Origin of the sequence: Candidatus Poriferisodalis sp., assembly GCF_965204125.1 — a bacterium.
Lineage (GTDB): Bacteria > Actinomycetota > Acidimicrobiia > Acidimicrobiales > Poriferisodalaceae > Poriferisodalis.
In genome coordinates this window covers 3,185,545-3,243,215 of the sequence record NZ_OZ241968.1, presented here as the reverse complement: position 1 = coordinate 3,243,215, position 57,671 = coordinate 3,185,545, and the positions used below count along the sequence as shown (strand labels likewise).

44 protein-coding genes (2 of these 44 only partly in view) are annotated in these 57,671 nt (G+C 67.2%); 19 read left to right on the top strand and 25 right to left on the bottom strand.

Features of this window, described 5'->3' with window-relative positions:
- The 4 genes from ACOGXD_RS14895 to ACOGXD_RS14880 all read right to left on the bottom strand — a co-directional run.
- Nucleotides 1–1,523: the 5' portion of a copper resistance CopC/CopD family protein gene (locus tag ACOGXD_RS14895; RefSeq protein WP_419915803.1), read on the bottom strand. It extends 58 nt beyond the left edge of the window; only the first 1,523 of its 1,581 coding nucleotides appear in the window; it begins with the start codon at nt 1,521–1,523; its stop codon lies off the left edge, out of view.
- Nucleotides 1,524–1,594: 71 nt separating this feature from the next.
- Nucleotides 1,595–2,110 carry an O-acetyl-ADP-ribose deacetylase gene (locus tag ACOGXD_RS14890; RefSeq protein ID WP_419915802.1) on the bottom strand — a complete coding sequence of 172 codons (516 nt, stop codon included), beginning with the start codon at nt 2,108–2,110 and terminating at the stop codon, nt 1,595–1,597.
- Nucleotides 2,107–4,458 (bottom strand): CoA transferase, encoded by a 2,352-nt coding sequence (locus ACOGXD_RS14885; RefSeq protein ID WP_419915801.1) that lies wholly within the window; start codon nt 4,456–4,458, stop codon nt 2,107–2,109. Before ACOGXD_RS14885 ends, ACOGXD_RS14890 begins: the two co-directional genes overlap by 4 nt.
- A 157-nt stretch (nt 4,459–4,615) precedes the next feature.
- Nucleotides 4,616–5,386: a glucose 1-dehydrogenase gene (locus ACOGXD_RS14880; RefSeq protein WP_419915800.1), complete on the bottom strand. Its 771-nt coding sequence runs from the start codon at nt 5,384–5,386 to the stop codon at nt 4,616–4,618.
- Nucleotides 5,387–5,569: 183 nt separating this feature from the next.
- Between ACOGXD_RS14880 and ACOGXD_RS14875 the strand changes: the two genes are divergently transcribed.
- The 10 genes from ACOGXD_RS14875 to ACOGXD_RS14830 all read left to right on the top strand — a co-directional run bounded on the left by ACOGXD_RS14875 (nt 5,570) and on the right by ACOGXD_RS14830 (nt 17,586).
- A complete protein-coding gene (locus ACOGXD_RS14875; protein WP_419915799.1) occupies nt 5,570–6,754 on the top strand; it encodes an NAD(P)/FAD-dependent oxidoreductase in 1,185 nt (394 codons plus the stop codon).
- Nucleotides 6,755–6,808: 54 nt separating this feature from the next.
- Nucleotides 6,809–7,819 (top strand): LLM class flavin-dependent oxidoreductase, encoded by a 1,011-nt coding sequence (locus ACOGXD_RS14870; RefSeq protein WP_419915798.1) that lies wholly within the window; start codon nt 6,809–6,811, stop codon nt 7,817–7,819.
- Nucleotides 7,820–7,875: 56 nt separating this feature from the next.
- Nucleotides 7,876–8,358 (top strand): nuclear transport factor 2 family protein, encoded by a 483-nt coding sequence (locus ACOGXD_RS14865; RefSeq protein WP_419915797.1) that lies wholly within the window; start codon nt 7,876–7,878, stop codon nt 8,356–8,358.
- A 90-nt stretch (nt 8,359–8,448) separates the two neighbouring features.
- On the top strand, nt 8,449–9,132 hold the full coding sequence (locus ACOGXD_RS14860) for a VOC family protein (RefSeq protein WP_419915796.1): 684 nt from the start codon (nt 8,449–8,451) through the stop codon (nt 9,130–9,132).
- A gap of 116 nt (nt 9,133–9,248) precedes the next feature.
- Nucleotides 9,249–11,330, top strand: a complete 2,082-nt coding sequence (locus ACOGXD_RS14855) for a 4Fe-4S dicluster domain-containing protein (RefSeq protein ID WP_419915795.1) — start codon at nt 9,249–9,251, stop codon at nt 11,328–11,330.
- The gene (locus tag ACOGXD_RS14850) at nt 11,327–12,193 is read left to right on the top strand and encodes an FAD binding domain-containing protein (protein WP_419915794.1); all 867 of its coding nucleotides are present in this window, start codon (nt 11,327–11,329) and stop codon (nt 12,191–12,193) included. The genes ACOGXD_RS14855 and ACOGXD_RS14850 overlap by 4 nt, the downstream gene beginning before the upstream one ends.
- Nucleotides 12,193–12,696, top strand: coding sequence for a (2Fe-2S)-binding protein (locus tag ACOGXD_RS14845; protein ID WP_419915793.1), 504 nt, complete (start codon nt 12,193–12,195; stop codon nt 12,694–12,696). The genes ACOGXD_RS14850 and ACOGXD_RS14845 overlap by 1 nt, the downstream gene beginning before the upstream one ends.
- Entirely contained in the window at nt 12,693–14,969 is a 2,277-nt protein-coding gene (locus ACOGXD_RS14840) for a xanthine dehydrogenase family protein molybdopterin-binding subunit (RefSeq protein WP_419915792.1), read from the top strand. Before ACOGXD_RS14845 ends, ACOGXD_RS14840 begins: the two co-directional genes overlap by 4 nt.
- Nucleotides 14,970–14,998: 29 nt before the next feature.
- Nucleotides 14,999–16,594, top strand: a complete 1,596-nt coding sequence (locus tag ACOGXD_RS14835; protein ID WP_419917416.1) for a hydantoinase/oxoprolinase N-terminal domain-containing protein — start codon at nt 14,999–15,001, stop codon at nt 16,592–16,594.
- Nucleotides 16,591–17,586: an LLM class flavin-dependent oxidoreductase gene (locus ACOGXD_RS14830; protein WP_419915791.1), complete on the top strand. Its 996-nt coding sequence runs from the start codon at nt 16,591–16,593 to the stop codon at nt 17,584–17,586. Before ACOGXD_RS14835 ends, ACOGXD_RS14830 begins: the two co-directional genes overlap by 4 nt.
- 8 nt (nt 17,587–17,594) lie before the next feature.
- Here the strand turns inward: ACOGXD_RS14830 and ACOGXD_RS14825 are convergent, their stop codons facing one another.
- Genes ACOGXD_RS14825 through ACOGXD_RS14805 form a run of 5 tightly spaced genes read right to left on the bottom strand, consistent with a single transcriptional unit; the run spans nt 17,595 to nt 22,413 of the window.
- Nucleotides 17,595–18,665 (bottom strand): DUF917 domain-containing protein, encoded by a 1,071-nt coding sequence (locus ACOGXD_RS14825; protein ID WP_419915790.1) that lies wholly within the window; start codon nt 18,663–18,665, stop codon nt 17,595–17,597.
- 45 nt (nt 18,666–18,710) lie between these two features.
- Nucleotides 18,711–19,709 carry a phosphotransferase enzyme family protein gene (locus tag ACOGXD_RS14820; protein ID WP_419915789.1) on the bottom strand — a complete coding sequence of 333 codons (999 nt, stop codon included), beginning with the start codon at nt 19,707–19,709 and terminating at the stop codon, nt 18,711–18,713.
- The gene (locus tag ACOGXD_RS14815) at nt 19,702–20,994 is read right to left on the bottom strand and encodes an aspartate aminotransferase family protein (protein WP_419915788.1); all 1,293 of its coding nucleotides are present in this window, start codon (nt 20,992–20,994) and stop codon (nt 19,702–19,704) included. The genes ACOGXD_RS14820 and ACOGXD_RS14815 overlap by 8 nt, the downstream gene beginning before the upstream one ends.
- A gap of 53 nt (nt 20,995–21,047) precedes the next feature.
- Nucleotides 21,048–21,920, bottom strand: a complete 873-nt coding sequence (locus ACOGXD_RS14810; RefSeq protein ID WP_419915787.1) for a phytanoyl-CoA dioxygenase family protein — start codon at nt 21,918–21,920, stop codon at nt 21,048–21,050.
- A 25-nt stretch (nt 21,921–21,945) separates the two neighbouring features.
- On the bottom strand, nt 21,946–22,413 hold the full coding sequence (locus ACOGXD_RS14805) for a hypothetical protein (protein ID WP_419915786.1): 468 nt from the start codon (nt 22,411–22,413) through the stop codon (nt 21,946–21,948).
- Between the two features lie 238 nt (nt 22,414–22,651).
- On the opposite strand from ACOGXD_RS14805, the gene ACOGXD_RS14800 reads away from it, so the two are divergent.
- The 3 genes from ACOGXD_RS14800 (at nt 22,652) to ACOGXD_RS14790 (ending at nt 25,081) form a co-directional block, all read left to right on the top strand.
- Nucleotides 22,652–23,623 (top strand): DUF7065 domain-containing protein, encoded by a 972-nt coding sequence (locus tag ACOGXD_RS14800; RefSeq protein WP_419915785.1) that lies wholly within the window; start codon nt 22,652–22,654, stop codon nt 23,621–23,623.
- Nucleotides 23,620–24,051 (top strand): hypothetical protein, encoded by a 432-nt coding sequence (locus ACOGXD_RS14795; RefSeq protein ID WP_419915784.1) that lies wholly within the window; start codon nt 23,620–23,622, stop codon nt 24,049–24,051. The genes ACOGXD_RS14800 and ACOGXD_RS14795 overlap by 4 nt, the downstream gene beginning before the upstream one ends.
- Nucleotides 24,052–24,133: 82 nt before the next feature.
- Nucleotides 24,134–25,081, top strand: coding sequence for a phosphotransferase family protein (locus ACOGXD_RS14790; RefSeq protein ID WP_419915783.1), 948 nt, complete (start codon nt 24,134–24,136; stop codon nt 25,079–25,081).
- 13 nt (nt 25,082–25,094) lie between these two features.
- Here the strand turns inward: ACOGXD_RS14790 and ACOGXD_RS14785 are convergent, their stop codons facing one another.
- Complete coding sequence (locus ACOGXD_RS14785) at nt 25,095–26,090, bottom strand: LLM class flavin-dependent oxidoreductase (protein ID WP_419915782.1); 996 nt, start codon at nt 26,088–26,090, stop codon at nt 25,095–25,097.
- 84 nt (nt 26,091–26,174) lie between these two features.
- On the opposite strand from ACOGXD_RS14785, the gene ACOGXD_RS14780 reads away from it, so the two are divergent.
- From ACOGXD_RS14780 to ACOGXD_RS14765, 4 genes are all read left to right on the top strand, one after another.
- Nucleotides 26,175–27,758 (top strand): pyridoxal-phosphate dependent enzyme, encoded by a 1,584-nt coding sequence (locus ACOGXD_RS14780; RefSeq protein WP_419915781.1) that lies wholly within the window; start codon nt 26,175–26,177, stop codon nt 27,756–27,758.
- 218 nt (nt 27,759–27,976) lie between these two features.
- Complete coding sequence (locus ACOGXD_RS14775) at nt 27,977–29,263, top strand: ATP-binding protein (RefSeq protein ID WP_419915780.1); 1,287 nt, start codon at nt 27,977–27,979, stop codon at nt 29,261–29,263.
- Nucleotides 29,264–29,397: 134 nt separating this feature from the next.
- Entirely contained in the window at nt 29,398–30,684 is a 1,287-nt protein-coding gene (locus ACOGXD_RS14770; protein ID WP_419915779.1) for a Zn-dependent hydrolase, read from the top strand.
- Complete coding sequence (locus ACOGXD_RS14765; RefSeq protein ID WP_419915778.1) at nt 30,681–31,607, top strand: N-carbamoyl-D-amino-acid hydrolase; 927 nt, start codon at nt 30,681–30,683, stop codon at nt 31,605–31,607. Before ACOGXD_RS14770 ends, ACOGXD_RS14765 begins: the two co-directional genes overlap by 4 nt.
- Nucleotides 31,608–31,741: 134 nt before the next feature.
- Here the strand turns inward: ACOGXD_RS14765 and ACOGXD_RS14760 are convergent, their stop codons facing one another.
- The 11 genes from ACOGXD_RS14760 to ACOGXD_RS14710 form a co-directional block, all read right to left on the bottom strand.
- On the bottom strand, nt 31,742–37,885 hold the full coding sequence (locus tag ACOGXD_RS14760) for a cadherin-like beta sandwich domain-containing protein (protein WP_419915777.1): 6,144 nt from the start codon (nt 37,883–37,885) through the stop codon (nt 31,742–31,744).
- Nucleotides 37,886–38,109: 224 nt separating this feature from the next.
- On the bottom strand, nt 38,110–38,781 hold the full coding sequence (locus ACOGXD_RS14755) for an RES family NAD+ phosphorylase (RefSeq protein WP_419915776.1): 672 nt from the start codon (nt 38,779–38,781) through the stop codon (nt 38,110–38,112).
- Nucleotides 38,782–38,787: 6 nt separating this feature from the next.
- Nucleotides 38,788–39,429 carry a hypothetical protein gene (locus tag ACOGXD_RS14750; RefSeq protein ID WP_419915775.1) on the bottom strand — a complete coding sequence of 214 codons (642 nt, stop codon included), beginning with the start codon at nt 39,427–39,429 and terminating at the stop codon, nt 38,788–38,790.
- 142 nt (nt 39,430–39,571) lie between these two features.
- Nucleotides 39,572–39,709, bottom strand: a complete 138-nt coding sequence (locus ACOGXD_RS14745; protein ID WP_419915774.1) for a hypothetical protein — start codon at nt 39,707–39,709, stop codon at nt 39,572–39,574.
- Nucleotides 39,710–39,979: 270 nt separating this feature from the next.
- The gene (locus ACOGXD_RS14740; RefSeq protein WP_419915773.1) at nt 39,980–40,501 is read right to left on the bottom strand and encodes a hypothetical protein; all 522 of its coding nucleotides are present in this window, start codon (nt 40,499–40,501) and stop codon (nt 39,980–39,982) included.
- Between the two features lie 89 nt (nt 40,502–40,590).
- Complete coding sequence (locus ACOGXD_RS14735) at nt 40,591–41,442, bottom strand: nucleotidyl transferase AbiEii/AbiGii toxin family protein (RefSeq protein ID WP_419915772.1); 852 nt, start codon at nt 41,440–41,442, stop codon at nt 40,591–40,593.
- Nucleotides 41,439–42,011, bottom strand: coding sequence for a type IV toxin-antitoxin system AbiEi family antitoxin domain-containing protein (locus ACOGXD_RS14730; RefSeq protein WP_419915771.1), 573 nt, complete (start codon nt 42,009–42,011; stop codon nt 41,439–41,441). The genes ACOGXD_RS14735 and ACOGXD_RS14730 overlap by 4 nt, the downstream gene beginning before the upstream one ends.
- Nucleotides 42,012–42,696: 685 nt before the next feature.
- Nucleotides 42,697–43,293 (bottom strand): nucleotidyl transferase AbiEii/AbiGii toxin family protein, encoded by a 597-nt coding sequence (locus ACOGXD_RS14725; RefSeq protein WP_419915770.1) that lies wholly within the window; start codon nt 43,291–43,293, stop codon nt 42,697–42,699.
- 61 nt (nt 43,294–43,354) lie between these two features.
- Nucleotides 43,355–43,666: a hypothetical protein gene (locus ACOGXD_RS14720; protein WP_419915769.1), complete on the bottom strand. Its 312-nt coding sequence runs from the start codon at nt 43,664–43,666 to the stop codon at nt 43,355–43,357.
- 138 nt (nt 43,667–43,804) lie between these two features.
- On the bottom strand, nt 43,805–45,217 hold the full coding sequence (locus tag ACOGXD_RS14715; RefSeq protein ID WP_419915768.1) for a fibronectin type III domain-containing protein: 1,413 nt from the start codon (nt 45,215–45,217) through the stop codon (nt 43,805–43,807).
- Nucleotides 45,218–45,563: 346 nt separating this feature from the next.
- Nucleotides 45,564–48,062 carry a fibronectin type III domain-containing protein gene (locus ACOGXD_RS14710; protein ID WP_419915767.1) on the bottom strand — a complete coding sequence of 833 codons (2,499 nt, stop codon included), beginning with the start codon at nt 48,060–48,062 and terminating at the stop codon, nt 45,564–45,566.
- A gap of 599 nt (nt 48,063–48,661) precedes the next feature.
- Between ACOGXD_RS14710 and ACOGXD_RS14705 the strand changes: the two genes are divergently transcribed.
- The gene (locus tag ACOGXD_RS14705) at nt 48,662–49,381 is read left to right on the top strand and encodes a fibronectin type III domain-containing protein (RefSeq protein ID WP_419915766.1); all 720 of its coding nucleotides are present in this window, start codon (nt 48,662–48,664) and stop codon (nt 49,379–49,381) included.
- Nucleotides 49,382–49,579: 198 nt separating this feature from the next.
- Here the strand turns inward: ACOGXD_RS14705 and ACOGXD_RS14700 are convergent, their stop codons facing one another.
- Together ACOGXD_RS14700 and ACOGXD_RS14695 are read right to left on the bottom strand one after the other, a co-directional pair.
- Nucleotides 49,580–51,388, bottom strand: coding sequence for a fibronectin type III domain-containing protein (locus tag ACOGXD_RS14700; RefSeq protein ID WP_419915765.1), 1,809 nt, complete (start codon nt 51,386–51,388; stop codon nt 49,580–49,582).
- 121 nt (nt 51,389–51,509) lie between these two features.
- A complete protein-coding gene (locus tag ACOGXD_RS14695; RefSeq protein ID WP_419915764.1) occupies nt 51,510–53,885 on the bottom strand; it encodes an ATP-binding protein in 2,376 nt (791 codons plus the stop codon).
- A gap of 250 nt (nt 53,886–54,135) precedes the next feature.
- Between ACOGXD_RS14695 and ACOGXD_RS14690 the strand changes: the two genes are divergently transcribed.
- The gene (locus tag ACOGXD_RS14690; RefSeq protein WP_419915763.1) at nt 54,136–56,742 is read left to right on the top strand and encodes a molybdopterin cofactor-binding domain-containing protein; all 2,607 of its coding nucleotides are present in this window, start codon (nt 54,136–54,138) and stop codon (nt 56,740–56,742) included.
- 30 nt (nt 56,743–56,772) lie between these two features.
- Here ACOGXD_RS14690 and ACOGXD_RS14685 read toward each other — a convergent pair whose 3' ends face one another.
- A complete protein-coding gene (locus tag ACOGXD_RS14685; RefSeq protein ID WP_419915762.1) occupies nt 56,773–57,585 on the bottom strand; it encodes an enoyl-CoA hydratase-related protein in 813 nt (270 codons plus the stop codon).
- Nucleotides 57,578–57,671, bottom strand: partial view of an acetate--CoA ligase family protein gene (locus ACOGXD_RS14680; protein WP_419915761.1) — the end only. It continues 1,964 nt past the right edge of the window; only the last 94 of its 2,058 coding nucleotides appear in the window; its start codon lies off the right edge, out of view; it ends in the stop codon at nt 57,578–57,580. Before ACOGXD_RS14680 ends, ACOGXD_RS14685 begins: the two co-directional genes overlap by 8 nt.

Here is a 57,671-nt window from a genome sequence, read left to right as displayed (position 1 = left end):
GCGGCTTCGGTGCTCACGGCCCTGAACAGGCGCTGCTGAACCAAGGGCTGCGCTTGCAAGCTGACGTGCTGCGCCGCTGCTGGCATGTGCACCCAGCGGTTGCGCGCACCGATCACGGCGGCCAGGGCCACAAGGGCGATCTTTGCAATCAGCAGACGACCCCACCCTGTTGACCATAGGTCGGCGAATCGATCCATTACGAGCAGCGCCATGACGGTGCCGGCGACACCGGCAAGCACGAGCGACACGGACGCCAACTGCGAGAAACGCATCAACGGCCCGACCAACCCGGCGTCACGGCGGCGGCGTCGGAGCAAGTCGGCGAGCAACACCAGGCCTCCGCTCCACACAGCGGCAGCAGTCACATGGGTCGCGTTGGCCGCGGCGTGCAGCAGTCTCGGCCCCTCAGTGACCGTGTGACCGTCGAAGGAATACGAGACGATCACCAGCGCCGCGCCAATGAGGCCGAAGGCGCGGCGCCGGATCCGGCTGCTATCTGCAGCATCCAGGCAAGCTAGGGCAAGCACCATGAGGCCGCCGATCACGCGCAAGCCCACGGCGATGCCGAAGGGCGCAGCGAGTACGTCGGTGATCGCATCCACCGACACGACCGCACTCCAGTCGTCTTCGATCACCACCGCTTGGGTCAGCGCAGCGGCCACCGCCGCGGCGACGAGCGCGATGCCGCTGTCGAACAGCACGCGCTGCACTCGGGCTCGCTCCGATGGCTCATCGCGCACGATGAACGACGCGAACGCGAGCCCGCCGACGATGGCCAGCGTCGCAAGCAGTCCCACGATTCGCAGAGCCTCAGCGAACCGTTCAGCGCCCGCGGCTCCCGAGTTGCTCGGCGCCAGGCGTGGCGGGTTGCCCTCAGATGCAGCACTCGATTCCGCAGGCGCTGTGGCGCCCGATGTCGCCGAGGATGAGGGCGTCGTTGTGGCCGCCGACCGTGTCCCGTCGCCTGCTCGAAGTGTGGTGACGGACGCCGGCGGACCCGATTGGATGGTGTCCGACTCGGGAGTCTCCGCCGCCAGCTCCTCGGCGGCATCTGCTCGTGCGGCAGTGCCATCAGGAGAACCCGCTGTTGAGTCTGCGGTCGAGTCCGACGGTGCCGTGGTCAGGGACTCGGCCTGAGGAACATCGACGGTGAATCCGAACATGCCCTCGACGACGTGGCCATCCTCCGCCGTCACCCGCCACGAAACCTCATAGACGCCGTTGCCCAGCGGCGTATCGAAGTGCAACCGCCACACCCGATTGTCGGTTGAGCTCAGCGAGTCAGGCAGGAATTGGGGGCCTAGTCCTTGGGACACAGTGAACCCGTCGCCCGCTGGCTCGACCGGGCGATTGAAGGTCAGCGAGATGCTTGCGATTGGCTCAACGACGACCTGCCCGTCAGATGGTTGCGAAGACTCCAAGCCGGTATGGGCGGCAACTGGCGCCGCCGTCGTCACGATGAGCACAGCGCTGACGGCCAAGGCCAGCATGAGCGCTGTCGAGCAGCGCGATCTCAGGCTCACAACGACCGAGTCTTGTCCGGGAATCTGGCAACCGTCTGTGAATGCTCGCAGAATGCGATGTCACTCCGCGGTCAATCTGCCAGCGCCGCCTCGTAGGCGCTCAGTGCCTCGTCGTTGAAACAGACGAATCGGACCAAATCGACTGCTGTCGGCGTGCTACGGACGGTGTTGACGGCGATCTGTGTGGCAGGTGCCATCGGGTAGCCGTACACGCCGGTCGAGATTGCCGGAAAAGCGACGGAACGGGCACCCACCTCGTCGGCCCGGGCCAACGATTCCCGGTAGCACGAGGCCAGCAGCTCGGATTCACCCACGCCGCCGCCGTGCCAGATCGGCCCGACTGTGTGTATGACCCAGCGGGCCGGCAGCCGGAAACCGGGCGTGGCCTTGGCTTGACCAGTCGCGCAGCCGCCGAGCGTCCGGCAGTGCTCGAGCAGCTTGGGTCCGGCGGCGCGGTGGATGGCGCCGTCGACGCCGCCCCCTCCCAGCAGGGTTTCATTGGCCGCGTTCACGATCGCATCGACCGGTTCCGCCGTGATGTCGCCGACGGCCAGCTCCAGTCGTGGCGACGGCTGATCGCGGTTCATTCGAGCGCCTCGGCCACGGCCAGTTCTGCGATGCGGTCGGTGTCGTAGCCGAGCAGGTCTTCCAAGATCTCCATCGCATGCTCGCCGTAAGTGGGGCCCGCCCAACTGAAGCCATTGTGCGCAGCAGACAGCGTGTAAGGGATCGCGTCGACGACGGTTCGGCGTGCGTAGCCGTGCGGCGCCCACTGGAAGTGGCCGCGATGGGCGAGCTGCGGGTCGTTGAGGCAGGCGCCGGAGTTCTGCACGTGGTGCGCGGCGATGCCATGGGCCTGCAGGCGATGCGTGAGGCCAGGGCCGTTCTGGCGAGAGGTGAACTCCGTCACGATCTCATCCAGCTCAGCCTGGCGCTCTCGCCGGACAGCGCTGTCGAGATCGGCGAGATCTTCCCGCCGCATCTCGATGGCCAGCGAACGCCATGATTCGTCGCCATCGGCGGCAATGGCGATCCACTCGTCGTCGCCCATCGTCGGGTACACGCCGTGCGGAACCATCTCGTCGTCGGCGTTGCCGCGGCGACTGCGCATTTCCCCGGTGGCCTGCATCTCGGCGATCGCAGGCGCCAGCAGGTGTACGGCTGCTTCCATCTGGGAGAAGTCCAAGTGCTGGCCCTCACCGGTTCTGCGGCGGTGGTCGAGCGCAGCGAGCAGCGCGCACACGGTGAAGCGCGGTGAGCAGTAGTCGGTGTAGGCCAGATACGGGCCGGCCGGCCCACGGTCCCCCCAGCCGGTGATGTCGAAGAACCCGGCAATCGATGCCGCCATGTTGCCGAAGCCCGCGAACTCCCGGAAGGGTCCTGTCTGACCCATCACGCAGCTCGAGACCATCACGAGATCCGGATTGAGCTCCCGGAGGTCGTCGTAGCCCAAGCCCCAGGCCGCCATCGTGCCCGGGGTGAACGACTCGACGACAACGTCTGCCCAGGCGGCCAGATCACGCACGACCTCACGAGCCTCGGGCTTGGACAAGTCGAGCGAGATCGTCTTCTTGTTGGCATTGGTGGAATGCCAGGCGATGGCATTCTCCTGATCGGGCACGTCATCGCGATGGCCCAATGCGCCCCGCAGCAAACAGGGCCGGTTCTGCGTCTCGACGCGCACGACCGTGGCGCCCCAGTGGGCGAGGATCTTCGTGGCGAGCGGGGCTGCCGCCACCCAGGCGAGGTCTGCGACCTTGAGCCCGGCCAGCGGCCGGTCCGACGGTGCATCGGCTGGCAGCGTCTCGGTCGGCGACGGGTCCGCAGCGGCGTTGTTCCATGCCGCAGTGACGTCAGCAGTGTGAGCACCCATCTCGGGAGCCGAACTGAGCGGCACAAGCGGGGTGCCTTTGGCGAGCACGAAGCGCCCCGGAAGCCGGAGGCCGTCGACCTGGTCCCAGAAGTCACGAGCCGCGAGCTGCGGGCTGTCGAGCACGTCACTCAAGGTGTTGACCGGGCACACCAGCAGCGAGTCCTGCAGGCCGCGTTCGATCATCTCGGCCTTGGTTTTGGTCAAGCAGAAGGCGGCGATGTTCTCCATCAGTTGCTCGATGACGCCGATGCTCTCCTCGCCGCTCTGCAAGAGCAGGGCGAAGTTCACCCAATCCTTGTTCAGCATGTCGTCGTCGCAGAAGCCCTCGGAGTGCATCCACGACAGGAACCGCTGCACCATCGGCCCGATCATCGGCCCGAAGGCAACGGTGACGATCATGTAACCGTCCTTGCACGGGTAGATCGTGCGCAGCATCAGGTTGCCGAAGCGCACCCCGCCCGCTTCCCGCTGCACCTCTTCGAGGCCCGCCGGGGCGTAGAGGATGGCCGACAGGGCGGTCTCGCAGACGGCCTGCTGCGCCGACAGATCGACGTGCTGGCCGCGGCCGCTGCGGGCACGATGCTCCAACGCCACGGTCGCCGCGACGGCGGCCTGCGCGCTGGCATGCAGCCAGGCTTGGGGAATGCTGATGCGCACCGGCGGGCGGTCGCTGTCGCCGGTCACCGCCAGCTGGCCGCTGGAGGCGAACAGCGTCAGATCCGTGGCGCTCCAGCCGACTTTCGGGCCGGTCTCGCCCCACGGTGTGATGTGCACCGTGATGAGCTGCGCATTGGCCTCTCGCAGCGCATCCAGATCGACGTCGAATGGCATCGCGTCGTTGTGGAGCACTACGTCCGCGGCGGCTGCCAGAGCGGCCACCTCATCGGCGTCGGCCGCTGCCACGGAGCGCTTGCCGCGGTTGTAGGCGTCATGCGCGTATCCCCGTGGCCAACCGCCCGGAGGTTCCACCATCACCACATCGGCGCCGAGCTGGGCCAGCAGGTTGCCCGCGAACCAGCAGCGCTCGTCTGTCAGATCCAGCACCCGATACGGACCAAGCATCCCGCCCCCGATCTGTTGACCGTGCGGCGGCCACTGTTCCGCCGCTCTGTGGCCCGGACACTACTTTCGCCACGTTGGTTGTCTCGTTGCCTCGGTGGCCGCCGGCGTGCCTGGATGCGAGAAGCCGCTTGCCCTCCTGACGCTGCCCGACCCCGCGCTACTCAGGCGTGACGTAGGCGGCGGTGAGGCCGCCGTCGACCTGCAGGTTTGCACCTGTCATATATGACGCATCGTCCGACGCCAGGAACAGGGCGGCCGATGCCATCTCCTCCGCTTCGCCGAAGCGGCCCATCGGCATATGCACCAGGCGTCGCTGACGCTTCTCGGGCGTGTCCAGGAATGACATCAGCAGCTCGGTGCGCAACGGGCCGGGAGAGAGCGCGTTGACGCGGATGCTCTCGCGGGCGTGCACCACCGCCAGTTCCCGGGTCAGCGAGAGCACCGCGCCCTTGGATGCGGTGTAGGCGATCTGCGGCGTGGCCGCTCCCACCGACGCCACGAACGACGCAGTGTTGATGATCGAGCCGCCTCCTCGTCGCCGCATGGCCTCCACGGCATACCTGCACCCGTACAGGACGCCCTTGACGTTGACATCGAAGGTGCGGTCGATGGTGTCGTCGGCGGTGGCCACAGCGTCGGTGTCGCCGTCGAGCATGATGCCCGCATTGTTGAATGCCACGTCCAGCCCGCCGTAGTGCGCTTCGGCACGGCTGAATGCGGCAGCGACATCGGATTCGGCTGAGACATCGGCGTGCACGGCGATGGCGTCACCGCTTGCCGCCTGTACCTCGGCCACCGTGTCGGCGACGGAGTCGGCAATGTCGACTGCCACGATCTGCGCTCCCTCTGCGGCGAAGCGCAGAGCGGTGGCACGCCCGATGCCGCTGCCGGCTCCGGTGATCAAGGCCACCTTGCCTTGCAGTCTCATGACAGTCCTCCCCGTGAGACGGCGTCGTTGTCGCGAGCCATTGTCCCCGACAGCAAATGGCCGCTCGTGCGCATGCCTTCACAGCGCCGGGCAGCCGGAGCGGAGCCTGCCATCATCTTGGGCGTTCCACTGAGGCAAGAGCCGCCCGACTTCTTGCGGGGTACGCCGGCAGGACGGTGATCGATGCGCGATGCATACGACGTGGTGATCGTGGGCGGGGCGGTGATGGGGTCGTCGATCGCCTGGGCGCTGTCAGCCAGCAACGGCTTCGACGGATCGGTGCTGGTGGTGGAGCGGGATCCGACCTATGCGACCGCATCCACCACGCACACGAACAGCTGCATGCGACAGCAGTTCTCCAACCCGTTGAACGTGCAGATCTCGCGCTTCAGCGCCGACTTCGTGCGCAACTTCCGGGAACACCTCGGTGGCGACCCCGAGATCCCCGACATCTTCACCCACCACTTCGGCTACATGTACCTCGCCGCCGATGAGAGCTTCGCAGACACGCTGCGCCGAAACCAGGCGATCCAGGCCGAGCTGGGCTCGGGCACTCGCATCATGAGCCCGGCCCAGATCACGGCCGACTATCCCTTCTACAACGTCGACGACATCATCTGCGGCAGCCACAGCCTGACCGACGAGGGCTACTTCGACTCGGGCACCATGTTCGACTGGTGGCGTCGCAAGGCGCGCCAGAACGGCGTCACCTACATCACCGACGAGGTCGTGAGTCTCACGACAGCCGCGGGACGCGTGACCACAGCAGTCCTGGCGTCGGGGCGCGAAGTCGGCTGCGGAACCCTGGTGAACGCCGCTGGGCCGCGCGCAGTCGAAGTGGCCCGTATGGCAGGCGCGACCTTGCCGGTGGAGCCGCGCAAGCGCTACACGTTCATCTTCGACGCAGCAGAGCCGCTCGATCGCGCCCTGCCGCTGACCATCGATCCGACCGGTGTCCACATGCGCAGCGACGGCGATGCCTACATGTGCGGCTGCACGCCCGACGCGGACCCCGCCGTCGACTACGACGACTTCGCCATGGACCACGACATCTTCGAGGACAAGGTGTGGCCGGTGCTGGCCCATCGCGTGCCAGCCTTCGAGCGCCTCAAGGTCACCAGCCAGTGGGCCGGTCACTACGCCTACAACACGCTCGACCACAACGTGGTGGTGGGGCCGCACCACGAGACTGAGAACTTCATCTTTGCCAACGGGTTCTCGGGTCACGGCATGCAGCAGTCACCAGCCATCGGTCGGGCCGTGTCGGAGTGGATTGCCTACGGCGAGTACCGCACGCTGGATCTCACGCCGCTGGGCTACCGGCGCATCGTCGAGAACCGGCCCTTCGTGGAGAGCGCCATCATCTGAGTCGGCATCGCGCCGTCCCCGATGGCGCTGGCGGCACAGCACTACTCTCGCCCCGTGCGGTTCGGCATCTTCGATCAGCTGGAGCAGCCGGGCGATGTGCCCTGGCACGAGCTCTACCGGCACCGGCTGGACCTGCTCGCTAGGGCCGAGGAGGCCGGCGTGTGGGGGTGGCACAAATCTGAGCACCACCTGATCCCGCTGGATGCTGCGCCCAGCATCAACGTGTTCCTGGCCGCCGCCATCGAGCGCACCCGCAGCATCCGCATCTGCTCGCTGGTGCACCTGCTGCCCTTCTACCACCCGATCCGGCTGGCCGAGGAGCTGTGCATGCTCGACCAGCTCTCCGAAGGACGGCTGGAGTTCGGATTCGGCAAGGGCATCAGCGTGCCCGAGCACCTGCTGTGGGGTCTGGACCCTGACGATGCCGTCGCGCAGACAGACGAGTCGCTGGAGCTGATCCTGGCCGCCATGCAGACCACGGGGAACTTCAGCTTCGAGGGCCAGTTCTACGAGTTCCGTGATGTGCCGATCGAATTCGAGCCCTGCCAGCGGCCCTACCCGCCGCTGTGGCGACCCGGCCAGCTCGAGACTGCCGCCGAGATGGGCGTGCGCACCATGGCCGCCGGACCGCTCGCTGCCGTGGCAGCCAGCACGGCCCGCTACCACGAACTCCTCGGCGCGGACGGCATCGGCCGGTACCACGCGCCGATGATCGGCGGTCTGCGCCGGCTGATCGTGGCACCCACCGATGCTGAGGCCGACGAGATCGGGCGCCGTACCTGGGCTGCGTTCACCGAGCACTTGACACGTCTGTTCAGGCGCTACGAGATGACCCCGCCGAACGACCCGACCCTCGGCGGCGACTACGACAAGGCCAAGCAATTCCAAGCCGTAGTCGTGGGTTCGCCCGAGACCGTGCGTGAACACTGCGAGCAATTCGCCGAAGAAGCCGGCACGGACTATTTCGTGGGCGTGTTCGCGTGGGGCGACCTCTCGGCATACGAGGTGGACCGCTCATTCGACCTCTTCGCTGAGCAGGTGATTGCCCCGCTGGCGACGTCATGACTGCGCCCTCACTTACATTTCGCTCTGCGCCGACCAGCAACCGAGGATGACGAACGATGAGCCAATGGAGCCGTGCCGAGATCACCGAAGCGCTTGCCACCTATCAAGCGGCAAGCAAGAAGGCGGGCCAGACCGGTGACTGGCGCGACTGGGCCGACTGCTTCACCGAGGATGCCACCTACGTCGAGCACTTCTTCGGCACGATGACCGGACGGGAGGCCATCTACGAGTGGATCCAGTCGCAGATGAGCGAGTGGCCGGGCTCCGAGATGGTCGAGTTCCCGATCGAGTGGTACATCATCGATGAGGAGCGGGGCTGGGTGGTGTGCCAGATCTGGAATCGCATGGCCGATCCCGGCGACGGTTCGGACCATCGCGAGTACAACTTCTCGCTCCTCAAGTACGCAGGCGACGGCCTGTGGAGCTACGAAGAGGACATCTACAACCCAGAGCGGTTCTTGGAGATGGTGGGGAACTACGAACAGCACAAAGAAGCGCTCGCTGCGGGCGCGGAGCAGCCTTCCTCACCCGGGTCGTGACGGCTGCACCACCAGATTTCTGAACCCACTCAGGTTCGAAGTGAGGGCTGGGCGAGGCATATAGTCGCAAGCGAAGAGGGAGCCATTCGAATGACCGCATTGCATCCCAATGGTGTGAACCATCTCGCCCTGTCCACCCGCGACATGAAGGGCCAATTGGAGTTCTGGTGCGATGTGCTGGGGCTTCCGCTCAAGGCGCTCTACTGGATGCACGGTGTAGACGGCACCTACCACGGCTTCGTGGAGCTGGCGCCCGACAGCTACGTGGCCTTCGTCCAGCACCCGGACAACGCCAAGAACATCGAGCTCGGTGTCACCCACGCCGGCGGCCCGGGCGAGCCGGTGACTGCCGGCACGATGCAGCACGTGGCGTTCAACGTGGACACCTTCGAGGATCTGATGGCGCTGCGAGACCGCATCCGCGACCGGGGTGTGCAGGTGTTCGGCCCGATCGACCACGGCTTCATCCAGTCGATCTATTTCGCGGGTCCAGAGGGACTGGCGCTCGAGGTGGCCTGCGGGTCGGCCATCCCCGTCGAGCAGTGGGTGGACCCTGAAGTCCAGGACCTGTGCGGGATCTCTGCGGCTGAACTGGAGCAGTTGAAGTACCCGGTGGAATACAGCCGCCCGGTCGAGCCCGTGCCTCAGCCGTCGGGGGATACCGGCATGCCGCGGCTGATGCCCGAAGACCACTACGACATGGTGATGAGCCTGTCCGATCAGGTGGTGTGGGACCGGATGAGCGAGACCACGCCGCCGGTCGCCGCCGACTGAGCACTGCGCGACGCGGAGCGAGTGTCGGCGGCATGACTGACACGCAGCCGAGCCGCAAGCGCCGGAGCCTTTGAGTGCTCCAGTGCGGGCGCGCCTGACTGAGGGATGGCTGCCGCATGCGCCTGTTCTCACACCGCAAGCGAGCCGCAGCGGCGGGTCCGCTGCCTACCGAGCTGCTGCCCCGGCTCTCGCCCGGGGCGTTCGACGTGAGGAAGGAAATGCCCGACCCGCCGCCCGCACCAGCCTCACCGGGAGAGTGGGGCGTGGCTGGCGTTCTCGGCGACATCGTTGACGTCTTCACAGCATGCCGGACAGCAGATGTGCTGGCGGCGCCGGCACCGATGCCGAGTGCACAAGCTGCGGTGGACAACATGCGCGGGTATTGCTTCTTCCTCGATGCCGACCTTGCGGGCATCTGCGTGCCGTCGCGGCAGTGCTGGACCACCGAGCCGATCGAGGGGCACCGCAGTGCCATTGCCATCGTGGTGAGGCTGGGGCGGTCCATCCGGCCCGGAGAGCCGGGATACGAGTGGATCAGCGGCTCTGAACAGGACAACGCCGACCTGCGTGCCACCGAGATCGCCACCGTGCTCACCCGGTATCTCGGCACGCTCGGCTATGCGGCCACCGCACACACCGCGACGGCTTCCGATGTGGACCGCTTCCGGGTCGGCGTCGAAGCCGGGGTGCTCGAGGCCGGGCGTCGCGGGCTGGGACATCCCTTCCTGAAGCGGGGGTTTGCCCTTGCGGTGGTCACGACGAATCTGGAACTCACTCCCGACGGCCCGCTCGCGCCGCGCAATGTGGTGCAGAACCTGCGCATCTCCCTCCGGCACTGGCTGGGCTGGGGTGGCACCCGGCCGGGGTGGAGCCGTCTGGACGGGCGGCACCGGCCGTGGCACCTCGGCCGCTACCCGATGGAGAAGGTGAAGCGGGTCGACGAGCCGACGACGCTGGTCATACCCGAAGAGGTCACGCGACCTGCGGCGCGGCACAACTTCTTCGTGCGGGCCGGCGCCGGCGACCTGGGCCCTCGCCCGCGCAAGGAGGTGGCTCGCTTCATCCGCAAGGCGCCGCATGGCATCGCCTCGCAAGAGATGTTGCGGCGGTTGGTTCCGCTGCAGCGGGGCGAGGCTGCCCCCGAGGTCGGCCCGGGTGCGGACGACCCGGCAGTGAACGCCGACGCGGTCAAAGCGCTGGGTCATTTCATCGGCGCGGACATGACCGGCGTGTGCGAGGCGCCCGAATATGCCTGGTACTCCCACCGTCCCGACGGCTCGCCCATCGAGAAGCTGCACCGCAACGCCATCGTGTTCGTGCTCGATCAGGGCTTCGAAACCATGGAAGGCGCCTCGGGCGACGACTGGATCAGCGGCGCGCAGTCGATGCGGGCCTACCTGCGGGCGTCGATCATCGCCAATGCGATCGCCGCGCAGATCCGCCGGCTCGGCTACGACGCGCAGGCGCATACCGCCGCCGACGACGAGATCAACCACATACCGCTGCTGCTGTCGGCCGGCATCGGGGAGCTGTCACGCATCGGCGAGCTGGTGCTGAACCCATTCGTGGGGCCGCGGTTCAAGTCGGGCGCCATCACCACCGACATGCCACTCACGCCGGATCGGCCGATCGACTTCGGGCTGCAGGACTTCTGCACCAAGTGCACCAAGTGCGCCCGCGAGTGCCCGGTGGGGGCCATCCGCTTCGGCGACAAGGTGATGTTCAACGGGTACGAGATGTGGAAGCCCGACGTCGACCGTTGCGCCCGTTACCGGATCACCAACATGCGTGGCTCGGCCTGCGGGCGCTGCATGAAGACGTGCCCGTACAACGTCGAAGGAGTGCTGGCCGAGCGCCCGTTCCAGTGGGCGGCGATGAAGTTGCCGTTCGCCCGCTCGTGGATCGCCCGGCTCGACGACAAGCTGGGCCGCGGCGAGATCAACCCGGCGAAGAAGTGGTGGGTGGACATCGAGGTGCTCGAGGACACGCCCGTGGAGCCGCCGAAGGGCGCGAACACAAGAGGCTTGAATCTTGAGCGCAAGCCGCGAGACGAATCGGGCTTCGCGATGTTCCTGCCCGAGATGGCCCCACCCGGCCCGGACGGGATGGCACCGTTCCCGCTGGATCGTGAAGCCGGCATTGCAGCGTCGCAGGAGGCCGAGTCACCCGGGGCAGCACGGGAGCGCGTCGGCCAGTGAGGTTCTGCAGGGTCCGCAGTGTCGCCGAGGCGGTCGACGAGCTGAGCCGCTGGGGCACCGAAGGCCGGATTCTGGCGGGTGGAACCGACGTGATGCCGCAGCACCTGCGAGGCGAGCTGTCACCGGCTGCGCTGATCGACATCAGCGGAATCGACAGCCTGCAGGGCATCTCCGAGGTCGGCGGGGCGACCAGCGTGGGTGCGTTGGTCACGTTGCGCAGGCTCGCCACGGCGTCGCACGTTCAGATGCAGCACCCTGCACTGGCGCAAGCGGCGGCGGCCGTCGGGGCGTGGCAGACCCAGACGGTCGCCACGGTGGGCGGCAACGTGTGCACCGCGGCACCGTGGGCCGACACGCTGCCAGCGTTGCTGGTTGCCGACGCTCAGCTGACGCTGGTGTCGAAATCGGGCCGGCGACGCATGAGCCTCGGCGAGTTCCTGGAGGCACCAGGTGCTACGGCACTGCGGCCGACGGAACTGCTGCGCGCCATCGAGTTGGAGCCGCTCGGAGAGCGCAGCGCCGAGGGATACGTGAAGGTGGGCCGCCGCAGTGCCATGGACCTTGCGGTGGTGGGCTTGGCGCTCCGGCTGTCGGTGACGCCGACCGGCGTCGTCAACGATGCTCGAATCGCTGTGTGCGGCGGAACCCGGCCGCCGCACAGAGTGCCGAGCGCAGAAGCTGCAGTCGTGGGCACCCAGCTTGTCGACGGTCGTCTCGATTGCACCGACGCCGGCACAGAGCTCGCGAGTGCCGCAGCGCCCGAACGGGCAGGAGCGGCTGAGTACAGGCGGCGGGTGCTCCCCAGACAGCTGAGCCGGTTGGCGGAGCGATGTGTCGCAGGGATCTCCGGGGTGGGAAGCTGATGCCTGGCGCCGCGGGCGAGCAATCCGTCTCGATCCGGCTCATCGTGAATGAGCGGCGCCACCAACTCGACGTAGGTGCGGGGGAGACTCTGCTCAGCATGCTGCGGGAGCGCCTCTCGCTCCTCGGACCGAAGGAAGCATGCTGTGAGGGCGAATGCGGTGCCTGCACCGTGCTGATGGACGGCGCTCCGGTGGCTTCGTGCATATTGGCCGCCGGTTCGACGAACGGCCGGACGGTTCTCACGGTCGAAGGGCTCGCCGGGACAGGGGAGCTCACTGCATTGCAGCAAGCCTTCGTCAACCATGCCGCCGTCCAGTGCGGCTATTGCACGCCTGGCGTGCTGATGGTGCTGACAGCCTTGCTGGAGGACACTCCGGACCCTTCCGAGGCCGATGTCCGCCGAGCACTCGCAGGCACCATCTGCCGCTGCACCGGGTACCAGCAGATAGTGGAAGCGGCGCTCGACGCCGCCCAGTTGATGATCCGGGCGGCAACATCGTGAGTCTGCTCGGGTCCAATCCCGCCCGGAGCGATGCCGACGCGAAGCTTCGTGGCGAGGCGGTCTTCGGTGCCGACGTTGCAAGGCCGGGGATGCTGTGGGCGTCGATCTCGAGGTCTCCGGTTGCGGCGGGCCGCATCCGCTCGATCGACTCGGGACCGGCACTCAAGGTCGACGGCGTGCTGGATGTGCTGACAGCTGCCGATGTTCCCGATGGGCGCACCGGTGTCATCGTGAACGACATTCCCTTCCTGGCGGCCGACTATGTGGCTTACGAAGGCGAACCGGTGGCGATCGTGGTGGCGGACAACCGCGCCGCGGCCGACGCGGGCGCTCAGGCGGTTGACATCGACATCGAACCGACCGAGCCCGTATCGACGCCCGAACAGGCACTGGCGCCGGGTGTGCGGCTGGTCCACCCCGATTGGAACCGCTTTGCCGTGACTGGCGGCGCTGACATTGGGCGTGACGGCAACGTGGTAGCCGAAGTGGTCCACGACCCGGGAGACCTGGACGAGGCGTTCGCGGCCGCCGACCTCGTCGTGGAGGGCACGTACCGCACGCCCCGGCAGTACCAGGCGCATCTGGAGCCCAAGATGGCGCTCGCGACCTACGAGTCGGGCCGCTACGTCATCGAGGTGTCCCACCAGTACCCGTTCCGGCTGAGAGACCGTGTCGCCCAGATGCTGGGCGTGGCGCCTTCGGCAGTGCGCGTGGTCGGCCATCACATCGGCGGAGGCTTCGGCGCCAAGCTTGATGTCAGCCTTGAGGCCTTTGCCGCGCTGCTGGCTCGCCGCTACCGGCGTCCGGTGCGCATGCAGCACGCCGCACTCGAAGAGCGCCTCGTGGCACCTTGCCGGGCCAATGCGCTGGTCTCAATCCGCTCTGCGGTGAGCGGCGACGGCACGATCCTGGCCACCGACGTCGAGATCGTCTCTGACAGCGGTGCCTACGCCAACAACGGCCCGGCGCTATCGGCCATCCCGATGTTCGTCTTCGGCTCGATCTACAGGGTGGGCACTGCGCGCATCCGCACCCGCAACGTCTACACGAACACCGCTCCGACCGGTGCCTACCGGGGGGTGAATGGGCCGTGGCTGGTGTTCGCCAACGAGCGGCACATAGACGCCGTTGCCGACGCCTTGGATCGGGATCGCCGGGAGTTCCGGTTGGCATCGCTAGCCCGTGACGGCGATCTGATGCGCAACGGCCAGCCGCTCGAAGAGATCTCGATCCTGCGAGAAGCCTTCGACCGAGTCGATGAGCTAGCGCCCTGGCAGGGCGCGGGCACAGGCGCGCTGCGAGGCGTCGGGCAGGCGGCGGCGGTGTGGCTGACCAATCCGATGCCCGGCCACGCCACGGTGAAGCTCAACGAGGACGGCACCGCCACGGTGATCACTTCGGCGACCGAGAACGGCTCGGGCGCCGTGGCCACTGGTTTGCGGCAGATCGCGGCCGAGACGCTCGGTCTTGCTGCTGACGCTGTGACGATCACCATGCCCGACACGGACGCCACCGGCTACGACGCCGGTTCGCAGGGCAGCCGCACCACCCACGTCGTCGGCCGGGCCATCGCTGATGCTTCAGCCGAGGTTCGTCGCCAAGTGCTGGACCGGGCGAGCCAGATGCTGGAAGCGGCCCCCGAAGACTTGACGATCGACGACGGTGTCGTGGCGGTTGCGGGCGTGCCTGCGGCGAACCTGACGCTAGGTGCGGTCGCACAAGCGGCCACCTGGTCTGACGGGCCAATCACTGCGGGCGCTTCGTATGTCACGCCGACGCCTCCGCACGACCCGGCGTGCGCCACCGGCATGCTGATCAAGGGATGGCCGACGCCCACCTACCACCTGCACCAGGCCGAGGTGAGCGTCGACGTGGTCACCGGCCGGGTCACCGTCGACCGCTACGTCGTGTGCCAGGAAGTCGGCCGGGCCATTCACCCCGACGCCATCGCAGGGCAGATCCAGGGCGGCGTCGCTCAGGGCTTGGGCTTCGCGTTGAGCGAGCGTGTTGATCTCGATCACGGTCGCTATGTCCAGCGCACGTTCAAGGAGCACGGCCTGCCGCTCGCCGAAGATGTCCCGAAGGTGGAGATGATCGTGATGGAGCATGCCGACCCAGCGGGACCGTACGGCGCGAAAGGCGCTGCCGAGCCCCCGATCGTCCCGGTGGCGGCGGCTGTCGCGAATGCAGTTTCCGATGCCATCGGCGTGCCGTTTGACACGCTGCCGATCACGCCCGAAGCCGTGCTGGAAGCTTTGGAACGGGCGTCGTGAGCTCACCGGAACCGGCAGCGCCAGCGATGTTGCGCATCGGCGTGGACGTGGGTGGCACCAACACCGACGCGGTCGCCATGTCCGGCAGCGAGGTCGTGGGGTGGTCCAAGGCGGTCACGACGCCGGACGTGACCGACGGCATCGTGACCGCTGTCCGGGCTGTGCTCGACGACTGCGGCGCGTCGCCCGACGCGATCGGTGCGGTCATGATCGGCACGACGCACTTCACCAACGCCCTGGTGGAGGGTCGTCGCCTGGTGCCCACCGCCGTCGTGCGACTCGGGCTCCCTGCCACGCGGGGACTGCCGCCGTTCATCGATTGGCCCGAGCGGCTGCGGGCCGTGCTCGGCGACCACGTCTATCTCTGCCACGGCGGCCATGAGTTCGACGGGCGGCTGATCAGCCCTATCGATCACGACGAGCTGCGAGCAGCGGCGCAGGACATCGTCTCGAAGGGCGTGAGCTCGGTGGCGGTGGCCTCGGTCTTCTCGCCCGTCGACGACAGCTTCGAAGCCGAGGCCCGTGATGTCCTGGCCGGCGAGGCACCGGAACTCGACATCAGCCTGTCCAGTGAGATCGGCCGGCTGGGGCTCCTCGAGCGTGAGAACGCTGCGGTCGTGAATGCGTGCCTGCGACCGCTCGCCGAGCGCACCGTGTCCGGGCTGATCGGGGCGCTGGTCGAGCTTGGCCTCGACTGCCCGCTGCACGTCAGCCAGAACGACGGCACCCTGATGAGCGCCGACTTTGCTCGCCGCTACCCGGTGGCCACATTCGCCTCGGGCCCCACCAACTCGATGCGGGGAGCGGCATTCCTGAGCGGCATCCGGGACGGGGTGGTCATCGACGTGGGGGGCACGACGTCTGATGTGGGCGTGCTGGTGCACGGCTTCCCCCGAGAGGCCTCGACGGCGGTCTCGGTCGCGGGAGTGCGCACGAACTTCCGGATGCCCGACGTGCTCTCGCTGGGACTCGGCGGCGGGAGTCTGGTGCGCTCCGGCAATGGCGCCGACGGAGATGGCGGCGACGTGACAGTGGGACCCGACAGCGTCGGCTACGAGCTCACCGACCGGGCGCTGGTGTTCGGCGGCGGCGAGCTGACCGCAACGGACATCGCCGCTGCTGCCGGTATGGCCGACATCGGCGACCGATCGACGGTCAGCGACGTGGACGCTGGGCTGGTGGGCAATGCGGTCGAATGCATGCAGGACATGCTGGCCACCGCAGTCGAGCAGATGAAGACGTCTGCCGACCCGGTACCGGTCGTGGTGGTCGGGGGCGGGGGAGTGCTGGTGCGTGACGGCTTGGCGGGAGCGTCGGAGACGATACGACCCGACTATTTCTCGGTTGCCAGCGCGATCGGCGCAGCCATCGCCCAGGTTGGCGCCGAGACCGACCGGGTGTACTCGATGGCGTCGATGACCCGCGACGAGGCAATGGCCGAGGCCCGTTCGGTCACGTCCCAGCGCGCGGTCGACGCGGGCGCTGACGCGGCCACCGTCGAGATCACCGACATCGATGAGATCCCCCTCACATACCTGCCGTCGAACGCCATACGGATCCGCGTGAAGGCAGTCGGTGACCTTGCCACTGGCAATGGCGTATCCGGCGGGGGAGTTGGCACATGAGCACGCAGGGCAAGATCGGCCTCATCCTCGGCAGCGCGATCGCCCCTGAGGACATCGCTGGGGCTGCCACGCAGGCCGAGGACAGCGGCTTCGATGAGATCTGGCTTGCGGAGGACTATTTCTTCACGGGCGGCATCTCCGGTGCCTCCGTGGTGCTCGGGGCCACGAGCGAGATCACCGTGGGCCTGGGCGTGGTGTCGGCGGTGGCCCGCCATCCCTCGGTGCTGGCGATGGAGCTGGCCACGCTGAGCCGCTCGTCGCCCGGGCGGCTGATCGCAGGTGTGGGCCTGGGAGTGCCGGCATGGGTACGCCAGATGGGCCTGCATCCCCGTTCGCCGCTGCAGGCTGTCCGGGAGTGCGTGACGGCGGTCAAGTCGCTGCTCGGCGGCGACACGCTGGACCGGCACGGCGGCGTGTTCGACTTCGACAACGTCAAGCTCACCTTTCCCGAGACGGGACCGCCGATGCCTGTCCGCCTCGGCGTGTCAGGGCCGAACATGCTGCGGCTGGGCGGCGAGATCGCCGATGGCACGATCCTGTCGGTGTGCTCGAGCCTGCGCTACGTGGAGTGGGCCGCCGAGCGCATCGACGAGGGTCGCGAGATCGCCGGCCGCACCGATCCTCACCCGATCACTGTGTTCGCGCTGTACGCCGTGGACGACGACGGCCAGGCAGCTCGTGACTCGGCACGGGCATCGCTGGCCTTCTACCGCCAGCACGGCCCCAATGCCCTCACCGACGTGTACGGGATCTCCGACGAGCTACAGGTGCTGATCGAGCAGGGTGGCTACGAGGCCGTGCGAGACGGCATGCCCGACCAGTGGGTCGCCGACCTGACCGTGGCGGGTACCCCGGCGGAGTGCGCCGACAAGATCCGGGCGCTGCTGGCCGGGGGTGCCGACTCGGTAGCGCTGGCTCCCATCGCGACCGACCGGCTCTCGGAGATCATCGACCTCACCGCGAGCGAAGTGCTGCCCCTCACGCGTCCGTAGATCAGCAGTCAGACCGCAGGTACGTACTCGGCGTCGATGCCGAACGCGTGCGGGCCTACGACCGCCAGTGCTTCGGGGGTGCGCAGTAGCTCCGGCGCGGGTAGCACCAGCACGTCGGCACGCACGCCGAATCGCAGCAGTTCGGTGGTGATCGGCTCGCCGGTGTCGGTGGTGACCAGCGTGATGAGGTCGGGCACCATCACCTGGGGCACGTCGTCTTCGTAGATGGCGAGGTTCTCGTTCTGGAAGTCGATGCGGATGGTGCGCCCGGCATCGTCGCCGATGCCGGCCACGGTCATCTGGCCGCGCGCAAACCCGGCCGCGTTGCGCCGGTGCACGTCGGTCACCTTGCCGCGCAGGTACCGCATCCCGCCTGCGACACCCAGGATCGCTTCAGAGGGATCGTCCTTGACATCGCGCGCACGGTGTACGGCATGGCCGATTTCGCTGGCGAGCCGCAGCGTCTGGGAAATGATCGAGCGGCGGCAGTAGGCACCGTCCATCACCGCGGACGCCAGCCCAGTGTGCGCGCCCATCTCGACCGTCGCAGCCCGGGCGATGCGCTCGAGCCATTTTGCGTCGAGGACGTCAGAGATGATCACCTGGTTGCCTCGCTCATCGGCAATGGCAGCGGGATAGGGGCTGCCGCCGTAGATGAGGTAGGTGATCATCTGCAGTTCAGGGAAGGCCCGGCCCATGCCGTCGCCGTTCACGATGGGGATGTCCATCGCGGCGGCGACCACCATCGGCACCATCGAGTTGCTGCCGCCCATCTCGAACGGTGCGATCGCGTCGAACTTCCGGCCCAGATGGCCTTCGAGCGCTCGGGCTGCCACGGTCTCCTCGTCGCCGCCGGCCAGCTTCTCGTGGCTCACCATCGGCGAACCCATGCCGCCGACGGCCACCAGCAGGTCGTCATCGGCGATCTCGTCGGGCTCGATGACCCGCACCCGGCCGCCGTTGCGCATCACCTGCAGCACCCGCAGCCGCCCGAGATACGGGTTCCCACCGCCGCCGGTGCCCAGCACCGCAGCCCCCAGGGCGATCGGTGCGAGATCGGGCTCAGTGATCTCCCACACGGCACCCCTCCTGCCCCCGGCCCACCAGCACAGCAACCGCCGACGCTAGCCCCCGTCGAGCAGACGCCGGCAGCCGCCCAGCACTCCGCCCAGCAGCTGCTCGAATTGACCGTCGGGCCATTCCACCTCTGGCCGCTGGGCCTTCCAGCCGATGATGGCCATGCCTCGAATCAGCTCAAACAACGGCACCAAGGCCAGATCGTCGTCGCTGATGGCCCGCACATCTCGGTAGCCGTTCAAGAACTCCGTCGCAGCCGTCTCGAAGTCGGGGGCGGCCCGCGAATGGAACATTGCCACGGCGATGTCGTACTGGTGCCAGCCGAACCCGGCGTCATCGAAGTCGATGACCGAGAGTTGACCGTCTGACAACAGCAGGTTCGCTAGGTGTAGGTCGGCGTGGATCATGCTGAACGTCCGCTCAGGCTCGCCGTACCGGTCCAGTGTTGTCCGGCAGGCATCACGAGCGGCCATCAGAAGGTCGCGCTCGCCGGCAGTCAGCCTGGGGTGTTCCCAGAACGGCCCCCAGAAGGGGGCATCGCCGAGCAGGCCATCGCGGTCCAAGCGGTGACGGCTGAACGACGAGGGGGGCGTCCAGGCTGTCGCCTGGTTGTGCATAGCTGCCATCAGTCCACCGAGTTGGCCGAACGACTCCGATATCTCCGAGAGTGCTTCGTTCGTGCCTCCGGGCTGGGTCAGCAGCACGCCCACGATCTCTCCGTCAACCCACAGATTGAGTCCGGCGTTGCGGACCTCGCTGGGTCCGGTTTCCACGGGCACGAAGTAGCGACCGTCGGGGGCGCAGACCGGCGTGGGCACGTAGATGCCCGAGTCGCGCAGCGCTGCCAGCCAGACACGCTCGGAGTCGAGCTCAGCTGCTGTGTGGTAGCCGGGCCGGTGCAATCGCAGCACATAGGTCTGTCGGGAACCGGCTTCGACAGCCCGGAAGGTGATGTTCTCGCTGACTCCGACTAACTCGAGGTGGCTCGCTTCCACGCCGAACGCTTCGAGCGCTTGATGTGCCGCGCTGAGCCAGCGGCTATCCATCGATGTCGTCGATGACTGCGTCGAAGGCTGACAGGAACTCCTCTGCGTGGGACTGCTGCAGCACCAGCGGCGGGCGAAGCTTCAGCACGTTGGCGAATGCGCCGGCATTCGAAGCGAGGACGCCACGCTCTTTCAGCCGGTCGGTGAACTCGACTGCTCGGGACCGGTCTGGCACAAGGTTGCCGCCGCGCTCCACCATCTCCACACCGACGAACAGCCCATGGCCGCGGACATCGGCAATCCATTCGTGTCGCTCGGCCCGTTCGGTCAGCGCAGCCTTCAAACCGAAGCCAAGCTCTGCGACGCTGGCAGCCAGCCCCCGATCTTCGATTTCGTCGATGACGGCGTGACCGACTGCGGCTTGGAGCGGGCTCGCGCCGTAGGTGTTGAAGTAGCGGGTGGCGCCCCGGAAGCGCTCTACCAGCTGCCGGCTGGCAACGGTCGCCGCCAGCGGCAGCCCGTTGCCCATGGGTTTGCCCATGACCGCAATGTCGGGCTCGAAGCCGGTGACCTCATATCCCCACCAGCGACCCGTGCGGCAGTAGCCGGCTTGCACTTCGTCGGCGATCACGAGGCCTCCGGCCTCGCGTACCAACTGTGCGGCCTGCGCCATGAAGTTGCCGGGGATGTCCGGCAGGCCCTCGTTGGCCTGGATCGAGCACAGGATGATGGCTGCCACGCCCGCACCGGAGGACTTCAGCCGCCCGATGGCGGCGGCCAGCTCGTCGAGGTAGGCGTCGGCCAGTGCCGCGCCAACGAGCCCGTCCCGGATCGGTCGCAATTGCTGCGGAAACGGGAAGGTCGCCACCTCGGGATGCTCCTCGGGCTGCGACGCCGCCAGCCGCAGCGCGATGACTGTCTCGGTATTGCCGTGGTACGTGGCGTCGGTGGCGATGACCCCCCGGCGCCCGGTCGCGATGCGGGCCATGTTCATGGCCACTTCGACGGCCTCGGTGCCTGTGCAGCTGATGACTGCGCTCTCGATGCCGTCGTGATGCAGCGCCACCAGGCGCTCGGCGAAGCTCACGATGCCCTCGTGCAGGTACCGGCTGTGTACGTTCAGCGTGGCCTGCTGGGCGGCCATCGCCTCGGCCACCCGAGTGTTGCCGTGGCCCACGCAGGGCACGTTGTTGTACATGTCGATGTAACGGCGGCCGTCGGCGTCGAAGAGCTCGACGCCGTCGCCCCGCACGATGTGCAGGGGCTCGGTATAGAACAGCTGCGCGCCGGCGCCGAGCGCCTGTTCCCGGCGCTCAAGCAGCTTGCTGGCAGCCGGCACGCTCATCGAAACGGTGATGCGTGTCGATGCGGTCGTTGGCTGAGCCGGTGCAGGGCGACTCAGTTTCCGACGATCAATGCGGAGTTGTCGTGCTTCGAGGTCGGCTTGCGGCCGAGCACTATCTCCGGAGTGAGCAGGTCAACCGGTCCGGGCATGCCGTCGGGGTCGGAGTAGTAGCCGAGCGCATAGTTGCCCATCGAGTAGCCCATCAGATCTGCCAGATCGGGATCGAGGTCTTTGGCGATGCTCGGCGGGCACGAGAGGAACTGGTTCTCCTCGGTGCGCAGCCAGCCGAGCGTGTAGGTGATGTTGATGCCGGTACGTTCGGCATCGCTGCGGTTCTCACCGCCGCCGTGGATCACCGAGCCCGAGTACAGCAGCACCGATCCGGCCCCCATGGCGGCCTGAGTCTTCTCATCGTCGTCGGCCCTGCGCTCGGGATCCCATCCGGGGCTGCCCGGAACGATGCGAGTGCCGCCGTTGGCGGGTGTGAAGTCGCTGAGCGCCCACATGGTGTTGAACTGCGGATCAATCTCCCTGGGGACGTAGCCGCCCCATGCGTCCCGGTCGCGGTGCAGCGGCTGGGTGCCCTGGCCGGGCTTGATGTTGATGACCTGGGTCAGGTGCAGCTGGATCTTGTTGGTGTAGGGGCCGAGGAACCGGTTGGCCATGTCGATGACCTTCGGGTGCATCACCAACTCACGGCATGCGGGCGAGCGTGCGACCAGCGCCCCGGTGCGGGTCGTGTTGTGACCGGAGAAGTTGTCGAGCCCGCCTGGGGTTCGGTCGATCCACGGCCGCAGCTCGGCCTCGAGCCGGTTCAGCATGTCGACATCGATGGCGTCCTCGATGATCGCGCCGCCGTCGATTCGCACGACCTCGACGATTTCCTCGTCCGGCGTGTCCAGGTTGAAACGCGCAAGCTCAGCCATGCCGCAACAGTACGCGTTGCTGCCATCACGTACCGGCCCGGCGTCGCGCTCGCATCGCGGAGGGCAGGGTGGCCGGGGAGTTGGCAGTGCGGGCCGGTTTGGGGCGCCATGCGGTGTCGGTTGCTCTTCGATCGTGAGATCGCTGTCGCTCTGAGGCACAGGCACGGCGTTCTGGCATCGCTCTCGCCCCGATCATGTGAGAGACCGCCACGAGGCCGTGGTGAAAGAAGCGGTCATTTGCATCGCTCCACACGCCGTATGCGTCGAGTTCGGCGCGCATCTGCGCCATCTCTGCGTTGACCCTTCGCTCATAGTCGTCCATGCGCTGTTCGAGGCGCTGCAGCTTGGCCTCAGTGTCGGTGGCCAGGCGGCGTAGGCGCTGCACGCTCCGGAAGTGGCACAGGGCGGACAGCGTCACGAAGATCGCCGACCATGCGACGAAGATCGGCGTCGGGATGCCTGCCGCGAGCAGCGACGTGTAGGCCGCCGTCACGATCGGGCCCCGACCGTGCTGAGTACGAGAGGTTCATGTACGTGTGGAGTCATGCTGGCACTCCAGCAGATTGAATCTGTGAAATCAATTGAATTTATGGAAATTGACTGTAACAACACAAACAAGGATCCAGTGGCACCGTGAAGGTGGGGTTCCGTGTCCGAGCGCGGTGCCGGCCATGCGAGCGCTCGCCTGTGCCCCCGATCACGCTCCGGCCGGTCGTTCTACGCTGCGGGCCGTGAGCCAGGCATCCGGCAGCATTCCGGTCTTCACCGCTGAGGACGACGGTTTTCACGCCGATCTGCGAGGCGACGATTGGTGGTTCACCGAGACAGCCTGGTTCTCGTTCCATCACCGGGAACGGCGGCTCGGAGGCTGGCTCTACACGCTGGCTCGCCACAACATCGGCACAGTCTCGGGCGGGGCCTGGGTGTGGGACGGCACCGCACACCTGCCCTGGGAGGTGCCCTACAGCTCCAATCTCACGGCACTGCGCCTGCCGCCCGAACTCGATCTGCGGGATTCGACCCTGCCCAACGGCGTCAGCATCAAGGCCGAGACGCCGACGATGGCGTACCGGCTCGGTTACGACGACCCTGGACGATTCAGCGCCGATCTGCGTTTCGAGGCCGTGCTGGCGCCGCGGCCGTTGACGGCGGGAGGCTCGACATTCGGCCACTCGGCGCACTTCGACCAGATCGGACGGGTCACCGGCTGGATCCAGCTCAACGGCGAGGACATCGACATTGACTGCTGGTCGATGCGCGATCGCACGTGGGGTCGACGACCCGAGGACCGTCCCCGCCAAGCGGCCTACGTCACCGGCGCTGGAGACGACGGTTCGGGGTTCCTGGCGGTCACCAACACCCGAGACGGGGTCGACCGTGTCGCGTATGGGTTCGTACAGCGCGGCGATGCGCAGGCGAGCCTCGTCGACGGTGAGCGCACGGTCCGCCGGAGCCCCGATGGCTGGATTTCGGAGATTCGCATCGATGCTGTCGATGCCGCCGGCGAGCGCTTCGTGGCGACCGGCAGCCCGATCAGCCGGATCATCATCAACCGTCACAGCTTCATCGACATCAACAGCCTGATCCGCTGGGAGGTCGACGGGGTGGGTGAGTGGTGGGGCGAGGATCAGGACATGTGGCCCACCCATCGCTTCGCCGCCGCCAAGCGCAGCGGGGATTGGTCGCTCGGCGGCGGCAGATGAGCTTTGAGAGCCATGTGCTGCTGGAGCGGCTTGCCGGCCAGATGCGTCGCGAGATCGCGCCGGCTGTTGACGACGAGTATCAGCGCACACAAACCCACATGGCCGGTGTGATCCTGGAGCGGCTTGCTCGCGAGGCGGCGGTGGGAGAGCGGCACCGGGCCGCCGAGGCTGCCGATGTGACGCGGTTGGCGGCGGAATTGAACGACATCTTGGATGTCGCCCCGACGTCGACGACGGACGCCGTCCCGCAAGAAGTTCGCGGCGCCGTCGCACGGTTGCAGTCGGACCGATCGGTGATGTCGTTGAGCCCGCTGTTGGAGGCGCTCTATCGATGGGGTCCTGATGGGCCAGTGGCCGCATCCGCGCTCGACGCGATCCGCCAAGTGCTGCGCTGCGACATCGACCGGCGCATGGAGGTCGCCCGGTGAGTGCGGCGGGTGACGCTGACGTCGGCCTGGCGGGTGTTCTCAGCGACGGCTGGACGCCGCTGGACCTGTTGACATCAGCGGCATGGAGCGCATCGCAGTCGGCTGGTCACACGAGACCTGGCTGTTCGATGCTGTGTGGTCCGACGGCGCCGATGAGCAGCGCCAGGCGTTGTGCCTGAGACGCGATCCGGGCAATGCGCTGCTGCGGCACGAATCGGATCTCGGCGAGCAGTTCCGGGTGCTGAAGTGTCTCGAAGAGACGGATGTGCCCGCCCCGCGTGCGTTCTGGTACGAGCCTGACCCTGCGGTCCTCGGCGCCCCCGCCATCGTGATGGAACGGGTGCCCGGCGAATGCCCGAGTCCATGGCGCAGCGCCGGCCGCGAGTACTACGCCGCGGCGGCCGAGCGGGGGGTGCTGCCGGCCAGCTTCACCGATGCGCTCGCTGCCGTGCACAACGTCGACTGGCGGGCGGCGGGTCTCGACTTTCTGGGCGTGCCGTCGGGGGGCAGCGACTTCGCGTTGCGCGAGATCACCAAGTGGGAGGCACTCATCGATGAGTCAGGCCATCCGGGCCACCCGATCCTCGCTGACCTGATCGGCTGGCTGCGCCACCACGCGCCCGCCACCGAACAGCTCACGCTCGTGCACGGTGCGTATCGCACCGGGAATGTGCTGATCCATGAAGACCGCGTGTCGGCGGTGCTCGACTGGGAGCTGCAAGTCATCGGCGATCCGATGTACGACGTGGCTTACGTGCTCACCGAGCTCAACCGTGAGGGCACCGAGCTGCTCTCGAACGTGGTGCCCCGGGAACTGTTCTTCGAGCGCTACCAGCAGGCCACCGGCATCGAGATCGACCCCGAGCGCTGCGCGTACTACCAGCTGCTCTATGCCATGCGCTCGGCAGCATTCTGGATGAGCGCCGCAGGGCTGTATGCCGACGGTTGCAGCAGCGACCTGCGGCTGGCCCGCACACACTGGTCGGTCACCGTGGCACTCGAACGCGCCGCAACCGAGCTCGGCTACTAGTCGGGCCCGGAACTCAGGCGGCGAACGCGTCGATCATGGCGTGCACGTCGCCTAGCGGGTACAGGATCGGGCAGGTGGCGCCGGTGGCGAGGTAGCCATCGACGGCTTCGCGGGCCTCGGCGGGCGTGCCTGATGCCGTGAGCATCTGGACGATGTCGTCGGGCACCAGACGTGATGCGGCCTCGACCTGCTCAGCGGTCGCCGGCCAGGTGAGCACCTTGCCGACCTCTTCGAGCAGGGATTCGGGCACGCCGGAGGCCTTCATGATGTGCGGCTGCTGACCCAGGTACTGGGTGACCATGTTGCGGGCCATGTCGAGCGCCGTGCCCCGGTCCTCATGCACCGAGCACACCACGAGCTGGGGTCGGTCCAAGTCGTCGACGCTTCGCCCAGCAGCGGAGGCACCACGCTCGAGAGCGTCCATGGCCCGGCTGTTGTAGTCGGGCGAGACCAGGTAGTTGAGCACGACGCCGTCGGCGATCTCGCCGGTCAGCTCCATCATCTTCATGCCCGTGGCACCGATGTAGATCGGCACGTCCTTCGGTCGCCGTTCCTGGTACACGTAGTCGAGTTCGACGTCGTCGAGGTGGACGTGGTCGCCGTGAAACGTCACATTCTCGTTGGCGAGCAATGCCCGCACCACTGTGGTGACCTCGCGCATCGCGCCCAGCGGCCGGGCACGGCTGATGCCGACCTTGGCCGCCAGCGGATTCCACCAGGCTCCCAACCCGCAGATGATGCGACCCGGTGCCAGGTCGTCGAGCGTGGAGAACATCGACGCCAGGCGAGCCGGGTTGCGGGACCAGATATCGATGACGCCTGCGCCCACCTTGATGAGCGAGGTGGTCGCAGCGAACGCCGCCATCGGCACGCTGGCCTCGCGCACCAGCCGCGAATCGGCCTGCCAGACGGCCTCGAAGCCGCGTTCCTCCGCGTACTGGGTGAAGCCCATTGCCTCGGTGATGGTGTGCGCATCCTGCAGGTACAGCGCATTTCGTGCTCTTGTCATGGGTTCACGTCCTCCCGTGCACTCTGTCGGCGTCGCCCCCGCGCGCATCAGGGTGCCGCTCGCGGAACATAGCCTCGGTTCGGTATGGCCAACCACACGTCGTCATCACAGGCATCCGGGCCGAATGGAGCGCCCGCTGCAGCCTTCCCCGCCAGTTACAGCGCCCAGCTCGCCACAGAGGTCACCGATCCTGGTGGCCGGGCGCATGTGGTGGAGCGATTCCGGACCCAAGGCATCCGGCTGCCGACCTTCGCCGAGCTGGCCGATCCGACGCTCATCGACCCCGACGTGGACACTGCGCTCGCCGACGTCGACCACGATTTCGCCGATCCCCTCAATCTGTTCCGGGTGCACTGGTACAACGACGGCGTCGGCGGGCGCACCGATGTGCCCGAGCACGTCGTGCTGCCGAGCGAGCTGACCGGCACGCCGGCGAAGGTCGTGGTGCTCTTCGGAAACCGCTTCCCGATGATCGGCGCGCACAAGGTGCTGGCCGCGTATTCCTGCCTCGCCCCAAGGGTGGTCTCGGGCCAATTCGACCCCACCCGCCACCGGGCGGTGTGGCCGTCCACGGGCAACTACGCCCGCGGCGGCGTGGCGATCAGCCGGATCATGGCGTGCCGCGGGGTGGCCGTGCTGCCCGAGAACATGAGCCGCGAGCGTTTCGAGTGGCTGGAGCGCTGGATCGCCGACCCTGCCGACGTGATCCGCACCCCCGGCTCGGAGAGCAACGTCAAGGAGATCTACGACGCTTGCGCAGAGCTGGAACAGGACCCCGGCAATTTCATCCTGAACCAGTTCAGCGAGTTCTCGAACCACATCGGGCACTACGAAGTGACCGGCGCTGCGCTGCTGGCGGTGTTCGAGCACCTGCAGCAGGGCGCACCCGCAGGCAGCGAGCTGAATCTGGCTGCGTTCGTGGCTGCCAGCGGTTCGGCGGGCACGCTCGGCGCCGGCGACCGGCTCAAGGACGCCCACGGCGCCCAGATCGTGGCTGTCGAGGCGCTGGAGTGCCCGACCATGCTCTACAACGGCTATGGCGAGCACAACATCCAGGGCATCGGCGACAAGCACATCCCGCTCATCCACAACGTCATGAACACCGATGTGATCGTCGGTGTCAGCGACCATGCGACCGACGGTCTCGGGCTGGTGTTCAACACCGAAGCAGGCCGTGACGCGCTGCGCGAGCACCTGGGCGCGGCGTCGTGGGTGCTCGACGACCTCGGGCACTTCGGCTACTCGTCGATCTGCAACTCGCTCGCCGCCGCCCGTGCCGCCAACGAACTGGGTCTCGGGCCCGACGACGTGGTCATGACCGTGGCAACCGACGGCTTCGAGATGTATTTCTCCGAGCGCGAACGCCACCTCGCAGAACGCCACGGAGACAGCTTCGACGCTGGGACTGCACGCAGCATCATCGACCGCCATCTCGCCCCGGATGCACGCAGCGACGATGCCCCTCACATCGAGGTGCTGTCGGACCGGGGCCGCGACCGCATTTTCAACCTCGGCTACTACACCTGGGTCGAGCAGCAAGGAATCCCGCTGGACGACTTCGAGGCACGCCGCGACCAAGCCTTCTGGGACTCGCTCAGAGGACTGCCACAGCTCTGGGACGACATGATCAACGACCTCAACGACGAAGTAGCCGCCACCTTCGTGTAGGCCGCCGAGCAATATGGCATTGCCGAGGCACGAGTGGGCCGGCGTCGAGCATGATGATCCGGAGCGCATAGAGGCGTGAATTGGTAGTCCAAATAGGCGAGTATTAGTAGCGTTCATGGACAAGTATCGGTAGTGTTTGTGGTCAAGAATTAGTAGTGTTCTTAGCCGAGTATCGGTAGCACTCTTGTCGAGAGCCGGTCGTAGCTCGGGGGATGGCAATGGCTGACTGGAACGAATCCGACTACCGGCGGCGCGTGGTGGACGACGAACTCGACTTCCTGCTCGGTGCATTGCCGGCGGTCAGCTTGGAAGGCCCCCGGGCAGTGGGCAAGACATGGACCGCCCAGCGTCGAGCGCGCACGGTCTACAACTTGGACGACCCTGCGACGCTCGCCCTGATCCAAGCGAACCCTGACCGTCTGACCCAGGGCGAAGAGCCGATCTTCATAGACGAATGGCAGCGCTACCCACCGGCTTGGGATCTCGTTCGGCGGGCGGTGGATACTCGATCGACGCCGGGGCGTTTCTTGCTCGCCGGCTCCACCGCACCGGCCACCCCGCCCACGCACTCTGGGGCTGGCCGCATCGTGACATTGCGCATGAGACCGCTCAGCATCTACGAGCGGCAGATCGAGGTGCCGTCAGTGAGCCTGCAAGAGCTGCTCGATGGCGGCCGTCCCCCCCTCAGCGGGCACACCGACGTGGCATTGGAGCGGTACGCCGACGAGGTGTGCACCGGGGGCTTCCCCGGCTGGCGCTCAGCAGACCCGAAGGTTCAGCGGGCAGTGTTCGGCGGCTACCTCGACCGAGCTGTCGATCACGATGTCGCGCTGATGGGCCACCGAGCAAGACAGCCCAGCGTCGTTCGTCGCTGGCTCACCGCATACGCCGCGGCGACGTCCACCACCGCAACCTACGAGACCATCCGGGACGCGGCGACGAGCGGCCAGGGAGACAAGCCGGCCAAGAGCACAACGATTGCGTATCGCGACCTGCTGGAAGCCATGTGGCTGGTGACCCCGGTGCAGGCGTGGTGGTCGGCAGGAAATCCTCTCAGTCGCCTCAAGCGCGGACCCAAGCACCACCTGGCCGACCCTGCGTTGGCTGCTCGCCTGCTGGACGTGACCGCGGGCGATCTTCTGAGTGCTGCTCCCGCCACGGTCGGGGCATTCCATCCCGGCCCCCTGCTCGGTGCGCTGTTCGAGTCGCTGGTCACGTTGAGCATCGAGGTGTACGGGCAAGCTGCCGGGGCCCGGGTGAGTCACCTGCGAACGTGGAACGACACCCGGGAAGTCGACCTGATTGTGCAGGGGCATCAGCGGATGCTGGCCATGGAGATCAAACTGGTATCCACTCCGACCCGTCGCGATACCCGGCACCTGCGCTGGATCGCAGAACAGATGGACCCAGAGGTTGTCGACACCGTCATCGTCACCACGGGTCAGCACGCCTACCGCGATCAAGACGGAATCGCGGTCGTGCCCGCCGCCCTGCTCGGTCCTTAGCAGGGCGCTGGTGGTGCAGAGGCTCCCATCGGTGCCGCCCGGCGAGTGGAGCAGTGGGCGCCGAGCGAGGCACCTGCGTCTGTGGCCTGAGGGGCGGCTGCGGCTCGGGCGGGCGGCGGTGAGAGAATGAGGCAATGAGTGGATCGGCTGGGGGAGCGCCGCGGATTGACGGCGAGCGTCTGATGAACCGGCTGGACGAGCTCGCGCAGATCGGCGCAATCGAGGGCACGACTGGCAACTGCCGCCTGGCACTCACCGACGAGGACCGTGCCGGTCGTGACCTCGTGGGCACGTGGATGGCAGATCTGGGGCTCGATGTCACGGTCGACGGGCTGGGCAATGTCGTGGCCTGCACGGAGCCGGGACGCATTGCCGACTCGGTGATGATGGGCAGCCACATCGACACCGTTGCCACCGGCGGCCGCTACGACGGGAATCTTGGCGTGCTGGCCGGGCTGGAGGTCATCGAGTCGGTACTGGCGAGGGGCCAGATGCCGGCTCGCCCCCTGTCGGTGGCCTACTTCACCGACGAGGAAGGCAGCCGGTTCGCGCCCGACATGCTCGGCAGCCTCGCCTACGTCGGCGGTATGGCACTCGAGGAAGCCCTGGAGATCACCGACCGCGACGGCATCGCCGTGGGCGACGAGCTGGACCGCATCGGCTACCGCGGCTCGGCACCGGTACCCGGCACGGTGCCCTTTGCCTACATGGAGCTGCACATCGAGCAGGGCCCGGTGCTCGAATTCCACGAAACGCAGATCGGCGTGGTGGAAGGCGTGCAGGGCATCTCGTGGACCGAAGTCACGCTCGGCGGCCAGTCGAACCACGCCGGCACCACGCCGATGCCGCTGCGGCGCGATGCCGGGCTCGCTGCGTGCCGTATCGCCGGCGAGGTGCGCGATCTGGCCCACAACATCGGCGACTCGCAGGTCGGCACCGTCGGCTCCATCTCGCTGGTGCCCAACCTGGTGAATGTCATTGCAGGCTCGGCGGTGATGACAGTGGATCTGCGCAACACCTCCGAGGCGATGCTGCAGCATGCGGAGTCCCGCCTCGACGAGATCGTTAACCGCATCGCCGACGGGGAGCACCTCGATGCCTCTATGCGGCGCACTGCACGCTTCGAGCCGGTGGAGTTCCATCCAGCGGTCATCGATCTTGTCGAGCGCTGCGCTGCCGAAGCGGGCCTAACGCACCGTCGCATGCCGTCTGGCGCAGGCCACGACGCGCAGATGCTGGCTCGTGTCTGCCCGACCGCAATGATCTTCGTGCCCAGCTTCGACGGGGTCAGCCACAACCCCGCCGAGTACACGTCGCCCGAGGACATCGAGGCAGGCGCGAATCTGCTGGCTGACGTCGTCTGGCGACTGGCCAGCGGCGACATCGACGGCGAGCTGACCGCCAACGGAGCGCCAGCGTGAGGCTCATCAACGTGGGAGCCGCACAGCTCGGGCCCATCGCCCGCTACGAGACCCGCGCCAAGGTCGTAGAGCGGCTGATCGCCTTGCTGCATCAAGCGGCAGATCGGAGCTGCGACGTCGTGGTGTTCCCGGAGCTCGCGCTCACCACGTTCTTCCCGCGCTGGTATTTTCCCGACGACTCGCCCGAGTTGCTGGCGTACTTCGAGACGGAGATGCCCTCGGCGGAAACCCAGCCGCTGTTCGACGAGGCCAAGCGGCTCGGCATCGGCTTCCACCTGGGCTATGCAGAGCTGACGCCTGACGGCCGCCGTTTCAACACGGCGATCCTGGTGGACCGAGACGGCAGCCTCGTGGCCAAGTACCGCAAGGTGCACATTCCCGGGCACGAAGAGCACGAGCCGCAACGCCCCTTCCAGCACCTCGAGCGCCGCTACTTCGAGGAGTCGTCCGAGGGCTTCAGCGTGTGGCGAGCCTTCGGCGGCGTCATGGGCATCGCGCTGTGCAATGACCGTCGCTGGCCCGAGACCTACCGGGTGATGGGCCTCCAAGGCGTGGAGATGATCTTCATCGGCTACAACACGCCGCTGTTCTACGCTCCCGACCCAACTCAGGATCCCCTTCAGGCCTTTCACAACCACCTCGTCATGCAGGCTGGCGCTTACCAGAACGGCACCTGGGTGGTCGGTGTCGCCAAGGGCGGAACCGAGGAGGGCGTGGAATCGCTAGCGCACTCGGCGGTGATCGCCCCCTCAGGCCAGATCGTGGCGCAGGCCGTCACCGACGGCGACGAGCTCATCACCGCCCAGTGCGACCTCGACTGGTGCTCGCACTACAAGAACACCTTGTTCAACTTCGACCGCTACCGCCGGCCCGAGACCTACCAGCTGATCGGCCAGCAGAAGGGCGTCATCCCCCCGCCCTGAATCAGACGATATGGACGGCTGAGCGGCAAAGAAATTGCGACGTACTGCTTCGGTGGTCTGAGCGGCAGACGCAGCTCCGCTCTACGAGGACTGTTCGGACGACAGCGTCGGGGCGTGGCCGGGTGGGGTTGGGGTCAGCGGGTTTTGAGGTGGATTCTGACGATTTCGAGGAACTGGGCTTGGGTGATCTTGCCGGTGAACCAGTCGCTTTTGACCTGCTGATACTCCGACCCGTCGATGGCGCCGTCGCCGTTTGTGTCGTAGCGGGCCGCGATGCCTGTCAGCGTGGACTGCGGAGCGGGCTGCGGGGCGGTGACGGTGATCTCGAAGGTGTCGCTGACCTGGTTGCCGTCAGCGTCCTCGGCGATGACGGTGATCGTCACGGTGCCCTCGGCGAAGGCGGTGAGGGTCAGCGTTTCCTGGAAGGCGAACGCGTTCGCGAGCGCGGCGTCGGTGGAGTCGGTGGTGAACCTGAGCGCGTCGCCGTCGGGGTCGTCGAACACGCCCGACAGCGATATCTCCAAGTCGGCTCCGATCTCCAACGTCACGTCGCCGAGGGCTGAGGCCACTGTGGGCGCGGACTTCACCGTGACGGCGAACGTGTCCTCGACAGTGCCCCCCGCGCCGTCGTCCGCGGTGACGGTGATGGTGGCGGTGCCTCGGCTGCGGGCGGTGACCGTGAGGCTGGTGTGGTCGGCGGCGACGGTCACGGTCGCGACGGCGGTGTGCGAGGACGCGGCGGTGACGGTGAGCGTGTCGTTGTCGGGGTCGGCGAACACGCCTGCCAGTGACACTGTGTGGGTGCCGCTGTGGTGGGCGATGGTGGCGTCGTCGATGGCTGAGGCCACTGTGGGCGCCTGGTTGACCGGCTGCTGCTCCTGTTGGGGCGGGGGCGGGGTGGTGTCGGTGACCGACACCCGCACCGTGGCCGCGAGCGCCGCTGTGTAGTTGGCGTCGCTGCTGGTCACCCGGTGGCTGACCGTCACCGACTCGTCATTGGTGTCGCTGTCGGCCACGCCGGTCACGGTGAACGTCACCGGGGTGTTCCACGTCGAGGCCGTGAACGTGTGCGACGCCGGCGACACCGACACTGCGCCGGTGTCGCTGCTTGTCGGGGTGACGGTCACATCGGCTGTGGGCTCGCTGGCGAGCACCACGGTGTAGGTGCCTGTTGCGCTCTCGCTGACAGCGATCGGGCTGGCCGCGTTCACGGTGATGGCGGCGGTGTCGTTGTCGGTGATGGTGAGCGCGGTGTCCGCGGCGAGGGTGGCGTAGCCGGTGTCGGCGAACACGGCGAGGTCGAGCGTCTCGGCTGTTTCGTCGATGTCGTCGTCGACGACAGTGACAACTACGGTGCCCGATCGCTGTCCCGCGGCGATGTCGATGCTGGCGGGCATCGTGTAATCGGCGCCTTGGGCTGCGGTGGAGGTGTTCGCCGGGTAGAGCCGCAGGCTGATCCCGCTGCCGTCGACCGGGGCCGGCTCGTCGAGGGTGGCGGTGACCGTCACCGTCCCGACGCTCTCCGCCACCGCGGTTCGGCCCAGCGACAGGGTGACCGTTGTGGGCAGCGCGGCGGTTGGCTGTTCGGGCGGGTCGTTCTGGGTGTCGCTGTTGGTGGAGGTGTCCTCGGTGCTGGGGTCGGTGACGGCCGACGCGGTCTTGGACCAGGTGCTGGTGCCGTCGTCCCAGGTGATCCGCACCCGCGCGTCATAAGCGACGCCGTCGTCGAGGCCCGAGACGGTCATGGACCGGCCGGTGCCGGTGTGGCCGGCGTCCACCCAGCCTGTCGCGGGGTTCCCGGTGGCGGTGGCGCGCCGGTCCCGTGCTGTGCTCAGCTTGTAGTGCACGTCGTAGCCGACGGCGTCGTCGGCTGTGTCGTGCCACGTCAGGCGCAAAGCTCCGTCGCCGCCGGTGGCTGTCAGCTCGGGCACCAGCACCTGTGGCTCGGTGGGGGCGGGGTCGCCCTCGGTGACGGTCACCCACACGATCGCCGGATGGCCTGCTTTGGCGAAGTCGCGGCTGGGAATCCACCGGATCAGCACCGCGAACGTCTCATCGTCACCATCTGCGTCGCGGAAGGTGGGGATCGTGACCGACCCGCTGTGGGTGTACTTGGGGATCACGATCCGGGTCGCGGTGCCCACGTCGCCTGTCTCGGCGGTGCCCAGATGCATCGACAGCAGCACCTCGAGGTCCTGCTGTATCGCGATCGGCCGCCTGTTGTGCGTCACCGTCGCGGTGATCGTCACCGCGTCGCCCTCGCGCACCTCCACAGCAGACGCCGACAACGACACCAAGTACGGCGCCTGCCCAGCCGTGCCGGACCCGACTGTCCAGGGGCCGGTCCCGAAGCTGTTGTAGGCGCGCACCCGCACCCGATAGGCCGTGCCCGGCGTCAGATAGCCGATCCCGTACTTGGGGGCGATGCCGGTCTTGGGCAGCGTCACCCAGCCCCGGGCGGGATTGCGGTTGACCACCCGCCCCCAACGCGGATGCTCATAAGAACCCGCCGGAGCGTCATCAGCCAGATCAGCCCCGGACATCGACGTGTAGTGCACGTCATAGCCGTCCACCGACACGCCCGGCGGCGTCCAGGTCGCATCGAGGCCGTGCGAGGTCGGGGTCACCACCAGGCCCTCTAGCGCGGACGGCTTGGCGGCCACGTTCACCGACACCGTGTAGGTCTCGGTCACCGTCGTGCCGGCCACAGTCACCGCCACCCGAACCTCGATCGCGTTCGCGCCGCGCACCAACGCGATCGGACCGCTCTCGACGCCGCTGGCCACCGACACCAGACTGCCCGCCTTGCCGACCTGCAGTGTTGCGCCGGTCTCCAGCGCCGTCGCCGTGATCTTCGCATGAGTCACATCACGAGCCGCGGCCACCGAATACGACGTCGTGCCCGCAGCAAACCCCGGCGACAGCGTCCGGGCGCTGTATGTGCCGGTCTCGCTGGTCGCCACCTTCACCACCAGCGCTGACAGATCAGCAGACGGCTCCCGGCGGGTGACCGTCACCCGGTAGGTCTTCACAGTGCCGTTCTCCGCGGTCACCTCCACCGCCAACCTGTTGACGCCCACCGCCAACGCGACCGGATCGCTGTCCGCGCCGCTGCGCACCGACACCAGACTCCCCACCTTGCCCGCCTTCAACGTCGCAACCGGATCATCGCCCGTGCCAGGCTCCGCCGCCGTCGCCGTCACAATCGCATGCGACACACTGCTGCCCACCGTCGCCGAATAGGTCGTCCCGCCCGCAGAGAACCCCGGCGACAGCGTCAGACCCGAATAGGTGCCCGTCTCGCTCGTCGACGTGGTCACCACCAGACTCGCCAGATCCGCGTTCGCCGACTGACGGCGCACCGTCACCGTGTAAGTCTTGGAGCGGCCGTTCTCCGCGGTCACCTCCACCACCAACGCGTTGTCGCCCACCGCCAACGCAATCGGATCGCTCGTCGCGCCGTCGGCCAGCGAGGCCAAGGTCTCGCCCTGCTTGCCCACCTTCATCGACGCAATGCCCGTATCAGCCACCGACGCGGTCAGCTTCGCGTGCGTCACGTCGTTGCCCACCGTCGCCGAATACGACGTAGTGCCCGCAGCGAAGGAACTCGGCGACAGCGTCAGACCCGAATACGTCCCGTTCCTGCCCGTCGCCGTCTCAGCCGACAGCGCCGACAGATCATTGTTCGACGACGTCTCCGGAATCGTCAGCACCACCCGAATCCGATCCGACGCCGCCCACGTCATGTCGGTGCTCGACCAGCTCGCGGTTGAGCGATGCTCGGAAGCGGTCTGACTGGTGGTGGCATGGACCGCCGTCCCGTCCGCAATGGCGAACGCCTTGTTGCCGAGGTGCAGAGTCAGATCCTTGAACGCGGCATCGGCTATATCAGGTCCCACCACCAAGTTGAGACGCCGGGAGCTGTCCGTGGCGCTGTTCACATGTCTCAACGAGGTCACGCTAAAGCTGGTGTCCTCGTAGGCGAAGTCGGCGTTGGAGAGAACGGTCGCCACCGAACACTCGGTAACGTCCTCCTCGCAACCAAATGTGTCGAAGCCGGGATCGAGATCAGCCGGGGTGAGCGTGGCCGAAAAGATCGGCTTGCCGGTGCCCTCTGGGCGGGCGGAGCCTTTGACGGCGATCTTCATGGACAAGCGGCCGCCGTGTCCAGTCCACGTCGCCGCTCCCGGCGAGTGGGGGTCAGCCGCGTTGATGAAGTAGAAGATGTCAGCGACGCTCCAGCCTGCGGCCGCGCCGGAGTCCTCGGCATCCGCACCAGTGGTTCGCATCGCTATGGCCTGGTTGGCGGTCGTGTAGATCACGACGTTGTAGGAGGTGTCGGGGGCCAGCACGGTCCCCGCCGGCGCGGTCAACGAGTTCACCCCCACCGACAGCGTGTTCGGAACCGTCAGGGCCTCCAAGAAGGCATCAGGGCGGCCGTTAGCGGCAGACGACCACAGCTCGGCTTTGACCTTCGCAGCCGCCGTGGCGTCCAGCGCCGCATTCACTTCCACGTCGATGCCCGACAGCACATAGCCCGCGGTGTTGTCACCGGTGGTGAACCCCTGCGACCCCGACGCGGTGCTGATGGTGGCGATAGTCGTGTGCGTCGCTTGCCCGGCGTTGCCCACCAGCGTCGCAGGCTCCGCCTCGCCCAGATAGCGGAACACCGCGAAGTCGTTGTCGTTGCTGCCGGCGGCGACGATGCGCCCGTCGGGCTGCAACGCCACCGCAGTGGCGGTAGTGGTCGTAGCGCGGTGCAAGGTGGTGACCTTGCCGCCGGTCCCGAAGCCGGCGTCGAGCGTCCCGTCGGCGTTGTAGCGGGCCAGCGCGACATGCGTGCTGGTGATATCGGAGAACCCGGCGACGACGATCTTGCCGTCAGGCTGCACGACCACGTCCTTCGCGTCGTTCAGATCTCCGGTTTGCCCGCCCGAGCTGAAATCGATGGCGTCCATGCCGTCGCCGCTGAACGTCGTGTCCGGCGCCCCGGCTGTGGTGTAGCGCAGCACCGCCAAGTCGTAGTCTTCGCCGTCGGCGTCGCTGGCCAGGCCGGCGATGACGATCTTGCCGTCGGGCTGCACCGCCACCGCGTTGGCGATTCCGTAAGCGTTGGTGCCCGTGACGCTGGTGGTGACCTTGCCGTCGGTGCTGAACGTCGAGTCCAGATCGCCGTCGGCTTCGTAGCGGACCACCGCGAAATCGTCGCCGCTGTACCCCGCCACCACGATGTTGCCGTCGCCGTCGATGTCCACCGCATGGGCCTCGTCAGTAGTGGACGACCCGATGTCGGTGACGACGTAGCCGGGCCTGCTGCCGCCGCTGGCCGGGCCGAAGCCGGTGGTGCCGTCAGTGTCCAGCGCCCCGGTTGCGGTGTAGCGGGCCACCACGAAGTCGTCGTCGCTGGTGCCCACCACCACGATCTTGTCGACATTGCCACTGCTGTCGTACTGCACCACCATCGCATTCGCCGTGTCATCGCTGCCCGAACCGCTGATATCGGTGACGACCTTGCCGTCGGTGTCGAAGTTGGTGTCGAGCCTGCCCCGGTTGTAGCGGACCACCGCGAAGTCGCCGTCCTCGAACCCGCCGCTGCCGTCGGGCTCGCTGCTGGTGCCGGCCACCACGGTAATGAACTTGGAATCGGCCACCGCGACGGCAGCGTCCCTGGTGCCCGTGCCGATGTCGGTGCTTCTGAAGGTGGTGACATGGCCGCCGTTGGAGTAGTAGATGGCCACCGCGAAGTCGTCGTCACTGGTCCCCGCCACCACAATCTGGCCGTCGGGCCGCAACGCCACCGCGTTGGCCTCGTCCATGGTCACGGTGCCGATGTCGGTGGTGACCACACCGCTGCCGCCGCCGAAGGTCGCGTCCAAGCTCCCCGCCTTGTTGGGCATCGCCTCGGGCATCACCGTCACCCAATCGCTCCAGTCGCTCAGTGTGTGGGTGTTGCCCACGTCGCGGGCCTGGACGCGGAACACGTAGAACTGCCCGTTGGTCAAGCCCGTGATCGTGGCCGACGTGGACGGGGCAGCGATGACGTCTCTCGTCGGGGTGTCCGTGCTGAACTGCTCGCGGTGCTCGACCCGGTACCGGTTGGCGTTGGTCACCGCCCCCCAGCTCAGCTCCACTTGGCCGTCGCCGGCCGTCACCACGACGGTGGGCGTGTCCAGCTGGTGGGCCGCCCCGGCGGGCGGCGCGGGCAGCACTGTGAGCAGCATCGCCGTCGCGGCGGCCAGCAGGAACGGGGCGCGGCGCAACAGCGGGGTGCGTGTCATGCCGGGAGCCCGGCGCCGCAGCAGTGCTTTACATGGGCGCTTCTCTGGGGGGGGGGGGGATATGGGTCATAGGTGCCCGAAGCTATATCGCCCGACCGGCTGCCACAAGCACAGCCACGACACCGACGCTTTTGCCATGACGGTCACATGCGCATGTCGGCGGTTCTCTGACCGGCATCGACGCGAAGCAGATCTGCGTTCTCACCGAGACGATGCGGTGTGGGCTAGCGGTGGGTGAGCACGACGTTGTAGGACGTGAGGATCATCTCGAGGTAGAGCCGCGCATTGCCCGAGTCGAGGGCTCGATCATGGGGCGGGAGCGGCAGATCGCCGACGACCTCGGTGAAGCTGTCCGAGTCGCAGCGGTCCTCGAAGAAGACGTATGCGAACCCGGCGGGCTCACGGTGTGACTGCCAGGTCATTCCGCATGCCCAGGGTGCCCAGCTTCGGATGGCGGCGGCCCAGGGCTGAGTCGACGAATACTGCGAGGCGGGTGCCGATGTAAGCCAGGTGTCTTGACCGACGGCGCCCAGGTCCGCGCCAGACCGGAGCCGTACGAGCTCCAGGTCACGGGTCGCCTCGATCTCAGCGATTCTCAGATTCTTGATCGCTGCTTCCGGGAGAATGCGGGCACCGTGACTTACCGTCGGCAGATCGCGCAGGAGCTTCTCGCTGATGGCTGTTTCGGCGTCGGCGGCGGCATACAGGTACGCGTACGGGTCGCTCGGCGTCGAGTCGAAACGGCCGCCTTCGAGTGAGTGAGTCGCCACGGTCGGGTTGAACGCCGTGGCGTCGAAACGCGCGCGGTGGACTCGTACGAGCCGGTCGCCCTGCTGCACGACGTGGCGGCGGGGCTCTCCCGTGTAGTTCGGGGGCGGCTGCTGGCGGGGAGTCAAGCGCTGCTAGCCGACCGGCTCCGCGACCGCACGTGCCAGCACCGGCAAGTCGTCTGCCCTGTCGGTACCGACGAGTTCCATCGGGGCAGCATCGACGCGGGCGTTCGGCGAGACCCACCACGATGCGACACCCCAAGGGTCGGCAACGGCGCCCAGCAGCTCGTTCACGGAGCGGACTTCGGGGAAGATGTCTTCGCGCAGGTGGTCGAACTGAAAGACCGGGTACAAGTAGCCGCGGCCTCTCGGCAGGCCCAGCAGCCAGGAGCGCACGCGCCGCTGGCGGACGATCTCGCGGTTGGCGGGCTTGGCCCCCAACGCGACCGCGGCGCCGTTGGGCTCGAGCATCGGCAGCAGCCAGACGGCCTCCATCGCCTCGCCTCGCAGCCGTGCCTGGATCAGCTCCCGGTACGCGGCTGCATCGAACACCTCCCGCGGGGCGCCGCCGATCTGCCCGGTGAGTTCACGGCCGGATGCCAGCATCGCCAGCAAGGACCGCACCCGGCGTTCATCGTGCCCCAGCTCGGAATGGCGGGCAGCGAACCGAGCAGCAAGGTCCAGCCAGAGAGAATCGTCTGCTTCAGTCAGCCCGAGAGCCAGCAGGTCGACAAGCTGGCGGTATTCGTCGGTGCTCAATCGTGCTGCTGCCATAGCTCTTTCCTGACGGATATGACACAAAATAGTTTACGTCAGGAACGTCAGGACCAACGCTGCCAATCGACCCGGGCATCACTCGCGCGCAGGCACTTCAGCGCCGAGGCGGGTGGAGGGGTCGGTGGGCGGGTGGCTGTGGTCAGCCGGATGAGAGGTAGGCCCGGACGACTGTGAGGAACTCGTCGTAGGTGACCTTGCCGGCGAGCCAGTCGGTTTTGACCTGCCGGTATTCCGTCGCGTCGATCACGCCGTCGCCGTTGGCGTCGTAGCGGGCCACGACAGGGACTGCCCGTGTTGCTATGAGTGCAGCGGTTTCCGTTGGACCATATGCGGCTTGGTTGGTCTGGAAGACTCGGGGCAGAGATCGGGCGAATGCGGTAGACCGCGCGTTGCTATGCCGGTCAAGGGATGATCGCCGCTCCAATGACTTCGGGCTGCAGTATTGGTCATGAGAATCATGCAGGAGCCTGTTCCGGTGCCGGTTCGGTCTCATGAGGCATCGGGATAACGCGCAGCTCGTCTCGGGGCGGATCTTGGGCTCGCCTGGTCAGTGCGTCATCCAAGCGCGCAGGATGCTTGCGCGCAGCCCGCCCGATGCCTCGGCCTCGTCGCGGTGATCGTCTGCGGCGGCGTAGTAACGGTTGCCGAAGTCCCGAAATGCCCGGTCGATGCTCTCCTCATCGAGCGCTTCGGCGGACTCGTCGACGCCGGGGGATCGAGGCGGCGGATCGACGCTCGCAGCCGCTGCATCGGACGGCTCGTCGGCCGAAGTCTCGGTAGCCTGAGCACGCCCGGCAGGCTCAAGTTCTGCCCGCGATTCGATCGCTGTCGAACTGAGGTCGGGATCGTCGGCGAAACGCCATTCGCTGAGTGCCTCATATCGCGACGCGAACTCGGCGAACGCCTCCTCGACGAGGCCCACCGGCAGCTCCTTGGCAGACGCCCTCTCGCGCAGACCGGCCGTTACGAAGATATGCAACAGGTCCGCGGGCGAAATCTCGGTGTCCGCGGCGTGTTCGCTGAGCAGTCGAGCCTGCGCGGGCGTCAGCTCCACTCGAAAGCGCGGCATGACCCGCAGCGTACCGACACCTTCGAACCCCAACCGACCGCGATGCGAATCTGATCAACAGGCCTTCCCCCCAGATTTAGAAGGGGCGGTCAGTCGGTGAGGGGCTGCAGGAGTGGGTCGGCGAAGGTGATGACTTGGTCTAGGAGGTCTGCGAATTGCTCTGGGGTGGTGTGGAGGGCTTGGCGATTGCGCCAGGCCGACCATCTGCTCTGTGCCAGGTCGGCGTAGCCGTCGAGGACATCGGCCAACGGGCGGATGCTCACTTGTCGATGGTCCGCGACCATCTGCAGGGATGCGCTGAGGTGGGTCATGTCGAGCTGGGCCTTGGCGAGCGAAGCGATGTCGACGAAGTCGCGCCAGCGCGTTGATGCTGTCCCGCGCTGGATCGCGGTGACGATCTTCTCGGCCAGGATCAGCTCGGCGGAGTAGGCGCGGACAGCGATTGGCTCGGCGTCGAGGAGTTGGGGAAGCTCGACGAGGTCTGGTTCGGGCCAGAGCGGGTCACCGATGCTGATGTCGACGTGGAAGCGGAGCCTCGCCCGGTCCAGCTGTCCGGTGACCGTTGCGCGGATACCTGGATAGGACGCGCTGTCGCGGATCTCCTCCACCTTGGCGATGACGAGCCGGTCGAGGCCGTCATCGAGATTCACGTTCACGATGTCGGCGACGATGCTTGCGATGGCGGTGAGGTCGCCATCGATGTCGGTTCCGGCTAGGTCGATGTCGCGGGTTGGTCGTCTTTCGGTGTATGCGGCGAGCAGGACACCGCCTTTGAGGACGAACGTTGCGGCGTGGTCGGTTTCGACGAGGCGGCGGAGGAAGCCTTCGAGCGCGTAGAGCTGGAAGAGTTCGTCGACTGGTCGACCTGTGGCACGGGCGGCGGCCTGGAGGTCGAGATAGGCGGCGCCAGCGGTTGTGTCTCGGCTCGGCTGGGGGCTCATTGAAGGGTTTCGATTGCAGCGCGAAGTGCTGGCATGGCGCGCCGGAACGATCTGGCAAGTTCGAGGAGCTCGGAGGGATGGTTGCCGCGTTGGTCGAGCCAGCGGCGCAGGGCTGTGTGTGCGAGGTCGATGCCGAGTCGATGACGGAGGCGGTAGGCGTCGATGATCGAGCGCGCCGGACTGTAGATGGCAATGGTGATCGTGTCGGCGAGGTGAAGATCGTCGCGTCCGATGTGGAAGGTGTCGCGGTCGAACCGATGCCAGGTCACCGGAGCCCGTGTCTTGGGCTGCCAATGGTGACGCGGCAAAGCGGCGTCGATCGTGCGGGGGATCTCGTCGGTGAGGTCGTGGTGAGCGAGGGCGGTCGTGAGGCAGAGGGTCGTGTGAGGGCTGCGCAGGGCCAGCTCGAGAAGGTCTGGGTCGACACCGTGTCCGGCGCGGGCGTAGATGCCGCGCGCAATGCGTTGCAGGGCGCCCTGTGCGGTCAGCTTCGCGAGGTCGCGGTTCGAGATCCCGAGGTCACGGGCCTGGTCGTGCGTAAACGCGATCGGAATGGCTGTCGGCGGCATGTATGAAATCATAGCCAGAAGATAGCTATGTGGCTAGGAATCGATTCATGCGTGGATCTGACGTCGGCGGCGTCGGGGAAGAAGAAGTCGAGGTCAGTTCAGGAGAACAGGCCGCGCGAGCGCAGGTGGCTTGCCCATTTGGTTCGCCCCGGCCAAGGGAGAGGAACTGGGGGTCCCTGACTTCGGTGGAGGCGGATTGCTGGATTCATGCTGCCGGTTGATGTTGATGTCGACGGGATACTCGCAGCTTTCGATTCCGCGGCACACGACGACAGCCATGGTGCGCTGCTCATGCGCAAAGATTGCCTCGCTAGTTTTCTCAACGAAATACAGTCAGCCCTCGTGTGGGCCACGATCGGCGAGAAACAGGTGATCAGGCCCCGGCAGCGTCGTGATCCGTGGGTCGGATTCTTGCGGATCACAGACGCCGTCGTCTATGGGGCCGGGTGCCTTCGGGGGAATCGCACGACGCGACTCGAGATAGTCGACCGCGATCGTTAGGTGTCGGTTCGCGTGAGGTTCTGTGCGCGTGATGCGGGTGGGCCGCCAACAGCGGTGGCAGGTCGATATTTGCGGGTTGGCTTCGGCCATGCTGGGGGATGAGCGTTTGTGACCGCTCTCAGAATGGCTCTTCTTCCGGACTCGGCCGCTGCTCTAGTCAGGCAGGACACTTGGCGGCCATCTCCTATTCCTCCGATGCAGGTCCGCGATCGCTGTGCAACGGTGCTGTCGGGTGTGGCAATTGACCGCGCCAGTCGTGAACCCAAGTGCGCAGCCGTTCGAAGTCCTCATCGTTGAGGGGGAAGTCTTGGCGGGTGCGATGGTCGAACATCCCGAGGGAGTCGTGGAGGTGGCCCAGATCGAAGCCCGTGTCCTTCTCCCTGGCGAGCGCGTAGAGCTCCTCGCGGCTGAAGTGTGCGGAGAGGGCGAACACGTCAACGAAGTCGCGTGCCTCGGCGCGGCTGAACAAGGCCGCCATCTTGTCGCCCGCCAGGTCCTCGGGCGCGAGCACTTGGCCGCTCTCAGTTTGGGCGGGGGGAAACACGCGCCGCGAGAGTCCGAAGTCGATGGCAGCTTCGTCGTGGCCGTCCCTGACGTTGAGACGCACGAAGGTGGCACCGTCACGTACTACATCGACGCGGAAGCCTGCACCTTGGAGAACGCTGAGCGCTGCCTGGGCCGTGGGCCTGACGTCGGCGGTGTCGGGGAAGAAGAAGTCGAGGTCAGTTGTGGCGCGGTCGACGATGCCATGCACGATGAGCGCGCCACCACCGGCGAGCACCGCTGACTCGGTACTCGGCAGCGAGCCGACGGATTCGCTCCTGGAGGGGCGTGAGCACGCTTCAGGAGATCAGGCTGCGCGAGCGCAGGTGGTCTGCCCATTGCTCGCGGACATGGGGAGCGAGCCACATCGTGTCCCACATGCCCAGCAGCGCCTCGAGATCGACATAGGTACGCACATCGTCCTCGTTGCCCTCGGTCATCACCAGTTCGTACACGCGCATCCGGTGTTGCGGGTCGTCGAGGTCGTACTCGCCTTGGCCGCTCCACGCGATGTGATTCGGGAGTCTCACACGCCCGGTTTGGACCGCGGCAGGACGCTCCCCGAGGTCGTCGGGGATCTCCACAGGTCGGGAAAAGCGAGTCGCTGTCACTGACTCCGAGTCTAAAGACCCCGCCGAGTTGCCCCAGAGCGGGGCTCGTGCGGTGGAACCAGATGCGGCATCAGGCGGTTCGCCCTGGCCGAGGGCGAGGAATCGGGGGTGGAGGGGTTGGTGGGCGGGTGGTTGTGGTCAGCCGGATGTGAGGTAGGCCCGGACGACTGTGAGGAACTCGTCGTAGGTGACCTTGCCGGCGAGCCAGTCGGTTTTGACCTGCCGGTATTCCGTTGCGTCGATCGCGCCGTCGCCGTTGGCGTCGTAGCGGGCCACGACATCATCGGGCTCGGGCACCGGTTCGGGCTCCGGTTCGGACTCTGTCTCGGGTGCCGGTTCGGGCTCCGGTTCGGGCTCCGGTTCGGTCTCGGGCTCGGGTGCTGATGCTGGCGCTGTGTCGGGCGCCGGCTGCGAATCGGCCGCTGACTCGTTCTCGGGCTGTTCAGCCTGCTCGGTCTGCTGGGGCTGCTGCTCTTGGGTCGGGCGGGGGAGCACTCCGATCTGGGGGCCTCCGCTGTTGAGGGCTGCGGTGGTGGAGACTGCGACCGAGCTCCAGCCGCTGAAGCAGGCCTGGATGGTGCGCGCATTGACCCCCACCGTGTAGTCGGTGCTCGCCGACAGGCCCGAGATCGTGTGGCTGTATGTGGCAGGCTCCCACCCATAGGCGCTCACGTACTGCACGCCGGAATAGGACCCGTCAGCTGCTGCCGTCCATATCAGGAAGTCGGTGATGAAGCCCTTGTTGCCGTCGGCGTTGGTGCCGTAGTCGGGCGAGTCCCAGTGCAGGGTGATGCTGTCGTGGGTCGAGGTGAAGCTGGTGATCGGCGCGAGGCCGGGCGGGGTGGCGCCTCGGTGGTTGCATCTGCCCGCGGGGACCGTCGGCGTGGAGGTGCTCTGGGGGGTTGCGGTCAGCACCTGTGAGGCCGCGCCGACGGAGAGGTCGGGAGCAATCGGAGCGACCCACAGGTCGTACTCAGTGCCCGCAGTGAGCCCGGTCACCTCGGCGGTGGTCGTGTCGGCACTGACGGCATTGAGGGACCGCTTGATCTGCACGCCGTGCTCGTTCACCCAGCGGTATCTCACCCGCCAGCCGGCCACGATGGCGCCCTCGATCGGATCGCCGGCTTCCCAGGTGAGCGTTATCTTCCCCGGACCGGGCACAGCCGAGCGCGCGATCGGCGGATTGGGCTTGCCCTCCGGGCAATCTCTCGCCGTGCGCTCGTCGGCGCTGGTGGGCACTGCCCATGCGCTGTAGGTCCTGGTGTTCGTGGGGCCCTTGAAAGCCCGAATGCGCCACCGGTACTTGGTGCTGTCGGTCAGCCCAGTGAGTTTCGCCGGCTGCGCGGTGCCGCTGTAGGTCACGTCGGACCAGGTGCCCCAAGTGGCGCCGCTTTGCGAACTGATCTGGATCTGGTAGCCGGTCGCTCCGGGCGACTCATCCCAAAACAGATAGAAGCCCGAGCACGACCGCCACATCAGCGACGTGACGGGCGCGCTGAGCGTCTGCGCCTGGGCAGGCGGCGCATCGTGGCCGACAGCGACCCCCAGCACCACCAGCGCCGCAGCAGCCAGCCTCAGCCGACACAGAAGGGCACGGCCGCGGGCCGCGCTAGAAGCCATACGCCGGGGGGGGGGGGGGTATCAAGATGCATCAACAGCGCCTCTCTGCGGCAGGTGCGGGAGATGGCGTGCCCGCGCCGGGTGTGCCGGTTCCATCCGGCCGAGGCGGATTGTTACCAGATCGTGTCTATGAGTCAAGGGCGAACTGTGGAAGACATGTGAGAAACACAAGACCGAGCATCGCTGTTCTCGCGTGGCTTCGCACAAGAGCACGTCCCCGGGCGGGACTGCCGCCATGGACAGTTCCGCCCGGGTTCGGCGGCCCGCTGATGCGCACCTAGTCGGCGGTGGCGGCGGTGGTGCGGGTGCGGTCGCCTTTGCCTGCGCTGTTGTGCGCTCGCACCCAGATCTTGTAGACCGTGCCGGGCTCGAGGCGCTTGAAGGTGACGCTGGTCCTGTCGGCGTCGACCCGCTTGGTGGCGCCGCTGCCTTGCTTGCCGCCTTGTGGGCGGATGTGCACGATGTAGCCGTCGGGGGCGCCGCCGCTGTCGGGCGCGTCCCACGCGACGGTGATGCGGCGCCGCTTGGCGTTGGTCTGCAGGCCGTCGGGGTCGATTTCGCCGGGCGGCAGGGGCTGGCGGGTGATCGTCACGGTGTAGGTGCGCTGGTAGCCGTTCTCGGCGGTGACCTCGATGCTGACCCGGTTGGCGCCCACCTCGAGCTGCACCGGCGTGTCGGGCGTGTTGCCGTTGACCGTCACCGTCGCCTCAGCATGGGCGGGCGATGCGTCAACGGTGACCGAGGTGACGTCGTTGGGGACCGTGGCGGTGTAGCCGTGCTGCTCGTCGTCGAACGGCTCCGACAAGTCGATCCGCACGCTGCCCGAGCCGCCGCTGCCGTCGAGCTGCGCAGTCGCGTCGCCGCTGTCGCCGCCCGCTGACGCGTCAGCGCCGGGAGACGCGTCCATCGTCACCGCCGACACGCCGCCCGACGCGGCCGCGCTGTGGCCGCCGAAGGTGTCCGACACGGCGTGCACCGACGAACGCGCAGACAGCGTCAGCACATCCGAGGCTCGTCGCTGCGGCACGCTGTGGGCGATCTGCTGGTTGGCGGGCGAGGACTGGGCGCCGCTGCCCAGCAGCACGATCCGCTGCAGGTAGTTGTCCGCCGACGCCCACGTCTCATCAGGCGTGATCAACAAGTTGTACGTCGAACTGCTGTCGACCTGGATCTGCATCTTGACGGGCCCCGAGATCGGCACGCTGTAGGCGTCCGAGCCGGCGATCTTTATGTGGTTCGATTGGCTGCCGCTGGTGGACACCGCGTTGGTAGCAATGAGCCTGTTGTTGGTGTAGTTCGCCGTGGTGCCCGCGACTCGGCTGATGTTCGCATCCAACCAGGTCGGCGTAAAGCGCACGCTGCGGGTGCCGGGCGCGACCTTGACCGCATAGCGCAGCTCGGGCCGGTCGCCCTGGAAGCCGTCGGCGTTCGCCTCGACCGGCAGCAGCACCAGATCGTTCGTGCCGTCATCGAGCGTGAGCCCGGTGAGCTTGCCCGCGGTGGGCGGCGTGTAGGTCATCGTGGTCCAGGCGCTGTTCACGGTGCCGTTCTTGGCGCGCACCCGCACGTGATAGGCGGTGTCGGCGGTCAGGCCGCGCACGGTGTGGGAGTACTTCGAGTCCGACGCCCCCGACGCCAACGTCGTCCAGGTCGTCGTCGAGGTCGGCTTGTAGGCCAGCTGATAGGCGTCCGCGCAGATCGCGGAGCCCCACCGCACCGTCATCTCCGTCGCCGACACGTGATCCATCCCGTAGATCGGCGGGGCGGGCGGCGCGTCGGTCGTGTCGGCCGGCTCGGAGATGTACACCGTCGCGGTGCTGCGCGAATCGAACACCGCACTGTTGGTGCGGCCGGGGTCGGCGACCGCGACGGTGAAGGACCGGGTCGGCTGGCACACGCTGTCGTCGATCGTCGCTATCGAGAACCGGCGCACCCCGTAATCGCCCAGATTCGCGGGCGTGATCTTCTTGAACAGCGAGGCAGGCGGCGCTGTGAAGTCGGTGCCCGCCCGGGCCGAGCCGTTGCGCGCCACGAGACTCAAAAGGTTCAGATTGTCCCCCATTGACGCCTCCGCCAAAGGAGGGGGCAGGTCGTAGATCTTGGAGCGCAGCCCCGTGGAACGCACGCTGCCTGTCAGGGTGTCGCCCTCGGTCACCGAATACGAATTGCTGCTGAACACCGGCGTAATCGTGGTGTCCTTGATCGTGACCCGCAACCGGTCCGCGCCCGCCCGCACAGGGCGGAACAACGACGCGTCCAGCCCCGGGCCCGTCGGCGGGCCCACCCGAACCTCGAAGACCTCATCACCCTCGAACAGGCGGTCGGCGTGGATGATCAGCGGCAGAATCTGCTCACGCGACGTGTCCCCCGCGTTCAACGCGTCCCACCCTTGCAACGGGAACGTGCCGCTAACGAGATCGCTGTTGTTGGTCGAGACATGATGCGTACTGGCATTGAACACCGTTGTTTCAACAAGAGGCGGATCCATCGGATCGTCGGGCGGCGGCGCATCGGGCATCGGCGGCGACACACGCAAACCCACCTCAAAGACCAAGCCCTCCGCTGCCACACTCCCCGACCGAAAGAACAGCTCATAGGTGCGCATCGTGGTCGTTCCCGCACCCGCGGGCACCGCAGCCACCACCGCCGCCCCCGCGCACAACACGAGCGCGGCGAGCGCGCACAGCCACCGCACCGGACCCGGCCGGCCCCGCCGCCTGGCCGGGTTCGGCGACGCCGGCCCAGCCCCCTCCGAGACAACCGATGAATCCTTCACAGGGTTTCCTCCCGCATCGCTCACAAACGGGATTTTCTACCCCCCCCCCCCCCCCCCCCCGCGAAAAGCAACAACCAAACCTGCTTCCAGACCATGATTTAGCCCTCTGACCAGCAGTTTTAGAAATTCAATGCACTCCCGCATCGGCGCGCCACAGGCACGATTTGTCGCGCTGCCGCCAGCACAGCTTCCACCAATGCCGGGGAGATTCACTGATGTGCAGAGCCATTCATTCGCAGAATCGCGCATGTCCGGCAGAACTCATAGATTGAGCCGACTACGCTCGGCCCATGTCGGGCAGATGGCAGCCCGCTCCGCGGGTTGTCGCCGCGCCCCTTGCCGAGTGCCCGGTCAGAGCGCCAGACGCCGACCGTGGGAACGGCCCTCGGCGTCGAAGCCGTGTTGTCCCGGCGACGGTCGGGCGGGCGTCTGCCTGCGATCGATCCCGAGGGAGGGTCTGAGACGAGGACGAAGAGAATGCTGGCGGTCGCCTTGTTGGCCGCGGTGGCGCTGGCAGCACAGTCGGCGGCGGCGGCAGCGCAAGACGGTGCACAAACGGGGGCACCCGGCGAGGTCGACCCGGACGGCCTTCGATCAGCTTGCTGCACCCGATCCACAACGGCTTTCAGATGTACTGGTACCCGCCGGCGAGCGTCGGCGACAGCGTCACCGGCTACGACGTCGAGTACCGGGCGTACAACGCAGTCACCTCGAGATGGGGCAATTGGTCCGACGCCGGCCACACCGGCACCGACACGTTCTTGTTGCGCACCGGCCTGAATGCGCAGACAAGGTACGAAACACGGGTACGCGCGTGGATCGGCAATCGATACAGCAGGTGGTCGCTTCACGGATCGGACGCGAACAGGGGCACTGCGAGGAACTATCAGGGTGCTGGCCGTCCCGACCCGCCGACGGTGCCCACTGCCACCGCCGACCACGGAAAGATCACGGTGCTGTGGACCGATCCGGGCACGGCCAACAACTCAGTGGCAGCCACGGTGTATCAGGTGGCTTGGCGCTCGGGTTCGGAGATCAAGTACTCGCCGAGGCTGCCCGCGACGACAGGCGGCAACGGCCCGCTCACCTACCGCTTCGACGTGCTCTACGGCGTCGACCTGCGGCACTCAGGGTTCGCTTTCGACCCGGCCACCCGCGTGCTGTCCAGCATCACCGGCGATGGCGTCTCGCCCTATGCGAGGGTGCAGTACGTCGCATACACGGTGACCGACTCCACAGGGGAGACGGGCCGGGCGCAGTGCTTCGCCATCATGAGGATTCACGCCGGCATGACCATGAACACCCCGACGGGCGACTAGGCGCACTGCCCACAGACGCTGTTGACGCGGCTGGCGGCTTGCGCTGGCGAGACGCTGCCGGCCTGCCGCTTTGACCTGCCGGTATTCCGTCGCGTCGATCACGCCGTCGCCGCCGGATGCGCCACCGGTACTTGGTGCCGTCGGTCAGCCCAATTCCCGTGTGGCTTCGCACAAGAGCACAACCCCGGACGGTGGCTGCTACGGGACGGTGACCGTGGTCTTGGTCCACTTGCCGCCGCCTGTGGCGTTCTTGGCCCGCACATAGACGGTGTGCGTTCCGGCCTTGACCTTGCCGAAGGTCACGCTGGTGGCGTCGGCGTCGACTCGCTTGGTCTTCGCCTTGCCCTTCTTTGCGGTCTTCAGCCGCACGACGTACGTGCTGGGCTCGCCGCCCTGGGGGGGCGCCGTCCACGACACGGTGACCTTCGAGCCGTCGACCGTGGTCTGTACGTCCGCCACTGCACCGGGCTTCTCGGGCGGGTCGGATTCGGCGGCGTCCTCGGTGGCGTCCTCAGTCGGCTGTGCCTGCTGCTGTTGCTGCTGTGCCTGCTGCTGTTGCTGCTGTGCCTGCTGCTGTTGCTGTTGCGGTGCCTGTTCCTGCTGTTGTTGCTGTTGTTGCTGTTGTTCCGGCGGGCTGCCCACCAGCTCGGCGGGCGTGGCCAGGACGGTCTCGGACCAGTTGCCGGTTCCGAGGGCATTGCGAGCCAGAACCTGCACCTCGTAGACCTGATTGTTGGCAAGGCCCGTGATCGTGTATGAATCCACGTCGCCCACGTCTCGGCCCACCGAGTCTTCCCACGGGCAGCACGGGTCGTCGGGCAGGGCACGCCAGCGCACGCTGTAGCCGCTGATGACCGCCCCGGGGTAGCCCTTGTCGGAGGGCGGATCCCAGCTCACCGCCAGCGACGCGTCACCCGACGCAGCCGCCACATTGAGCGGCCAGTAGGGCGTGGAATGCGCCGTGAGGGTCGCCGTGGCCCATGCGCCGGTGCCCGAGCTGTTCTTGCCCGCTACCCGTACTACGTAGTCGTCGTTGTCGTGCAGCCGGGTGAAGATCTTGCCGCCGCTGGTCGTCAAGTCGATGACGCCGGCGGTGCTCCATGCCGGCGCCGACTGGTCGCTGCGGAGCTTGCCGTACTCGAGCACCGCTTCGGTCGCGCCTGTGGGCAGTGTCCACGACATCGTGACGCGGTGCTTCCCGCCGGCGGCGTCCTGAGCGAGCGTGAGGCCGGTCGGCGCCGCGAGGCTTCCCGACGGGGCCGCACGGATCACGTTGACGCTGTAGGTGCGGTAGTACGCGCTGTATTCGGCCGCCACCCGGATCTGGAAATAGTTGGGACCCGGCTCCAGGCTGATCGCAGCGCTGGCAGTGCCGCTGGCGATCTCGGCGCCGTTGTAGGTGATCGTCGCGTTCGCGTCGTTGGCGGTGGGCGTGAAGGTGACGCTGGTGACCGAGTTCGCCACCGTCGCCGTGTAGGTGACATCGCTCCATCTCTGCGGGTCGAATGCCGGCGCGAGCGTCCCCGACGAGAGCGTGAGCGACTGCAGGCTCGAGTCGTTCGAGGCGACCGTCAGGGTCGTGTTCAGCGTCACCCAGTCGCTGTAGGCGCCCTGGGACTCCGAATAGGAGCGAACCTCGAAGTCGTAGGACTCGCCGATGGTCAACCCGTCGATGTCGTGATAGTCGCGGTACCTGGGGGCAATGGCGCCCTGCTCGCTCGGCTGCCACGCACCGGCCGGCTGGCTCCCCTTGGCAGCGACGCGCCAGCGGACGTAGTAGCAGGTGATGTGGTCGCGGTTGGTCGGCAGGTCCCACTGGACATATGAGTCAGTCCGGCTGACGACCTGGTTCTGATCGTCGAGCGAACGGTGTACCCGGCTGATCGATCTCAGATCCGACGGCGCCTCAGGCTGCGTTGAAGCGCCGACGGGCGTCGCAGGAAACACCAGCAACGTCGCCAGCAGAGCGGCCGCCATCGCAGCCATCGATATCCGAGCATTCCGCATCCCTGGGTTCCTTTCGCCGCGAGCCGGGCTCGCAGCGCCAGAGCATGCCAGATCGTTTCAATGAACGAAACAGTATCGAGAGGAAGTTTGTAAGAAACCCAGGATGGCTCTGTGAACAGCTCTATGACTGGCCGGGGGGCATGCGGTAGCCGACGCGTGGCTCGGTGAAGATGTAGCTGGGGCTGCCGGCGTCGTCGCCGAGCTTGCGTCGGAGCCGCTTGATGACGTCGCGGACCAGCCAAGGCTCGCCGACTCGCTCAGGCCCCCAGACCCGGTGCAGCAGCGCGCTGTGGGTCAGCACCCGGGGGGCGTTGGCGGCCAGTTCGTGGAGCAGGTTGTACTCGGTGGCGGTGAGTTCCACCGGCTCGCCGGCCACCGCGGCGCGGCGCTGGGCGTAGTCGATGCTCAGCCCGGCGGCTTCATAGGGCGCCGACGGCTCGCCCTCGAGGAGGTCGACCTGCTTGCGCAGCGCTGCGCGGACCCGGGCGGTCAGCTCGGTGGGCGAGAACGGCTTGACCACATAGTCGGTTGCGCCCATGTCAAAGGCTCGGGCAATGGTCTCGTCGTGGCCGTATGCCGACAGGAAGATGACCGGCACGTCGGCCCGTGACCGCACATCGGTCATCACCTCGATGCCGTCGCGGTCGGGCAGCACCAGGTCGAGCAGGACGAGGTGGGGTCTGTGCTCGGCCATGATGCGGCCGATGTCGGCGGGGTTGCCGGTTGCGACGGTCGCATAGCCGGCCCCGCTGAGGATGTCGGTGATGTAGCGCAGCGCCTGGGGGTCGTCGTCGACGGCCAGTACGCGGACTTGGCGTTGTGCCGACGGCCGCGACCCGCCCGAGCCCGCTGCCGCAGCGGCGGTCGCGGCCTCCGCCAGCGGCAACGTGAAGGTGAAGCGCGCCCCGAGGCCCGCCCCGTCGCTTTGTGCCCAGATGCGCCCGCCGTGTGCCTCCACGATGCCCCTGCAGATGGCGAGCCCCAGGCCCGCCCAGGCGAGGCCGGTTCCGTGGTCTGGGCCGTGTGCACGCGAGAACTGGCGGAACAGATCGGGCATCTGCTCCGACGGAATGCCCCGGCCCTGATCGGTGACCGAGATCGCGACGTGCGCTCCGTCCCGGGCAGCGGTCACCTCTACCGGCGACCCGCCAGGCGAGTAGCCGGCGGCGTTGACGAGCAGGTTGCTCAGCACCTGGGCGATGCGCAGCCGGTCGGCCATCACCAGCGGCAGATCCGCTGCCAGCTCCACGTTGACGGGGTTCGGGGCATCGCCGGCAAGGAACCTGCTCATCGCATCGTCCACCAGCTGGTGCACGTCGGCCGGTTCGGGGGCGACGGGCAGGGTGCCGGTGTTGATGCGGGCGACGTCGTGCAGATCGCCGATCAGGTGCCGCATCTGGTCGGACTGGTCGCGGATGATGCGAAGGAACTGCGCGGTCTCCGCAGGGTCCAGCCCGCCGGGGCTGTCGAGCAGCGTGGACACCGAACCCATGACCGCGGCGAGGGGCGTGCGCAGCTCGCGGCTCACCATCGCCAAGAACTCGGCCCGCAGCCGCTCCTGCTCGTCCAGCGGCGTCATGTCCTGGAGCGTCACGACCAACGACACCGCCGCACCGTCATCGGAGAGGATCGGTGTGAGGTTGAGCAGGGCGCTGACGCTCGGACCGTCGGCAACCCGCAGCGAGATCCGCTCCGCCCTGATCGTCTCCCCAGCCCCGGCCAGTTCCATGAGCGACAGTTCGCCCAGCGTCACCACCTCGCCGTCGGCCCTCACACAGGTCACCATCTCCAAGAGATCCTCCAGCGACCGGTTGTCCTCGCACAGGCTCTCGACGATGCGCTCGGTCTCGCGGTTGACCCATACCAACTCCTCGGATGCGACATCGATGACGACGACGCCTACCGGGGAGGTATCCACCAGCGTCTCCAGATCGGCCCTGGCTCGCTGCAAGTCGCGGTGGCTGCGAGCATTGGCGATGACCAGCGCCGCCTGGGAGGCGAACATCACCAGCGTCTCCTCGTCGGCGCCGGTGAACTCGGCTCCGGCGTCCTTGCCGCCCACGAAGAGGTGGCCCACCGGGCCTCCTTGGTAGAGCATCGGCACCGCCACGAGTCCGAACGCGTCCGCCGGCACCGGGATCTCGAATTCGGTGAATCCGAGCGATCGGACATGGGACTCCAGATCGTCCACTCTCAGGGGTCCGGCGATCTCGGTCAATGACTCGAAGATCTGAGGACCGTCCGGAGTGAGCAACAGCCGTTCATCCTGCTCGGCCGTGGTCCCCGAGGACAAGAAATCCTCTGCCTGCCCCCCCTCGTCGAGCAAGGTCATCACCCCGTAATGCGCGGCAGTGACGTCTCTGGCCGAGTCGAGAACATCCTGGAGCACTGTGCTGAACTCCATGCCCCTAGTGAAGCGCAGGCTGGCCTCGCTGCGTCGCGCGATGCGCTCTTGGAACGTTTCGAATTCTTGATTGGTCTGGTGGTGTTCGTTCATGACATCCGTTCGGTCTTGGGCGCAACTGTGCCCCGGAGCGAGTCGATGATCACAAGATCCATAGCCAAATTATAGAGTTATTCACATATGCAGACATGTAATGTGCATATCCACATGAAAACTGCCGAGCATGCGGTTGCGGCGCACTGGCATCGGCGAGTGCTGTGGTGCGAATGGCTGCGCAACGATGCGACAATGGCCCTTGGGGAGGGGACAGCACGACACCGCTGTCCCGGAGACGAGGTTGCCGATGACGGCAGAGAGTTCGGTGACAGAGTTCGTGCTGAATGGCTCGCCGGTCACCGTGGCCAGCGATCACGAGCATCTGCTGGCGGCATTGCGAGACGAGCTGGGGATCATCTCTCCCAAGGACGGTTGCGCGCCGTCAGGTCAGTGCGGCTGCTGCACAGTGCTGGTGGACGGCAAGGCCCGGGTGGCCTGCCAGACCAGCCTCGAGCGCTCGGCCGGCACGGAGATCACCACGGTCGAAGGTTTCGATGAGGCCGAGCTGGACGCCATGGCGAACACGTTCGCCGCGCACGGCGCTCTGCAGTGCGGATTCTGCACCCCGGGCATCGTGGTGCGGCTGAAGGCCCTGCTCGACCGCAAGGGCTCGGCGCTGACACGTGAAGAAGCCAGCCGTCACCTGGGCGGGCACCTGTGCCGCTGCACCGGCTACACCAAGATCCTCGACGCGGTGGAATCGCTGGCGGCGGGAGAGGTGCCGGTGGCGCTGCCGCCCAAGGGCGTCGGCAGCTCGGGCGTCCGCTACGAGGCTCGCGAGCTCACGCTCGGCAGCCGCCCCTACATCGACGACATGTATCCCGACGGCATGCTGCATGGGGCGTTGCGGTTTGCCGACCATGCCCGCGCCGACGTGCGGTCCATTGACACCGGCGCCGCCGAAGCCGAGCCCGGCGTGCATGCCGTGTTCACCGCTGCCGACATCCCCGGCGTGCTGCGAGTGGGCCTCATCCACAAGGACTGGCCGGTGATGATCCCCGTCGGCGGGCGCACGTCCTACCTCGGCGATGTGCTCGCCATCGTCGTGGCCGACAACCGGCCTGCTGCGCGACGTGCTGCAGAGCTGATCGAGGTGTCCTACGACGTCCTCGAACCCATGACCGACCCGGTGCGAGTGAAGGACAGCGATATCGACGCCGTCTGGGAGCTCGACGGCAACATCCTGTCCCGCTCCACCTACTCCCGCGGCGACGTCGACGCTGCGCTGGCCGCCTCCGCGCATGTCGTGACTGAGACATTCCAAACCCAGCGCATCGAGCACGCCTATCTCGAGCCCGAATCCACCCTTGCCGTGCCCACGCCCGCCAACGGGGTCGCCGCCGGGCTGCACGTGTACACCGGCGGGCAGGGCATCTGGGACGACCGCAACGACATCGCAGCGGTGCTGGCGCTCGACCCCTCCATCGTGACGACCGAGCTGGTTTCGAACGGCGGGGCGTTCGGCGGCAAAGAGGACATGTCGAACCAGGCCCATACGGCGCTGGCGGCATGGCTGACGGGTCGCCCGGTGCGGATCACGCTGTCGCGTGAAGAGTCGCTCCTCATGCATCCCAAGCGGCACCCCATCCGCATGACCTATGAGGTCGGCTGCGACGCCGAGGGCAAGCTCGCTGCGGTACGGGCCCGCATGTTCGGCGACTCGGGTCCCTATGCGTCGGTGGGCATGAAGGTGCTCGAGCGGTCGGCCGGGCATGCCACCGGGCCGTACCTGGTGCCGGCGGTGGATGTCGAGTCGGTCGCGGTGCGCACCAACAACCCGGTGTGCGGTGCGTTCCGGGGGTTCGGTGCCAACCAGGCACAGTTCGCCATGGAAGGCGTGATGGACCGGCTGGCCGAGGCGGTGGGCATCAGCGGGTTCGAGATGCGCCAGCGCAACGTGGTGGTGCCCGGGGGAGTGTGGGGACCGGGCCAGATCATGGACGACGGCTGCTTGGGCGCCCAGGCGTGCCTCGATGCTGTGCGCGAGCCGTACGAGGCGGCCCGTGCTGCGGGCAAGCCGGTCGGGATCGGGCTGGGGCTGAAGAACTCCGGCTTGGGGAACGGTTTCAAGGAGATCGCCAAGGCGATTGTGCGCTTCTGCGGTGACGGCACCGTCGAGGTCCGTCACTGCTGGACCGAGATGGGCCAGGGCGTGCACACCGTGGCGTTGCAAGTGGCCGTGGAGGAGCTCGGCGTCGACCCGGAAGCGGTGCGCGTCATCGTGGATTCCACACGCGAACTCGGCGCCGGCCAGACCACTGGCAGCCGGGGCACGCTCATGGGCGCCGGCGCAGTAGCCGATGCGTGTCGTGCTGCACTCGCCGACGGCTGCCGGCCCGAGACGGACTACGAGGGCGAGTACCGGGTGGACTGGACGAACTCGCTGTCGGAGGGCTTGGAGCACCCGATCATCCATTCGACCTTCGGCTACGCCGCGCAGGTCGTCATCCTCGACCCCGACTCCGGCGACGTGGAGCGAGTCATCGCTGCTCACGATGTGGGCCGAGCCGTGAACCCGGTGCTGTGCGAGGGCCAGATCGAGGGCAGCGTGCACATGGGCCTCGGCTACGCACTCAGCGAGGGCTTTCCTGCCGACGCCGACGGGCGGCCGCTCAATTCCACGCTGCGCAGCCTCGCGATCATCCGGCCCAAGGACATGCCCGACGTCGAGGTGATCCTGGTGGAGTCGCCGCAACCCGGTGCTCCCTACGGCATCAAGGGCGTCGGCGAGATCGGCCTCGTGCCGACGGCAGGCGCAGTGGCGGCTGCGCTGCGCGAGCACGAAGGCGTCTGGCACAACGAGTTGCCGATGCGCAACCCGTCCAACCGCGAACGAGCCGACGCCTGGGTCTAGCCAGCTTCGACAACTGGCGGCATTGGGGGCTCAGCCACCCTGCCAGCGGGGAGAGCGTCCTTCCGCGAAAGCGCTGGATCCTTCGGAGGCATCGGAGGAGACCAGCATCGCCTCATATGCCGCCAAGCCGCCCGATCGCAACAACTCGAATGCGTCCGCGAGCGGCAGGTGCTTGGTGCGGTCTCGTATCTCAGCGATGGCTGCCACCGCCAGCGGGGCGGCCTCGGTCACTCGGGCGGCGAGCGCGCGGGCCTCGCTCATCAAATCGTCGGCACTGACCACCGCGTTGACCAAGCCCCAACGCAGCGCTTCCGCGGCATCGAGGCGACGGCCTGCGAACAGGACCTCGTTGGCCACGACCGGCGGCAGCATCCGCCCCAGGCGCACCGATCCGGCGTCGGGCACGATGCCCAGGTTGGCCTCGGGCAACCAGAAGCGGGCGTGGTCGGCGGCCACCACCAGATCGGCGGCCATCACGATCTCGAACCCACCGCCCACGGCCATGCCGTTGACCGCCGCGATCACGGGTTTGTTCAAGCCGGGCAGCTCGCCGAGGCCACCGAAGCCTCCGTCGCCGTAGTCGGCCTCGTACTCCTCGCCCTCTGCGGCGGCGTTCAGATCCCAGCCCGCACTGAAGAACCGGCTGCCGCCGCCGGTGAGGATTGCCACCCGCAATTCGGGATCGTCGCGAAAGGCAGCGAACACCTTGCTCAATTCTCGGCTGGTGGCGGCGTCGATGGCGTTGGCCTTGGGGCGGTTGAGCGTGACCTCCAGCACCGGAGGATGGGCGACGACCTGTACCGCGGTCTGCCCAGGGATTGGCGTGGGGGTCTGATCAGTCATTTGCGACCACCATCAGGGCATCGGCTGCCACCGCTGCATGCGGGGTCACGAGCAGCGGGTTGATTTCGATTTCGACGATGCGGTCA

Bases quoted from the DNA above. Each gene is read 5' to 3' on its own strand.
- ACOGXD_RS14795 (WP_419915784.1), top strand. From the start codon at position 23,620: ATGAGCTTTGAGAGCCATGTGCTGCTGGAGCGGCTTGCCGGCCAGATG.
- ACOGXD_RS14770 (WP_419915779.1), top strand. From the start codon at position 29,398: ATGAGTGGATCGGCTGGGGGAGCGCCGCGGATTGACGGCGAGCGTCTG.
- ACOGXD_RS14730 (WP_419915771.1), bottom strand. From the start codon at position 42,011: ATGCCGCCGACAGCCATTCCGATCGCGTTTACGCACGACCAGGCCCGT.
- ACOGXD_RS14810 (WP_419915787.1), bottom strand. From the start codon at position 21,920: ATGGCTGAGCTTGCGCGTTTCAACCTGGACACGCCGGACGAGGAAATC.
- ACOGXD_RS14845 (WP_419915793.1), top strand. From the start codon at position 12,193: ATGCCTGGCGCCGCGGGCGAGCAATCCGTCTCGATCCGGCTCATCGTG.
- ACOGXD_RS14700 (WP_419915765.1), bottom strand. From the start codon at position 51,388: ATGCGGAATGCTCGGATATCGATGGCTGCGATGGCGGCCGCTCTGCTG.
- ACOGXD_RS14820 (WP_419915789.1), bottom strand. From the start codon at position 19,709: ATGGATAGCCGCTGGCTCAGCGCGGCACATCAAGCGCTCGAAGCGTTC.
- ACOGXD_RS14735 (WP_419915772.1), bottom strand. From the start codon at position 41,442: ATGAGCCCCCAGCCGAGCCGAGACACAACCGCTGGCGCCGCCTATCTC.
- ACOGXD_RS14865 (WP_419915797.1), top strand. From the start codon at position 7,876: ATGAGCCAATGGAGCCGTGCCGAGATCACCGAAGCGCTTGCCACCTAT.
- ACOGXD_RS14695 (WP_419915764.1), bottom strand. From the start codon at position 53,885: ATGAACGAACACCACCAGACCAATCAAGAATTCGAAACGTTCCAAGAG.
- ACOGXD_RS14690 (WP_419915763.1), top strand. From the start codon at position 54,136: ATGACGGCAGAGAGTTCGGTGACAGAGTTCGTGCTGAATGGCTCGCCG.
- ACOGXD_RS14790 (WP_419915783.1), top strand. From the start codon at position 24,134: ATGGAGCGCATCGCAGTCGGCTGGTCACACGAGACCTGGCTGTTCGAT.
- ACOGXD_RS14830 (WP_419915791.1), top strand. From the start codon at position 16,591: ATGAGCACGCAGGGCAAGATCGGCCTCATCCTCGGCAGCGCGATCGCC.
- ACOGXD_RS14880 (WP_419915800.1), bottom strand. From the start codon at position 5,386: ATGAGACTGCAAGGCAAGGTGGCCTTGATCACCGGAGCCGGCAGCGGC.
- ACOGXD_RS14780 (WP_419915781.1), top strand. From the start codon at position 26,175: ATGGCCAACCACACGTCGTCATCACAGGCATCCGGGCCGAATGGAGCG.
- ACOGXD_RS14740 (WP_419915773.1), bottom strand. From the start codon at position 40,501: ATGCCGCGCTTTCGAGTGGAGCTGACGCCCGCGCAGGCTCGACTGCTC.
- ACOGXD_RS14750 (WP_419915775.1), bottom strand. From the start codon at position 39,429: ATGGCAGCAGCACGATTGAGCACCGACGAATACCGCCAGCTTGTCGAC.
- ACOGXD_RS14860 (WP_419915796.1), top strand. From the start codon at position 8,449: ATGACCGCATTGCATCCCAATGGTGTGAACCATCTCGCCCTGTCCACC.
- ACOGXD_RS14890 (WP_419915802.1), bottom strand. From the start codon at position 2,110: ATGAACCGCGATCAGCCGTCGCCACGACTGGAGCTGGCCGTCGGCGAC.
- ACOGXD_RS14775 (WP_419915780.1), top strand. From the start codon at position 27,977: ATGGCTGACTGGAACGAATCCGACTACCGGCGGCGCGTGGTGGACGAC.
- ACOGXD_RS14885 (WP_419915801.1), bottom strand. From the start codon at position 4,458: ATGCTTGGTCCGTATCGGGTGCTGGATCTGACAGACGAGCGCTGCTGG.
- ACOGXD_RS14760 (WP_419915777.1), bottom strand. From the start codon at position 37,885: ATGACACGCACCCCGCTGTTGCGCCGCGCCCCGTTCCTGCTGGCCGCC.
- ACOGXD_RS14875 (WP_419915799.1), top strand. From the start codon at position 5,570: ATGCGCGATGCATACGACGTGGTGATCGTGGGCGGGGCGGTGATGGGG.
- ACOGXD_RS14785 (WP_419915782.1), bottom strand. From the start codon at position 26,090: ATGACAAGAGCACGAAATGCGCTGTACCTGCAGGATGCGCACACCATC.
- ACOGXD_RS14815 (WP_419915788.1), bottom strand. From the start codon at position 20,994: ATGAGCGTGCCGGCTGCCAGCAAGCTGCTTGAGCGCCGGGAACAGGCG.
- ACOGXD_RS14855 (WP_419915795.1), top strand. From the start codon at position 9,249: ATGCGCCTGTTCTCACACCGCAAGCGAGCCGCAGCGGCGGGTCCGCTG.
- ACOGXD_RS14685 (WP_419915762.1), bottom strand. From the start codon at position 57,585: ATGACTGATCAGACCCCCACGCCAATCCCTGGGCAGACCGCGGTACAG.